Annotated in this window: 57 protein-coding genes and 1 riboswitch (1 of these 58 running past the window's edge); of the genes, 23 read left to right on the top strand and 34 right to left on the bottom strand. The window is 65.9% G+C overall.

Annotated features, from left to right (window positions below):
• The 4 genes in view from ureB to KO516_RS03895 are tightly spaced (each overlapping or abutting the next) and all read left to right on the top strand, a layout consistent with a single transcriptional unit that may run on beyond the window.
• Positions 1 to 235 carry the 3' portion of an urease subunit beta gene (gene ureB / locus KO516_RS03910; protein ID WP_216002506.1) on the top strand. The gene continues 440 nt to the left of window position 1, outside the view, so 235 of the gene's 675 nt are visible here — the last part of the coding sequence; the start codon falls outside the window, past its left edge; the stop codon is at positions 233 to 235.
• The gene (gene ureC, locus KO516_RS03905) at positions 232 to 1935 is read left to right on the top strand and encodes an urease subunit alpha (RefSeq protein WP_216002505.1); all 1704 of its coding nucleotides are present in this window, start codon (positions 232 to 234) and stop codon (positions 1933 to 1935) included. The genes ureB and ureC overlap by 4 nt, the downstream gene beginning before the upstream one ends.
• The gene (ureG, locus tag KO516_RS03900; RefSeq protein ID WP_216002504.1) at positions 1932 to 2537 is read left to right on the top strand and encodes an urease accessory protein UreG; all 606 of its coding nucleotides are present in this window, start codon (positions 1932 to 1934) and stop codon (positions 2535 to 2537) included. The genes ureC and ureG overlap by 4 nt, the downstream gene beginning before the upstream one ends.
• Positions 2534 to 3307 (top strand): urease accessory protein UreD, encoded by a 774-nt coding sequence (locus tag KO516_RS03895; protein WP_216002503.1) that lies wholly within the window; start codon positions 2534 to 2536, stop codon positions 3305 to 3307. Before ureG ends, KO516_RS03895 begins: the two co-directional genes overlap by 4 nt.
• Here KO516_RS03895 and KO516_RS03890 read toward each other — a convergent pair.
• Complete coding sequence (locus KO516_RS03890) at positions 3300 to 4739, bottom strand: amidase (protein ID WP_216002502.1); 1440 nt, start codon at positions 4737 to 4739, stop codon at positions 3300 to 3302. The two genes, KO516_RS03895 and KO516_RS03890, sit on opposite strands and share 8 nt — an antisense overlap.
• A gap of 202 nt (positions 4740 to 4941) precedes the next feature.
• Here KO516_RS03890 and KO516_RS03885 point away from each other — a divergent pair, with 202 nt between their 5' ends.
• Positions 4942 to 5982, top strand: coding sequence for a substrate-binding domain-containing protein (locus tag KO516_RS03885; protein ID WP_252737380.1), 1041 nt, complete (start codon positions 4942 to 4944; stop codon positions 5980 to 5982).
• Between the two features lie 135 nt (positions 5983 to 6117).
• Entirely contained in the window at positions 6118 to 6540 is a 423-nt protein-coding gene (locus tag KO516_RS03880; protein ID WP_216002500.1) for a MarR family winged helix-turn-helix transcriptional regulator, read from the top strand.
• A 105-nt stretch (positions 6541 to 6645) separates the two neighbouring features.
• Here KO516_RS03880 and KO516_RS03875 read toward each other — a convergent pair whose 3' ends face one another.
• The 4 genes from KO516_RS03875 to KO516_RS03860 form a co-directional block, all read right to left on the bottom strand.
• Positions 6646 to 7488 carry a helix-turn-helix domain-containing protein gene (locus KO516_RS03875; RefSeq protein WP_216002499.1) on the bottom strand — a complete coding sequence of 281 codons (843 nt, stop codon included), beginning with the start codon at positions 7486 to 7488 and terminating at the stop codon, positions 6646 to 6648.
• Entirely contained in the window at positions 7485 to 8291 is an 807-nt protein-coding gene (locus KO516_RS03870) for a DeoR/GlpR family DNA-binding transcription regulator (RefSeq protein ID WP_216002498.1), read from the bottom strand. Before KO516_RS03870 ends, KO516_RS03875 begins: the two co-directional genes overlap by 4 nt.
• 129 nt (positions 8292 to 8420) lie before the next feature.
• Positions 8421 to 9371: a choline/ethanolamine kinase family protein gene (locus KO516_RS03865; RefSeq protein WP_216002497.1), complete on the bottom strand. Its 951-nt coding sequence runs from the start codon at positions 9369 to 9371 to the stop codon at positions 8421 to 8423.
• Positions 9368 to 10306 carry a phosphotransferase gene (locus KO516_RS03860; protein WP_216002496.1) on the bottom strand — a complete coding sequence of 313 codons (939 nt, stop codon included), beginning with the start codon at positions 10304 to 10306 and terminating at the stop codon, positions 9368 to 9370. Before KO516_RS03860 ends, KO516_RS03865 begins: the two co-directional genes overlap by 4 nt.
• Before the next feature lie 172 nt (positions 10307 to 10478).
• On the opposite strand from KO516_RS03860, the gene KO516_RS03855 reads away from it, so the two are divergent.
• Positions 10479 to 11687 carry a M20 family metallo-hydrolase gene (locus KO516_RS03855; RefSeq protein ID WP_216002495.1) on the top strand — a complete coding sequence of 403 codons (1209 nt, stop codon included), beginning with the start codon at positions 10479 to 10481 and terminating at the stop codon, positions 11685 to 11687.
• Positions 11688 to 11713: 26 nt separating this feature from the next.
• On the opposite strand, the gene KO516_RS03850 is transcribed toward KO516_RS03855, so the two are convergent.
• The 3 genes from KO516_RS03850 to KO516_RS03840 all read right to left on the bottom strand — a co-directional run bounded on the left by KO516_RS03850 (position 11714) and on the right by KO516_RS03840 (position 13893).
• Positions 11714 to 12559, bottom strand: coding sequence for a transglutaminase family protein (locus KO516_RS03850; RefSeq protein ID WP_216002494.1), 846 nt, complete (start codon positions 12557 to 12559; stop codon positions 11714 to 11716).
• Positions 12560 to 12581: 22 nt separating this feature from the next.
• Positions 12582 to 12764: a hypothetical protein gene (locus tag KO516_RS03845; protein WP_216002493.1), complete on the bottom strand. Its 183-nt coding sequence runs from the start codon at positions 12762 to 12764 to the stop codon at positions 12582 to 12584.
• 241 nt (positions 12765 to 13005) lie between these two features.
• Positions 13006 to 13893, bottom strand: coding sequence for a LysR family transcriptional regulator (locus KO516_RS03840; protein WP_216002492.1), 888 nt, complete (start codon positions 13891 to 13893; stop codon positions 13006 to 13008).
• A gap of 97 nt (positions 13894 to 13990) precedes the next feature.
• On the opposite strand from KO516_RS03840, the gene KO516_RS03835 reads away from it, so the two are divergent.
• The 7 genes from KO516_RS03835 (at position 13991) to KO516_RS03805 (ending at position 23038) form a co-directional block, all read left to right on the top strand.
• Entirely contained in the window at positions 13991 to 15001 is a 1011-nt protein-coding gene (locus KO516_RS03835) for a YeiH family protein (RefSeq protein ID WP_252737379.1), read from the top strand.
• Positions 15002 to 15801: 800 nt separating this feature from the next.
• Complete coding sequence (locus KO516_RS03830; protein ID WP_216002490.1) at positions 15802 to 16272, top strand: hypothetical protein; 471 nt, start codon at positions 15802 to 15804, stop codon at positions 16270 to 16272.
• Positions 16273 to 16379: 107 nt separating this feature from the next.
• Complete coding sequence (locus tag KO516_RS03825; protein ID WP_216002489.1) at positions 16380 to 17231, top strand: hypothetical protein; 852 nt, start codon at positions 16380 to 16382, stop codon at positions 17229 to 17231.
• An 836-nt stretch (positions 17232 to 18067) separates the two neighbouring features.
• Complete coding sequence (locus KO516_RS03820; protein WP_216002488.1) at positions 18068 to 20845, top strand: molybdopterin cofactor-binding domain-containing protein; 2778 nt, start codon at positions 18068 to 18070, stop codon at positions 20843 to 20845.
• On the top strand, positions 20842 to 21363 hold the full coding sequence (locus KO516_RS03815) for a (2Fe-2S)-binding protein (RefSeq protein WP_216002487.1): 522 nt from the start codon (positions 20842 to 20844) through the stop codon (positions 21361 to 21363). The genes KO516_RS03820 and KO516_RS03815 overlap by 4 nt, the downstream gene beginning before the upstream one ends.
• Positions 21360 to 22367 (top strand): hypothetical protein, encoded by a 1008-nt coding sequence (locus KO516_RS03810; RefSeq protein WP_216002486.1) that lies wholly within the window; start codon positions 21360 to 21362, stop codon positions 22365 to 22367. Before KO516_RS03815 ends, KO516_RS03810 begins: the two co-directional genes overlap by 4 nt.
• Complete coding sequence (locus KO516_RS03805; protein WP_216002485.1) at positions 22364 to 23038, top strand: Crp/Fnr family transcriptional regulator; 675 nt, start codon at positions 22364 to 22366, stop codon at positions 23036 to 23038. The genes KO516_RS03810 and KO516_RS03805 overlap by 4 nt, the downstream gene beginning before the upstream one ends.
• A gap of 12 nt (positions 23039 to 23050) precedes the next feature.
• Here KO516_RS03805 and KO516_RS03800 read toward each other — a convergent pair whose 3' ends face one another.
• Positions 23051 to 23986: a LysR family transcriptional regulator gene (locus tag KO516_RS03800; RefSeq protein WP_216002484.1), complete on the bottom strand. Its 936-nt coding sequence runs from the start codon at positions 23984 to 23986 to the stop codon at positions 23051 to 23053.
• 133 nt (positions 23987 to 24119) lie between these two features.
• Between KO516_RS03800 and uraD the strand changes: the two genes are divergently transcribed.
• From uraD to KO516_RS03780, 4 genes are read left to right on the top strand one after another with little or no spacing between them, the layout of a single operon-like run.
• A complete protein-coding gene (uraD, locus tag KO516_RS03795; RefSeq protein ID WP_216002483.1) occupies positions 24120 to 24668 on the top strand; it encodes a 2-oxo-4-hydroxy-4-carboxy-5-ureidoimidazoline decarboxylase in 549 nt (182 codons plus the stop codon).
• A complete protein-coding gene (locus tag KO516_RS03790; RefSeq protein ID WP_216002482.1) occupies positions 24665 to 25654 on the top strand; it encodes a TRAP transporter substrate-binding protein in 990 nt (329 codons plus the stop codon). Before uraD ends, KO516_RS03790 begins: the two co-directional genes overlap by 4 nt.
• Before the next feature lies 1 nt (position 25655).
• Positions 25656 to 26141: a TRAP transporter small permease gene (locus tag KO516_RS03785; RefSeq protein ID WP_216002481.1), complete on the top strand. Its 486-nt coding sequence runs from the start codon at positions 25656 to 25658 to the stop codon at positions 26139 to 26141.
• On the top strand, positions 26138 to 27418 hold the full coding sequence (locus KO516_RS03780) for a TRAP transporter large permease (RefSeq protein ID WP_216002480.1): 1281 nt from the start codon (positions 26138 to 26140) through the stop codon (positions 27416 to 27418). Before KO516_RS03785 ends, KO516_RS03780 begins: the two co-directional genes overlap by 4 nt.
• Before the next feature lie 49 nt (positions 27419 to 27467).
• Here the strand turns inward: KO516_RS03780 and KO516_RS03775 are convergent, their stop codons facing one another.
• The 12 genes from KO516_RS03775 to KO516_RS03720 form a co-directional block, all read right to left on the bottom strand.
• Complete coding sequence (locus KO516_RS03775) at positions 27468 to 28199, bottom strand: ABC transporter permease (RefSeq protein ID WP_216002479.1); 732 nt, start codon at positions 28197 to 28199, stop codon at positions 27468 to 27470.
• Positions 28196 to 28918, bottom strand: coding sequence for an ABC transporter ATP-binding protein (locus tag KO516_RS03770; RefSeq protein ID WP_216002478.1), 723 nt, complete (start codon positions 28916 to 28918; stop codon positions 28196 to 28198). The genes KO516_RS03775 and KO516_RS03770 overlap by 4 nt, the downstream gene beginning before the upstream one ends.
• Positions 28915 to 29859 (bottom strand): ABC transporter substrate-binding protein, encoded by a 945-nt coding sequence (locus tag KO516_RS03765; protein WP_371742024.1) that lies wholly within the window; start codon positions 29857 to 29859, stop codon positions 28915 to 28917. Before KO516_RS03765 ends, KO516_RS03770 begins: the two co-directional genes overlap by 4 nt.
• Positions 29856 to 30839 (bottom strand): HesA/MoeB/ThiF family protein, encoded by a 984-nt coding sequence (locus tag KO516_RS03760; protein ID WP_216002477.1) that lies wholly within the window; start codon positions 30837 to 30839, stop codon positions 29856 to 29858. The genes KO516_RS03765 and KO516_RS03760 overlap by 4 nt, the downstream gene beginning before the upstream one ends.
• The gene (locus KO516_RS03755) at positions 30836 to 31432 is read right to left on the bottom strand and encodes a thiamine phosphate synthase (RefSeq protein ID WP_216002476.1); all 597 of its coding nucleotides are present in this window, start codon (positions 31430 to 31432) and stop codon (positions 30836 to 30838) included. The genes KO516_RS03760 and KO516_RS03755 overlap by 4 nt, the downstream gene beginning before the upstream one ends.
• Entirely contained in the window at positions 31429 to 32199 is a 771-nt protein-coding gene (locus KO516_RS03750) for a thiazole synthase (protein WP_216002475.1), read from the bottom strand. Before KO516_RS03750 ends, KO516_RS03755 begins: the two co-directional genes overlap by 4 nt.
• Positions 32200 to 32201: 2 nt before the next feature.
• Positions 32202 to 32399 carry a sulfur carrier protein ThiS gene (gene thiS / locus KO516_RS03745; protein ID WP_216002474.1) on the bottom strand — a complete coding sequence of 66 codons (198 nt, stop codon included), beginning with the start codon at positions 32397 to 32399 and terminating at the stop codon, positions 32202 to 32204.
• Positions 32383 to 33363: an FAD-dependent oxidoreductase gene (locus KO516_RS03740; RefSeq protein WP_216002473.1), complete on the bottom strand. Its 981-nt coding sequence runs from the start codon at positions 33361 to 33363 to the stop codon at positions 32383 to 32385. The genes thiS and KO516_RS03740 overlap by 17 nt, the downstream gene beginning before the upstream one ends.
• Positions 33364 to 33502: 139 nt before the next feature.
• Positions 33503 to 33603: riboswitch (TPP riboswitch) on the bottom strand.
• Between the two features lie 97 nt (positions 33604 to 33700).
• A complete protein-coding gene (locus KO516_RS03735; RefSeq protein WP_216002472.1) occupies positions 33701 to 34945 on the bottom strand; it encodes an FAD-binding oxidoreductase in 1245 nt (414 codons plus the stop codon).
• Between the two features lie 32 nt (positions 34946 to 34977).
• Positions 34978 to 35313, bottom strand: a complete 336-nt coding sequence (locus tag KO516_RS03730; protein WP_216002471.1) for a RidA family protein — start codon at positions 35311 to 35313, stop codon at positions 34978 to 34980.
• 165 nt (positions 35314 to 35478) lie between these two features.
• Complete coding sequence (locus KO516_RS03725) at positions 35479 to 35697, bottom strand: hypothetical protein (protein ID WP_216002470.1); 219 nt, start codon at positions 35695 to 35697, stop codon at positions 35479 to 35481.
• 63 nt (positions 35698 to 35760) lie between these two features.
• Positions 35761 to 36132: a hypothetical protein gene (locus KO516_RS03720; protein WP_216002469.1), complete on the bottom strand. Its 372-nt coding sequence runs from the start codon at positions 36130 to 36132 to the stop codon at positions 35761 to 35763.
• Positions 36133 to 36161: 29 nt separating this feature from the next.
• Here KO516_RS03720 and KO516_RS03715 point away from each other — a divergent pair, with 29 nt between their 5' ends.
• The gene (locus KO516_RS03715; protein WP_216002468.1) at positions 36162 to 36389 is read left to right on the top strand and encodes an AbrB/MazE/SpoVT family DNA-binding domain-containing protein; all 228 of its coding nucleotides are present in this window, start codon (positions 36162 to 36164) and stop codon (positions 36387 to 36389) included.
• The gene (locus KO516_RS03710) at positions 36379 to 36774 is read left to right on the top strand and encodes a PIN domain-containing protein (RefSeq protein ID WP_216002467.1); all 396 of its coding nucleotides are present in this window, start codon (positions 36379 to 36381) and stop codon (positions 36772 to 36774) included. The genes KO516_RS03715 and KO516_RS03710 overlap by 11 nt, the downstream gene beginning before the upstream one ends.
• Here the strand turns inward: KO516_RS03710 and KO516_RS03705 are convergent, their stop codons facing one another.
• The 3 genes from KO516_RS03705 to KO516_RS03695 all read right to left on the bottom strand — a co-directional run bounded on the left by KO516_RS03705 (position 36775) and on the right by KO516_RS03695 (position 41123).
• Complete coding sequence (locus tag KO516_RS03705; protein WP_216002466.1) at positions 36775 to 39060, bottom strand: arginine/lysine/ornithine decarboxylase; 2286 nt, start codon at positions 39058 to 39060, stop codon at positions 36775 to 36777.
• Between the two features lie 443 nt (positions 39061 to 39503).
• Complete coding sequence (locus KO516_RS03700; RefSeq protein WP_216002465.1) at positions 39504 to 40313, bottom strand: SDR family oxidoreductase; 810 nt, start codon at positions 40311 to 40313, stop codon at positions 39504 to 39506.
• A 12-nt stretch (positions 40314 to 40325) separates the two neighbouring features.
• Positions 40326 to 41123: an SDR family NAD(P)-dependent oxidoreductase gene (locus tag KO516_RS03695; RefSeq protein ID WP_216002464.1), complete on the bottom strand. Its 798-nt coding sequence runs from the start codon at positions 41121 to 41123 to the stop codon at positions 40326 to 40328.
• A 162-nt stretch (positions 41124 to 41285) separates the two neighbouring features.
• On the opposite strand from KO516_RS03695, the gene KO516_RS03690 reads away from it, so the two are divergent.
• Positions 41286 to 42140 (top strand): alpha/beta hydrolase fold domain-containing protein, encoded by an 855-nt coding sequence (locus KO516_RS03690; protein ID WP_216002463.1) that lies wholly within the window; start codon positions 41286 to 41288, stop codon positions 42138 to 42140.
• Positions 42141 to 42160: 20 nt separating this feature from the next.
• Positions 42161 to 43054, top strand: coding sequence for a YihY/virulence factor BrkB family protein (locus tag KO516_RS03685; RefSeq protein WP_216002462.1), 894 nt, complete (start codon positions 42161 to 42163; stop codon positions 43052 to 43054).
• A gap of 283 nt (positions 43055 to 43337) precedes the next feature.
• Here the strand turns inward: KO516_RS03685 and KO516_RS03680 are convergent, their stop codons facing one another.
• Complete coding sequence (locus KO516_RS03680; protein ID WP_216002461.1) at positions 43338 to 44414, bottom strand: N-acetylglucosamine-6-phosphate deacetylase; 1077 nt, start codon at positions 44412 to 44414, stop codon at positions 43338 to 43340.
• 153 nt (positions 44415 to 44567) lie between these two features.
• On the opposite strand from KO516_RS03680, the gene KO516_RS03675 reads away from it, so the two are divergent.
• Positions 44568 to 45749 (top strand): PQQ-dependent sugar dehydrogenase, encoded by a 1182-nt coding sequence (locus KO516_RS03675; protein WP_216002460.1) that lies wholly within the window; start codon positions 44568 to 44570, stop codon positions 45747 to 45749.
• A 59-nt stretch (positions 45750 to 45808) separates the two neighbouring features.
• Here KO516_RS03675 and repC read toward each other — a convergent pair whose 3' ends face one another.
• From repC to KO516_RS03630, 9 genes are all read right to left on the bottom strand, one after another.
• Positions 45809 to 46945 carry a plasmid replication protein RepC gene (gene repC / locus KO516_RS03670; protein WP_216002459.1) on the bottom strand — a complete coding sequence of 379 codons (1137 nt, stop codon included), beginning with the start codon at positions 46943 to 46945 and terminating at the stop codon, positions 45809 to 45811.
• Positions 46946 to 47158: 213 nt separating this feature from the next.
• Positions 47159 to 48061 (bottom strand): plasmid partitioning protein RepB, encoded by a 903-nt coding sequence (gene repB / locus KO516_RS03665; protein ID WP_216002458.1) that lies wholly within the window; start codon positions 48059 to 48061, stop codon positions 47159 to 47161.
• Positions 48061 to 49239, bottom strand: a complete 1179-nt coding sequence (gene repA / locus KO516_RS03660) for a plasmid partitioning protein RepA (protein ID WP_216002457.1) — start codon at positions 49237 to 49239, stop codon at positions 48061 to 48063. Before repA ends, repB begins: the two co-directional genes overlap by 1 nt.
• Before the next feature lie 230 nt (positions 49240 to 49469).
• Positions 49470 to 50834, bottom strand: coding sequence for an FGGY-family carbohydrate kinase (locus tag KO516_RS03655; RefSeq protein ID WP_216002456.1), 1365 nt, complete (start codon positions 50832 to 50834; stop codon positions 49470 to 49472).
• A complete protein-coding gene (locus KO516_RS03650; protein WP_216002455.1) occupies positions 50831 to 51145 on the bottom strand; it encodes an L-rhamnose mutarotase in 315 nt (104 codons plus the stop codon). The genes KO516_RS03655 and KO516_RS03650 overlap by 4 nt, the downstream gene beginning before the upstream one ends.
• A 4-nt stretch (positions 51146 to 51149) precedes the next feature.
• Positions 51150 to 52136 (bottom strand): ABC transporter permease, encoded by a 987-nt coding sequence (locus KO516_RS03645; protein WP_216002454.1) that lies wholly within the window; start codon positions 52134 to 52136, stop codon positions 51150 to 51152.
• Positions 52133 to 53110, bottom strand: coding sequence for an ABC transporter permease (locus tag KO516_RS03640; protein WP_216002453.1), 978 nt, complete (start codon positions 53108 to 53110; stop codon positions 52133 to 52135). The genes KO516_RS03645 and KO516_RS03640 overlap by 4 nt, the downstream gene beginning before the upstream one ends.
• Positions 53107 to 54672, bottom strand: coding sequence for a sugar ABC transporter ATP-binding protein (locus tag KO516_RS03635; RefSeq protein ID WP_252737382.1), 1566 nt, complete (start codon positions 54670 to 54672; stop codon positions 53107 to 53109). Before KO516_RS03635 ends, KO516_RS03640 begins: the two co-directional genes overlap by 4 nt.
• 60 nt (positions 54673 to 54732) lie before the next feature.
• The coding region (locus KO516_RS03630; protein WP_216002451.1) for a substrate-binding domain-containing protein at positions 54733 to 55058 on the bottom strand (326 nt) is incomplete at its 5' end.

Below are 55058 nucleotides of genomic sequence, written 5' to 3'. Positions count from 1 at the left end.
CTTCGAAGTGAACCCGGCGCTGCAATTCGACCGCGCGGCGGCTTTCGGTATGCGGCTCGACCGGCCCTCGGGCGGCGGCGAGCGCTTCGATCCGGGCATCGAAAAACACGTCGTTCTGGTGCCCTATGGCGGCAAGCGCGTGGTGCACGGTTTTGCGGGCCTCACCGAAGGGCCGGTGGACGGCGGGCTTGAGACGGCGATCCATGCCGCCACCCAAAGGGGCTACATGCGATGAAACTGACCCGCGACGCTTATGCCCGGCTGTACGGGCCCACCACGGGCGACATGGTCCGCCTTGGCGATACCTCGCTTCTGGCCGAGATCGAATTCGATCACACCCATCCCGGCGATGAGCTGACCGCTGGCGCGGGCAAGATCATGCGCGACGGCGAAGGCTTTTGCACCAGTGGCACCGCCGCCAACGGCGCGCTGGACATGGTGATCATGAACGCCATCATCATCGACGCCGAGCTGGGCATTCTCAAGGGCGATATCGGCATCCGCGACGGGCGCATCGTCGGGGTGGGCAAGGCTGGCAACCCCGACATCATGAACGGCGTGACGGATGGCATGGTGACTGGCCCCAACACCACCGTGGTGCATGGCGACAACCATTTCGTCACCGCCGGCGCGATCGAGGCACATGCGCATTTCCTCTCGCCCCAGCAATGCCACCACGCGCTGGCGGGGGGGTGCACCACGATGATCGGCATGTCTCCGGGGCCGAATTTCGATGTGTCCTGTTCGGGGCCGAACGTGCTTGGGCGGCTGATTCAGGCCGCGGATGAATACCCGCTGAACTTCGGCTTTCTCGGGCGCGGCAATTCCAACCCCGAGGCGGTGGCCGAAAGCGTGTCTGGCGGCGCGTTGGGGGTGAAGATCCATGAGGATTTCGGCGCCTCGCCTGCGGTGCTGGATGGTACGCTGACGGCGGCGGATGCTGCGGATTTCTCGGTGCACCTGCACACCGACACCATCAACGAATTCGGCTTCTACGAGACCACGATGGAGGCCATCGCGGGCCGCTCGATCCATATGTACCACACCGAGGGCGCGGGCGGTGGCCATGCCCCCGACATCCTTGTGGTCAACGGCTATCCCAACGTGCTGCCCTCCTCGACCAACCCGACCAACCCCTACACGCTGCCCGCCCTCGAAGAGGGCGTGCCGATGACTATGCTCGCCCACATGATGAGCTTCGATCTGCTCGAGGACGTCGCCTTTGCCGAGGCCCGCATCCGCCCGCAAAGCATGGCGGCCGAGGATCTGCTGCACGACATGGGGGCGATTTCGATCTTTGCCACCGACACCCAAGGCATGGGCCGGCTTGCCGAAAACCTTGCGAAATGCTGGCAGCTGGCATCGGTGATGAAGGACCGGGTGGGCCGTTTGCCCGAAGAGACGACTGCAAGCGCCGACAACCAGCGCATCCTTCGTTATGTGGCGAAATATACCATCAACCCGGCCATTGCGGCGGGGATCGACCACGAGGTCGGCTCTATCGCGCCGGGCAAGATGGCCGATATCGTGCTTTGGCCGTTTGCCTTCTTTGGCGCCAAGCCCAGCACCGTCATCAAAGGCGGCACCATCGTCTGGGCCACCATGGGCGATGGCAACGGCAGCTTCGTGGGGTCCGAACCGATGATCCACCGCCCGATGTGGGGCGCGCTTGGCAGCGCCAAACACCATCTTGGCGTCACCTTCGTCTCCGAGCTTGCGATCAAGGCAGGCACTGAAACGAAGCTGGGGGTAAAGAAACCTTTCGTTCAAATCCGCAACACCCGAAAGCTCGGCAAAGCTGATATGATCCGCAACGCCGCGCTGCCAAAGATCACCGTCGATCCGCAGACCTTCGAGGTCGAGGCCGATGGCGCGCCCCTCACCGCAGACCCCGCCCGCAATGTTCCCCTTGCAAGAAAGTACTTCCTGAGATGACAGCCGCCCGCGTCGGCATCGGAGGCCCAGTCGGCTCCGGCAAGACCGCCCTGATCGAAGCCATCCTGCCGCTTCTGGCCGAAGTGGGCATCGACACCGCCGTAATCACCAACGATCTGGTGACGGACGAAGACGCAGAACGTCTGCGCAAGGGCGGGCAGCTGGCCCCCGACCGGGTGCGCGCGGTGCAGGCCGGGGCCTGCCCGCATACCGTTATCCGCGAAGACCCCACGCTGAACATGGCCGCCGCCGACAGGCTTGAAACAGATTTTCCGGGGCTGGATCTGATCCTGATCGAATCCGGCGGCGACAATCTTGCCTCGACTTTTTCGCCGGATCTGGTCGATTACTGGATGTTCGTGATCGACGTGGCGGGGGGCGATGACATCCCCCGCAAGAAGGGGCCGGGCATCCTTCAGGCCAACCTGCTGGTGATCAACAAGGCCGATCTCGCCCCGCATGTCGGCGTCGATTTCCCCAATATGCTGGCCGAGGCAACGGCGGTGCGCGGCGGCGGCGCAGTGCTGCCGGCGATCTGCCGCAAGGGCAGCGGCATCGCCGAGGTGGTGGCGCATCTGCGCCGCGAGGTGTTGTTCAAGTGAAGGATTTCGCGACGCAGCGCGCGCAGGTGTCGCTGATCTGCGGCATCGCGCCGGATGGCGGCACGTCGCTGCTTGATCGGCATGTGGAATGGCCGTGGTCGCTGCCGCGCGGCTACCGGCGCGCCGGGCTGACCGGCCCGCTGACGGTGCTGCCACAATGCGCCGGCGCGGCGCTACTGCCCGGCGATCACTGGCGCCACGAGGTGACGGTGCAGGCGGGCGGCAGCGTCGATCTGCTCAGCGCCGGGGCCCTGATGATCCACGCCGATGCACGGCGCGGGCGCGAGTGTTGCTCCGACTGGACCCTGCGCGCCGATCGTGGCGCAACCCTGCGCCACCTTGCCGATCCGAATGTGCTGATGAGCGGGGCAAAGATGCACCAGCGCATCACGCTCACGCTGGACGAGGGCGCAAGGGCGGTGCTGTTTGACGGCTTCTGCCGCCGCGATCCCGCAGCGCCGGACGCTGGCGGGGTCTGGAAATCCGATTTGCAGGTGATGCGCGCCGATGGCCACACGCTTTTTCGCGAGCGCCAGCATGTCACCGAGGCCGACCTGATCGCGCTCAAGGCACTGCCCGGCGGCATGACCGCCTTTGGCACCGTAACATTCATCGGATCGGCCCCGTTCGAAAACGGCCCGCTGGATCTGCCCGACTGTTACGCCGCCGCAGGGGCGGCGCGGGGCGGCGCAGGACAGATCCTGCGCATCGCCGCAACGACCGGAGGCGCGCTCGACCGCGCCTTCCGGCAGATCCGCACGCTTATCTGAACGGCGTCAGATCGGGGCGTTTGGTGTGGAAATCCGTCACCCGCTGGAACGCCGCGCCCAGTTTGAACAGCGTGTCCTCGGTCAGCGCATGCCCCATCAGCTGGAACCCGATCGGCCCGCCGCGGCTGTCAAAGCCTCCCGGCAGGGTCAGCGACGGGCAGCCGGTGAAATCCGCCGGCGCGGTGAATTTCAGCATGTCGCCAAGGTTCTCGCCCTTGCCTGCCGTGGGCGCGCCATAGATGTTGTCGAGCTCGGGCATCGGCCCGCTGGTGATTGGAAACAGCACCGCGTCGAGCCCATGCATCGCCCGCGCCACCGAGCCGTTATAGACCAGCCGCCACTGCATCGCCGCGCCGACGTCCTTGGCGGTCAGGCTCAGCCCGTAATCCAGCAGCTCGCTCAGATGCGGCGCGTAGCCGTCGCGCTGTTCGGGGAAACGGCCCTGATGCGCCAGCGCCACCTCGATGGCGCAAAGCACCGTCCATTGATCGACCGCATCGGCAGGGAAGGGGAAGGACATTGGCACGATCTGGGCGCCCAGCGATTCATACACAGCGATGGCCTCGGCGATCACTGCGGCCGTTTCGGGCGCCGCACCGTCGATCACCGCCGCGCGGTCGATGCCGATGCGCATACCCCGGATCGGCCCGGCGCAGGCGGCAAGGTAATCGGGCACCGGCGCCATCAGCGCGGTGGGATCGTTGACATCCGCGCCTGCGATGGCGGTCATGATGGCGGCGCAATCCTCGGCGCTGCGCGCCATCGGGCCGACATGGTCAAGACTGTCGGCCAGCGCAAACACGCCGTGGCGGCTGACCCGGCCCCATGTGCCCTTCATGCCGGTGATGCCGTTGCACCCCGACGGAAAGCGGATCGACCCGCCGGTGTCGGACCCGATCGCGCCAAAGGCCATGCCCGCCGCAACCGACACGCCCGAGCCGGACGAGGACGAGCCCGCCCACAGCTTGGAGTTCCACGGGTTCTTTGGCACCGCCATCTTGTCGTTATGGCCCGAATAGGCGCCCTCGGTCATGCCCAGTTTGCCGATGGTGACGCAGCCCGCCTGTTCCAGCCGCGTCGTCACCGTGGCATTGCGCCCGGTCTGGTTGTCCCTGAGCAGCGCCAGCCCCGCCGAGGTCGGCGCGAAATCGGTCTCGCACAGATCCTTGAGCGCAAAGGGGATGCCGTGCAGCGGGCCGCGATCCATCCCGGCGGCGCGTTCGTCCGTAGCGGTTTGCGCCTGCGCGAGGGCACGGTCTGCGGTCAGCGCGATATAGGCCGTCAGCGCGCCATCTACCTCGGACACCCGTTTGAGAACCGCTTGCGTCACGTCCAGCGGCGTTGCCTGCCCCGAGGCGATCAGGCGACTGGTGTCCATCAGCGACAGATCCGGGATGTCGCGGGTTGTCAGGTTGGGGGTGTGGGCATTCATGGGACTCTCCTCAAGCGGCGCATTTACTTGATTTGGCAAATACCATAAGTACAAATACCGAAAGGTTCGTTATCGCTTCCAGCGCAATTCAGGCGATTGATCCGCTTGAACCGCTCAGGAAACAGGCAAACGCCCTATCAGAGCGATGGTGCAGTTCCACAGGATTTGTGCGGAGGTCCAACCTGCGCTACCGCTATACGTCATGAAAATCGGTCTCATCCTCTCGCACGAAGGCCTCGCCGGCATCTGGACCCTTGGCTGTCAGGGCGGCGCTTTTCTGGCCGCCGCCGAACTCAATGCCGCGGGCGGCGTGCTTGGGCAGGAAATCGATATCGTGCAAGTCGATTCCGGCGAAAGCCGCGACAGCGCCTGCAAGGCGGCGCAGCGCCTTGCGCTGGATGAAAACGTCGACGCGGTGATCGGTCTGCAATCCAGCGATCTGCGACCCGCGGTGCGGCGCGGGCTGGCCGGGCTGGCCCCCTATATCTACACACCGCATTACGAGGGCGGCTTTTGCGGGCCCGGCACCGCGCCGCTTGGCATCACCGATAGCGAGGTGCTGAACCCGTCGCTTGATTGGCTGGCGCAGCATCGCGGTGGTAAGCGGTTCTTCTTTGTCGGCAACGATTATATCTGGCCGCGCGTCGCCCATGGCACCACCGAAGAGGCGGTGCGGGGCGCGGGGGGGCGCTTTGTCGGGCAGGCGCTGATGCCGCTGGGCCAGCGCGATTACGCCCCGGTGCTTGACGCCATCCGCAAGGCGCACGCCGATGTGGTGGTCATCGCCATGCTGGGCGAGGATTCCGTCTGCTTCAACCGGGCCTTCGCCGAAGACGGGCTTGCCAGCAGTGTCATCCGTCTGAATCTGGCGTTTGACGAGACGCAGTTGCTGGCGCTGGCCGACGTGGGAACCGAAAACCTCTTCGCCGCGCAGGCCTATTTCGACACCAGCCGGGGTGACGGGCGCGATGCGCTGGCCGAACGCTACGACGCCTGTTTTTCCGGGCAGCGCCCGACGATGACCGCCAATGCGGTTGGCTGTTACGACGCGATCTACCTTGTTGCCGCCATCGCGCGGCAGGTCGGGCGCATCGATGGCTGCCAAATGGCGCATTTCCTGCGCCCGCGTCTGCAACGCGATCGCGCCTATCATATGATCGGGCGCAGCGATGCCGCCGCCGGGGTGCGGCTGGCCGAGGCAGAGGGCATCGATTTCGTCGTCAGATCAGCGTTTTCTTCCTGAGATCTGGCCAGCCGGACTGTGACTTTTACGTCGGCGGCTGTTGGCAAGATGGTATTGTCCGTTTCAAATGTTGTGGATTAGTTCAACCCTGAGTGCTAAACCCTTGACAGTTTTCAGGTGGTCCAAGGAGGCACGATGGCGGATCCTAAATTTACCGAGCAGCTCGGCTATCTCATCGCGCGGGCGAACCGGCTGATCGAAGAGGACCTGTCGCGCCGCCTGTCGGCCAACGGTATCGCGATCGAACAGTACAGGGTTCTGAAATCGCTCGAAGAAGAAGGCCCGCTGCCGATGGGCCATCTTGCCGAACGGGTGCTGGTCGAACCGGCGACCCTGACCAAGATCATCGACCGCATGGTGCGCGAGGCGCTGGTGTTCCGCGTTCCCGACGAGCAGGACCGCCGCAAGGTGCGCGTTGCGCTGTCGTCCAAGGGCGTGGCGCTGTGCCGCGAGCTTGAAAACGTCGGCGACGATCACGAGCGCCACATCGCCGAGGCCTTTGGCTCGGACGAGCTTGGCGACGTGCGGCGGATTCTGGCGGATCTCAACGCGGGGTGATCCCCACCCCGTTCGAGGTGTCGAGGACGACCCGCCAAGCGCCACCGCCCCCTGTCGGCCGGGCTTCGCCGTCAAATGCCGGGGTCACCGCCCGCAAGGGCGCGCTCAGCGCGAGGCTCCGGCGCGGATGTCGCGGGGCGTGGCCTGAAAGCGTCGCGAAAAACTGCGCGAGAAATGCGCCGCGCTGCGAAACCCGGTGCGGTAGGCGACCTCGGAAATCGCCAGCCCGCCTTTGGCATCGCCGACCAGAAGCTCGTAGGCCGCCTGCAAGCGGCGGCTGCGCACAAAGCCCGACACGGTCTCGCCGCCATCGGCAAACAGCGCGTATAGATAGCTGCGCGAGATCCCCATGGCGCGGGCGATGCTGTCGGGGGTCAGCTCGGGGTCGGGCAGGTGGCGTTCGATATGCTCCATGATGCGCTGCCGGGTGCGGGTGCGCCCGCTGCGCACCGGCGCGCCGCCGTCTTCCTCGGCACCCAGCATCAGCGCGGCGAGGGCGACGATCTCTGCCGCCAGCGCCTCGGGGCGCGGCGGCGGGCCACTGCGGAACACCTGCGCCGTGGCCGAGATCGTGCGCGAGACCAGCGCCGCCATCTGCGGATCGGGGCGGAAGCGCCCACCGACATGGGTGTCGGCGGCGACAAGCCGATCCTGAAGCGCGCGGGCCGGCAGCACCGCCACCCATTGCGCCAGATCGCTGGCCGAGCGCAGCTCGTAAAAGCGATCTCCGCGCAGCAGCACATAGCCGCCGGGCCTTATGTCGCCAGTCAGCCCCGATTGGCAGAACTGCAGCGGCGCCTGCATTGGAAAGATCAGATGATAGCAGGGCTCTGGAGCCGACCCGGCGATCAGCCGGGCCTGCGCCTCGCCGCGACGCAGGATCTCGACCGGGCCGAGTGAAAGATGAAGCCCGCCCGAAGCGGTCAGGGCACGATGTTGAAGGGTCATGGATCCGGTCTGTTTTCGCAAGGGTGAAGGACGTCGACGCCATGGGCGGCGAGGGTCGTCGCCAGCGCACCGTCGGGCGCGGCGTCGGTGACAAGCAGATCGACCTCTGACCAGCCAGCAATGCGGGCCAGCGCGGGACGGTCGAATTTCGAACGGTCGGCCACGATCGCCACCCGCTGGGCCTGACGGATCATGTGGCGACAGATGCCCGCCGCAAGATCATCGATGTCATGCACGCCAAGGCTATCGACCCCCGACGCCCCAAGGATCGCCCAGTTAGCGCGGTAACGGGTCAGCTCTTCGATGGCCTGCGGCCCCGAGGCGTAGCGTTCGGACGGGTTCAGGCGGCCACCAAGGGTGATGATCTGCGCCGACGGGTTGTCGCACAGCGCCTCGGCGACGGGATGGTCATTGGTGATCGCCGTGAGCTGCCGGCCACTGGCCGCAAGCGCACGCGCCGCGTGCCAGCAGGTCGCCCCGCTGCCGATCATCACCACCTGTCCGGGCGTGATCTGCGCCGCCGCATCGCTGCCGATGCGGGCGCGCGCCTGCACATGCATGCTGCGACGTTCAGCCAGCGGCGCCTCGAATCGCAGCGGGCGTTCGGCGCCGCCATAGGTGCGGCGCAACAACCCGCGCCGGTCGAGATCGATGAGATCGCGCCGGATCGTCTCGTGCGAGACATCCAGTATCTGCGCCAGTTCCGAAGCGCGCAGCGCCGGTTGCGCGCGCAGCTTGGTCAGGATTCTATCCTGACGGGCGGCCCTAGGGCGGCGGGGGGAAGAGAGGATCTGGTCGGCCATGCGGTCCCACGGGAAATAACGGTCGGCCTCGGCCGTCCGGGGATCACTCTTCGCGTTGAAAATTGAATATTCAAGTAAATGGCCGGTGAAAAGGCAGGCACCCGTGGATGACTGCCGCTTATTTGGGCATCAAGCCAGCCGCAGCCAGCGATCAAACCGCGGATCGCTGATCAGCGCCCGCCCGCGCATGTATTTCCACAACCCGTATTTCTGGAAATCGAAATCCCAGTCGGACAGCCTGCGATTCACCACCGCCCAGGAGCCCCATTTCAGATCGGCAAGGATGCGGCACAGCGCCACCCGCGCCTGCATCTGCGGCGTCACCTGCCCGAAATAGGTTTCGATCAGCGCATCGGTCTCGTCTTCCTCGAGGAACATTTCGCAGGCAAAAACGCCGATGTCATAGCTGCGCTCGTTCGCCGAAGCGAATTCGTAATCGATCAGCTTCAGCTCGCCGCTTGGCGAGAACAGGAAATTCCCCGGCATCGGATCGTTGTAGCAGGTGACAAGATCCATCCCCGAGGCGGAAAAGGCGGCGCGGATCTTTTCATAGTGATAGAGCAGCCATGGCAAATCCTCGGGCATCGAGGATCCGAGTTCGGCGGCCTGCTGCAAATGCTCGTCGATCAGATCGAAGATGGTCTTGACCTCGCTCAGCACCGGGCCGGAATGCAGCGTGCGGAACAAGCGGATCACCTGATCGCGCACCTCGGGGCGCATGAAATCGGCGGTGGTACAGGTGGTGTGGCCTTCGAGAAATTCATGAACCTCGGTGCCGCTGGCCGGGTCGTGAAAGATCACCTCTGGCGCGATGCCGACGCCATGGGCGAACACCGCCGCCTCGTAGGATGTGGCGCGGTTGATGAATATCTCGGTGCCCGCGCCGGGAATCTTGAGGAAATATGAGCGCGGATCGCCCGCCACCGAGATGTGCCAGTTGTGATTGTTCAGCCCGCCAACCATCATCCGGTAGACGATATCATCCTCGCGACCCTGCCAGCCCGGAACGCTGCGGATCGCGGCTTCGGCGCTGTGCTCGTTTTGGGTTCGGGCCTCTCCGATGCGGCGCTTGGGGGTCATGCCACGCTCCTCAGTCTCTCGCCAAAGCGGGGGTCGCGCAGGGCGGCGCGCAGACGCACCATCCGCCACAGGCCGAACTTGTAGAATTCCTCGTGCTTGCGCGGGCTCAGATGCCCCATCAGCATGCCGATCATCGCCCAACGCAGATCATCGGCGATGCCACACAGGCGGATGCGGTCGAACACCTCGTCGCTGTCCGGCAGGCCAAAGCGCGCAGCGGCGCGGGAAAACGCGGCGCGGGCGGGCGGCTCGAAGGCGCACATCTCGACCAGCGCGCTGCCCAGCTCCTCGCAGGGGCTGCCCATACCGGCGCGGTCGTAATCCACAAGGCGGATCTCACCCGAGGTGTGAAACAGCACGTTCGACAGGTTGCCATCGCCGTGGATCGGCACCGGCGCATCGCCCGAGGCGCGCTCCGCCGCCAGCATCACGGTGTCGTAAGCGTAGTGCAGATCGGGGGCGGTGGGCGCGCCGCTGTCGGCGATCAGCGCGGCAAAGCGTTGCAGATCGGCAAAGACATCGGCGCGCGCGGGCAGGGCGGGGCCTGCGGCCAGCTTGGCCCGCGCCGCCAGCACACGGTCGATGAACCCCGGATCAGCGGCATGTTCCAGCCCCGCCGTGCGCCAGCCCTCGCCCATATATTCGCTGACCAGCACCCGCGCGCCGGCATCGGCAAACAGCACGCGCGGCCCGACCCCGGCCTCGCCAGCGATGCGGGCGGCCTGAAACGCCGCGTCGGCGTCGATGTAGAACGCGGTGTCTGCGTGCAATTGCTTGATGAACAGCTGCGCGCCGGTTTGCGTATCGCGCGCCACCAGCGGCGCGCCGTCAACGCCGCGCCACGAGGGCGAGGCAAGCACCGGGATCGCGGCCTCGATCACAAGGGCCCGGTCTTCCCAGCCGGGCAGGCTGCGGATGATCTGCTCGATGTCCATTGGGTCCTCGCTGTTGCGGGGGTCATGGTGGCACGGGCGGCGCGGGCTGTCCTGCCTTGATGGGCGCGGCTTTTGTCCCTGCGTCCACCATGTCATGCCGATGTGCCTGCGCCCCTGTGCGCGGGCGCGCGGGCAGCGCAGGATGGCCGGGCAACAGCCCCGAGGAGCCATGATGCAAGACGATCTGATCGCCCTTCTTGACCGGTTTGCCGCCATCGGGGCCACGCCGGACAAGGGCGTGTGCCGCCTGACCGGCAGCCCCGAGGATGGTGCCGCCCGCCAGCTTTTCGCGCAGATCGCCGCCGCGCGCGGTGCCAGCCTCAGCACCGATGCGGTGGGCAACATGTTCGCGACCTTCGCCACCGCGCCGGGGGCGCAGAGCACGATCCTGTGCGGCTCGCATCTGGACAGCCAGCCCACCGGCGGGCGCTTCGACGGCTCGCTGGGCGTGCTGGCGGCGCTGGAAGCGGCCTCGGCGCTTTATGCCGAAGGCGGGCGCTATGCCCATAACCTGACCGTGGTGAACTGGACCAACGAGGAAGGCGCGCGGTTCCAGCCCAGCCTGACCGGCAGCTCGGTGTTCACCGGCAAGTACACGGCAGAGTTTGCGCTTGGCCTGCGCGACCGGCTCGGGGTCAGCATGGGCGAGGCGCTGGCGCAGATCGGCTATCTGGGGGACGGGGCGCTGGGGCTGACCCCGGTGCACAACGTCGAATTGCATGTCGAACAGGGCGGGCATCTGGACGAGACCGGCGTGCAGATTGGCGCGGTGACGGCCTCGTGGGGGGTGCGCAAGCTGACGCTGAGCTTTGTCGGTGCGCCCTCGCACACCGGCCCCACCGCCATGGCCAAACGCCGCGATGCGATGCGCGCGGCGGCGCTGGCGATCACCGAGTTTCATGCCCAGATGGAGGCCGAGCCGGGGCAACTGCACTGGTCCGCCGCCAAGATCGTTGCCGAGCCGGACAGCCCCAATGTCGTCGCCAGCCGCGTCACGGTGTATTTCGAAATCCGCAATCCCGATCAGCGCATCTGTACCGAGGCTGGCGATCGCTTCATGGCGGCGATCACCCCGGCCATCGCCGCGCTTGGCTGCGCCATCGAGATCGCCACCGACGAGGCCCGCCCCGGCACGCAGCTTTCGCCCGAAGGCGTCGCACTGACGCTGGAGGTGGCGGCGGAGCTTGGCCTCAGCGCCACCGACATGCTGACCATCACCGGCCATGACGCGCTGGCGCTGGCCGCCGTGATGCCCAGCACGCTGGTCTTTGTGCCCAGCGTCGGCGGGCTGAGCCATAGCCCGCAGGAATTGACCCTGCCGGAGGATCTTCGCAACGGCGGCGCCGTCATCCGCGAGATGCTGCGCCGCCTTGCAAGCTAGCGCGTCAGGCGCATGGCGGTGATCGCTCAGCTCACGAGGTCGGACCAGACCTCGAACCCGGCCAGCGTGTTGGTCCCGAAGGTCAGGATCATCGGCACATCGGCGGCATCCCGGCCCCGCGCGATCAGCACGCGGCCCTGCCGGGGCGTGTTGTTGCGCGGATCAAAGGTCCACCATTTGCCGCCGAGCCAGACCTCCATCCAGGCGGCGAAATCGCCGGGGGGATAGGGCAGAGGCTGGCCGATGTCGCCAAGATACCCGGTGCAGTAGCGCGCCGGGATGTTCATGCCGCGACACAGGGCGATGGCCAGATGAGCGTAATCGCGGCACACGCCGGTGCCCTCGGCATAGGCCTGCGCCGCGCTGCGTGTCGCCCGCGCCGCGAGGTAATCGAAGCGGATGTGATTGTGCACGAAATCGCAGATTGCCTGCACCCGTTCGCCGCCCGGCGGCGTCTTGGAAAACAGCCGCCACGCCTCTTCCGACAGCAGATCAGTGTCGCAGTAGCGGCTGCCGAGCAGAAAGATCAGCGTGTCGTGCGGCAGCCTTTCGACCGGCGATTGCACAGCATCCCCCGGCAGGATGTCGGCATGGCCCGGATCGAGGATCGTGGTATCGGTGCCGATGCTGAACCGCCCCTCTGGCGCCACCATACGCACGCACCAGTTGCCAAAGCTGTCACGGTATCCACTTTGCGGCACGCTGGGCTGGGTGGTGACGTGATCGGCATGGGTCAACTCGCTGACCCGGCTGTAATGCACGTTGAGCATCGCGATCAGCGGGGTCGGTTGCGGAAAATCAAGCTGGAAACGGCAGCCAAGCCGAATCCGGTACGCGGCAGGGTTATGCTGCGCGGGCGTGTCAGACACCATTTGTCGTTCCTTCGCGGCTAAGTCAGCGCGACCGGCGGTCGTATTGCGACCACGCTTTGCGGCGTTCCGATCCGACCGGCGAGAAGTCTTCGTCGAAGATGGATTTCTTCTCGGCCTTCGGTGCCTTGGACGCCGTCTTGGCGGCGGCTTTCGCTGCCCGAACGGGCTTGGCAGCGCTTCGCGGGGTCTCGTCTGCAGTGGTCATGGTCGATCCTTTCCCGGATCTGCGCGTGCTCTGCGCGGTGGCGGCGCGATGCTCAGGCCAAAGGCCAGACCCCGGCGCGCCAGTCCGCAGAGCGGGGAGATCGGCGGCGCAACAGGCGAAGGCCACGTCTCCTGTTGCTACAGTGGGCCATTTCCGTACAGATTGCGAGAGGGAACCGTCATCGACCAAAACACAATCGCTCTGCCCGCCCGCACAGGGCGAACAAGGCCCGCCCCATGCCTTATTGCGCGTCAAGCAGGCCGAGAAACTGCGTCAGCGCCCGGGTCTGGGCGCGCCCCGCGTGGGTCAGCGCCAGAAAGGCCCGGCGGGGGCGGGGCGCCCAGGTGATGCGCCGCATCGCAAGCCCGCGATGGCGCGCCTGCCGCACCGAGCGCCACGACAGCATCGACACGCAGCCGCTGGCGCGCACGCCGTCAAGGATCGCCTCATTGGTCGGCAGCTGCAAGGCCGCGTCCAGATCACCAGTCGCAAGCCCCATTGCCGCGAGATGATCCTCGAACACCGTCCTTGTGCCCGATCCGGGTTCGCGCAGCAGCCATTGCATCGCGCGATACTCCTCTGCACCCAGACGGGGCTTGCGCGCCAGCGGATGGCAACGCGGCAGGATCAGCAACAGCTCGTCATGTCCGACTTCGCGCACCGTGAGCGCGCCGCCGGGCGCGACGCCTTCGACAAGGCCAAGATCGGCCTCGCCGTCCACAACCGCCTGCGCCACCTCGGCGCTGTTGCCCGGATGCAGGGTCAGCTCGACCCGTGGAAAGGCGGCATGCATCCGCATCATGTGCGGCGTCAGCCAATAGCTTGCCACCGTCTGGCTGGCCCAGATCCGCAGCCGTCCTCGCGGGGTGCGGGACAGATCCTGCAACAAGGCGCGGGTCGCCTCGGCTTCGCCGGCAAGGCGGCGCGCGGCGGTTGCCAGCAGCGCCCCGGTTTCGCTCAGCCTGATGCCGCGCCCGACACGATCGAACAGCGTCACGTCATATTGCCGTTCCAGCGCGGCAATCGACGCAGAGACCGCCGACTGGGTCAGGTTCAGCCGCTCGGCGGCGCGGGTGACATGGCACAGATCTGCCACGCACAAGAAGATGCGGATCTGATCGAGGGTCATGCCGTTTCATAAATCTGGCCGATGATATGTACAATAATTATGAATTGGATTGTTTGATTGGCGCGGCGCATCCTTTGGACAAACAAGGATGCCCGCCATGATCGCCGCCACCACCTGCCTGAACACCGCCCGCCCCGCCCTGCCGGGGCTTGCCGCAACCGCCCTGCTGGCCGCTCTGGGGGTCTGCCTCTGGCAGCTGTCAAACCGCTCTGCGATGGTCAGCCCGATGGTTGTCGCCCTGATGCTGGGATTGCTGCTCGGCAACGCCGGGCTGCCAACGCACCGGCTTGCCCCCGGAACGGCGCTGGCCCTGCGCCCGGTGCTGCGCTGCGGCATCGTGCTGCTGGGCTTTCGACTGACCTTCGATGATCTCGCCGGGTTGGGGTTTGGCGGCGCTGCGCTGATCGTCGCGCTGGTCGTCGTCAGTTTTGTCGTCATCCGCCGGGCCGGTGCGTTGCTGGGTGTCTCGCCGGCTCTGAGCGAGCTGATCGCGGCGGGCACGTCGATCTGCGGCGCATCGGCGGTGCTGGGGATGAACACCGTGACCCGCGGGCGCGACGAAGAGGTGGCCTATGCCATTGCCTGCGTCACCGTCTTTGGCACGCTGTCGATGCTGATCTATCCGCTTGCACAACCATTGCTGCATCTGTCCGCCAACGCTTACGGCTTGTGGTCCGGCGCGACGATTCACGAGGTCGCGCAAGCGGTTGGTGCCGGTTGGGCCTTGGGCGAAACCTCCGGAGAGCTGGCCACCATCGCCAAGCTTGGCCGCGTGCTGCTGCTGGCGCCGATGATCCTTGGGCTGGGGCTGGTGAAAGGCAAGACCGAGGCGCAACCTGCGCGGCTTGCGGTGCCGTGGTTCGTCTTCGGCTTCCTCGGGGCGATTGCCTTGAACACGGCCATCGCACTGCCGCCAGAGCTGATCAGCGCCCTGACCATGGCATCGACCTTCATGCTTGCGATGGCGCTTGGGGCGATGGGGCTGGACGCGCGGCTTTCGGCGCTGAAATCCGAAGGATGGCGACCATTCCTGCTGGGCGCCTGCGGCTGGATCTTCATCAGCGGCGCCGGCCTCGCGGCGATCACGCTGCTTAGGCTGTGGCAATAAGTGAGTTCGGCGGACGTCAGCGCGCGGGGGTAGCATTGTGCATCGTGAGTGTTCTTACATAAATCGGATTAGACGTGAGTGTCAGGCCAGCAGGTGCGGGCGAGACTCAAATGCGACTCCCCTTTGAAAAAAGATGTTTTATCCAATGGAGAGAGTCTGCCACGCCACCGTGGGCAACAGGCAACTGAGCGTCACGGAACGTGTCCAGATCGAACGCTAGTAGCTGGTGAGAATCCCCGTCCGGGAGATGGCGGGCGTGTTGCAGCGTTCAAAAGCCACGAGCCACCGGGAGATCAAGCAGAGCTGGTTCAGTGACGAAAGCCGACCGGGCTATTACGGCGACCATGGTGCTGCCGCGCATCAAAAAGCCAACGATCGGTGCACCCGCCAGCGCAAGCTGATCCGGCATCCGCAGCATCGAAATCAAGTCGTCGAGCGGATCAAGAACGGCCCCCTCCCGGCAGCATGCTGCGTATGCGTCTGCCGGTCGACGGGACGCCCGAGCAGATCGGCAACCGGCTGATCCGGGAAGGTGCGATGCTCCGGGTCTGCCATGCACTGCCCGGCAGGCGATGTCCCGAGAGGAGGACGCTCTGCCGCGAAATCTCCTCGAAGGAAGGCATTGCGCAGGCGCTCTGGGGGTCTCTGCACGAGCACCGCAGGGCTCGCCGCAATCGCCGGGCGCCGGAATTCACCCGAGATGTCAGTATCCTGTTCCGCCCGCTCCGCCGGGTTTCTGGCCACTGATGGTGTGGATAGCTCACCCTGCAACGGCATCGCGATGTCCCAGGAGGATGGTGTTGAGCATGCAGGCGATCTCCGTGGAAGACGTGACAGTCATCGGGATCGACTTGGCACAGTCGGTTTGTCAGCTCCACGGCGCGGATGCATCAGGGCGGCCCGTGTTCCGCAAGACGCTCTGGCGGGCGCAGCTCACCTGGTTCATGGCCGGGCAGCCGCCCTGCCTTGTCGCCATGCAGGCTTGCGCGTCGTCGCACGATTGGAGGCGGGAATTCATGACGCTTGGCCCCGAGGTGCGGCTCATCCCGCCGATCTCCGTGACGCCCTTTGTGACGCGGCAGACACACGACGCGAATGACGCCGATCCCGTCGCCCAGGCCGTGCTGCCTCTGACCATGCGGTTCGTGCCGGTGAAATCCGCCCGGCAGCAGGCCAGATCCATGGTCTTGAAAACGCGCGATCTGTTGGTTCGACACCGCAACGCCCGCATCAACGCGCTGCGCGGGCAGTTCATGGAACATCGCTGTTGATGTCCACCCAGAAGTGACCCGGGTGGCGGCATGATTTCCATTGAGAATTGACCCATGTGACCTTTCCCCCAGCGGCATGCGCAGCGGGGGACATTGGAGTGATACACATGGGACTTTTGAACATCATCCGACGTATGGCACTGCGGGATAAGTTGCCCCTGCGCGAGATTGCGCGGCGGACGGGAATGTCGCGCAATACTATCAAGAAGTATTTGAACGCAGGCACGATCGAGCCGAAATTCGCGACGCCGGAGCGGCAAAGCAAGCTCGATCCATTCGCCGAGAAGCTGGTCGGCAAGACCCCCGCCGAACTCGACGCCGCATTGCGTGCCGCCACCGCGGACGCGCGGCGGCAACGGCTGCCCATGTCAACCGACCTGATGCGCCGACACCTCGGGATCGATCGGCCCAACCCGGAACTGCTCCGCCGTATCGCCGTCCATGAATCCGGCCACACCCTTGCTGCCGAACTGCTGGTGCCGGGATCTGTCGTGAAGCTCAACCTCTCCGATAGCAATGGCTTGACCGAGCGCCGTTCGACGTTCGCCGAACTTACGGTCGAGGAGATCGAGAACGAGCTAAAGATCCTCATGAGCCGTCGCGCCGCCGAAAGGCTTGTGCTTGGCACGATCTCTGGCGGCGCAGGAGGAGATAAGGAAAGCGACCTCGCCCAGGCAACCGCCCTGATCTTGCAGCTGGACCGTGAGCTTGGCCTCAGCCGCAACGGCGACGGCTGGTTCGGGCCAGCCGACATGCACAGGCTGACAGAGGAAGAGAAGCAGAGGGTCCGTGCAAAACTGGGTCAGGCCATGAACCACGCTGCGAAACTCCTCACGCCACACATCGACCAGCTACGTAAGGTGGCAGCCGCGCTCATCGACGTCCGTGAGCTCCACGGCTCAGCAATGAGGCGGCTGATCGCCGGACCAGATCGAGAACCCACACTTATTCCTAGCTAACCTCCAGCAACCGCTTAGCCCACCCGACCAAACTCGGTACCCTGCCCCTGTGTGCTACAACTGTAGCACAGCGACGTAACACAGACAGCGACCCGTGCAGCGCAAATACCTGCGTTTTCAAATACTTAAAACATGGCTGAATTATGCTCCGCGCCCTACCCTCGCAGGCAATGGGAGACGCGTTGAGGTAGGGCAAACAGCGGCAGATGCCAGTCAATGATGCCAGCGGCCTGTGTTGCACAAGGCCGCTCCCTGTCCAGACGCATGGCGGGCTTGATGCAAATCTCATGCAAACACCGGCATATGTCAAACACGCGACTTCTTCCCAAGATTCGACGTTTGGGAATCGCATGTTGCATGGCACTTTCCCTACGTAAGTTGTTTCAGTCGGAAGGTTCGATATTTCCTTCACTTGTTTTCAGAAAGCCCTTTGAAGGTGGCGTCGTGGTTATGGGCGCTTTGCCCGCCGCGGTGTCACCTTATTATTAAGCTCGCTCTTCGGTGCCGCAGATTCCCGTCGGCAGCCGGGTGGTTTTTCGCCACTTTACCGGAGGGTCTCGATGTACCGGTCTGACAATTTGGTACAGGTGTTTGGTTGTGTTCAGGGCCGTCGTGGCCCTTGGGTCCGGACGCAGGCTCCCCGTCGGTGTCCGGACTCAGTAACCCCCCGTGCAACCTGCTGCGCCACAGGGCAATCCAGCTTTTTCGACTCAGCCTGTTCCCACAACGCTATTGACGGTCAGTCGGCCCGCAGCGAGGCTATGGTGAAGCGAACGAAGCAGGATGTTTCCGCCGGTTTCCGAATGTCGCGGCGCGCCAGTAGATAGGGGAAATACGTGCCAAACCGGCCTGACATCGACAAGACGCGGATGTCGCGCCGCAGCTTCCTGTATACCGCCACCGGCACCGTTGGCCTTAGCATCCTCGGCCTGCCGGGCGCTTCTGGCCACCTCGCAAGCCCTGCGCCGCAGCCCAGCCCCCTGCCGGGGGTCGCGACGCAGCGCATAGAAGGGCTCGCCAAGGTCACCGGGCAAAAGATCTTTGCCCGCGACTTTCGTGCCAGAGACATGGACGGCTGGCCCGACCGGGAATGGCACGCCATGTATCTGCGTGCCCGCACCACACGGCAGGCGTTTCTGGGCGTCGATCTGGCGCCCCTGCCGCCCGAGGCGCAGCCGACGCGACTGGTGCTGGGCAGCGATCTCGACCCGGCGTTTTTCGACGCCCCGCTGCTGTTCCGGCGCGATCTGCACGTCGATGCGCGGCTGACAGCGCATCAGGCCAAGGCCGGCGGCAGTTTCAACCAGCCTGACGGTCTGAATTTCGATCTGCTGGTGATGCCCGGCACGACGCCGAATTTCCTTGGGCAGGCGGTGGCCTTGCTGCTGTTCGACAGCCTTGCGGCCTATCGCGCCGCGCGCCGGTTTCTGGCAGGCGATGATGGCACCGTGCAGCGCTACGGGCCCGGCGATGGCCCGCAAGGCACGCCCGCACCCGGCGCGCCATTCCAGAGCCCGACGCTCTACGTCAAGGATGCGCAGTTCGACTACGCCAGCACCGACCCCGACAGCTACGAGCGCGAAGCGCCGCAGGTGCAGCGCCGCATTCGCGCCGCGCTGGATGCCGCCACCGGCCTGCTCCGCCAGCCGATCCGCACCCGGATGCGCGCCATGGACCCGATGTTCATGGAACCCGAATCCGGGCTGGCCTGGATCGACCCGGCCAGCAACGCCTTGCAACTGGTGCTGGGCACCCAGTCGCCCGACGGCGATCTGCACAATATCGCCGCGATGTTCGCCAGCAAAGGCTCTCCGGTGCCAAGGCTCGACGAGGTGACGCTGCACAGCTGCTATCCCGGTGGCGGTTTTGGCGGGCGCGACAGCTCGCCGTTTTCGCTGATGCTGGCGCTGGCGGTGGCCTTTGCCGATGGCAACCCGGTTCGGCTTGCCTATGACCGGTTCGAACAGTTCCGCGTCGGGCTCAAGCGTCACGCCGCCAGCGTCGAGGGCACGCTTTACGCCCACCCCGACATGACACTGGAAGCGATCCGGCTGGACATGGTGTTCGACGGCGGCGGGCGGCGCAACCTGTCGCCCTATGTCGCCTCGCTGGGCGCGCTTTGTGCCGGGGGCAGCTACCGCCTGCCCGTCGCCGACATCAACGCGCAGGCGCTGCACAGCGAAAACGTCTCGGGCGGCTCGCAGCGCGGCTTTGGCGGCCCGCAGGCCTATTTCGCCATCGAAACCGCGCTGGACGATCTGGCCGCCGCGCAGGGCTGGGACCCGGTGGCGCTGCGCCGCGCCAACCTCATCGAATTGGGCGACACCACGGTCACCGGCGGGCCGATCGAACAATCGCTGAGCCTGCCCGAGATGCTGGACATCGCCGAGGCCCATCCGCTCTGGCGCGAGCGCGCCGCGATCAAGGCCGCGCATACGGCGCAGGGGCGCAGCTATGGCACCGGGCTGGCGATGTCGATGCAGGCCTATGGCACCTCGGGCGATGGCATGGTGGCGGCGGTGCATCTGGCGCGCGACGGCAGCTTGCGGGTGGTGTCTGATGCCATCGACATGGGCAATGGCTCGGCCACCACGCTGGGGGTAGTGATCGGGCCGATCCTTGGCGCCAACGCCTCCGAGGTAGCCATGGGCGGCTACAGCCTGTTCGGGCAGACCGGGCTGAGCGATGATGGCGCCAATCCCGCGGGCTGGGACGATCCGATGTGGACGCAAAAGGGCACCGGGTCATCCTCGGCCTGTCTCACGGCGCTGCATCAGGTGGGCACGCTGCAGCAGACGGCGCAGGCGCTGCTGCGCGGTTCGGTTCTGGTGGCCGCCGCCGATCTTTGGGGCGCGCCTGCGGGCGATGCGCAGTGGCAGGGTGGCCGCCTGAGCGCGCCGGGGCGCAGGCCGCTGCCGCTGGCCGAGCTGGCGGCGCGGGTGCACGAGCTGGGCCTGCCGACCGGCGCGCTCGGGCATGGCTATTTCCAGAACACATGGGTCGAGGCCGATTACGACACGCCCGGCGGCACAGTGCGGCTGCAGCTCGACGGGCTGGCCTATTATCACGGTGACAGCGCCACGCCGATCCCGCGCCGGAACGGGCGCTATCCCGCGCCCGAAACCGCCCGCTATGCGCGCTATGTCTGGGCGCCCTGCATCAACGTGGTAGGGCTGAGCGTCGATCACGGCACCGGCGCGGTGCAGATCGAAAACGTGCTGAGCGTGCTCAACGCCGGGCATATCCACGTGCCGCAGCTGGTGTCCGGGCAAAGCCAGGGCGGCGTGGCCATGGCCATCGGCTATACCCTCCTTGAAGATATGCCCCCCGGCATGGTCGGCCCGGCGGATGGCACGTGGAACCTTCACCGCTACCACGTGGCGCGCGCCAGCGACGTGCCGCTGGGCGGGCGCTATGCACCCGGCGGCCGGGCGCAAGAGCTGATCACGCTTGATCCGCCGCCGGGCAGCGCGCGCACCGGGCGGGGCATCGCCGAAGCGGTGATGTGCTCGGTGCCGTCGGCGATCTCCAACGCGCTGAGGGATGCGACAGGGGTGCGCTTTGCGTCGCTGCCGATCACGCCCGACAAGATCCTTGCGGGGTTGACGCCATGACCATCCGCTTGCACGTCAACGGCACGCTGCACGAGCTGCCCGATGCCCGCGGCACCGAGACGCTGCTGGATTTCCTGCATGAGGATCTGAACCTGACCGGCACCAAACTGTGCTGCGGCATCGGCGTGTGCCGGGCTTGCACGGTGCAGGTGGTCAAGCCGCCAAGCCCCGCGCTGACGCCAGTCATCAGCTGCTCGACCGCGCTGGCAACGCTGAACGGTGCGCAGGTCTCGACCATCGAATCCGTGGCGCGGGATGGCGTGCCAGACCCGGTGCAGCAGGCGTTCCTTGACCATTTCGCCTTTCAATGCGGCTATTGCGCCCCCGGCTTCGTGATGGCGGCGCGAATCTTTCTGCACGGGCTGGAAGCGCAGCCCATCCCGCCGGAGCAGATCGAAGACGCCATGCGCGCCGCCATCGGCACGCATATCTGCCGCTGCACCGGCTATGTGCGCTATTTCGAAGCCTTGCGCGCGCTTGCCATCGCGGCCAACGGCCAAGGGGCACCGCAGCGATGAAACATATCCTGAGCGCGATCATCGCCTTTGCGCTGGGGCTGGCCACGGTGCTGACCCTCGGCAATGAACAGACACCATCGGCAGTGTACGGGCAGGCCTGCAGCGCCGCCATCGGACCGATCCCCAGCTTTCATTGCGCCGAAGGCGTCGCCGTGCCGATTACCGTGAACGGGGTCGAGATCACCGACCACGCGCCGCCAAGCTGCGACCGCCCTTCCTTGCTTGACAATGGTTACGGACCGGATGGGCAATGCGTGCCCTTCTCGCGCATCCTCAACCTGTCGACCAAGACGGCGCAGGTGTCAGTGATGTGCCGCCAGAAGGTATTTCGCGGCGCGGCCTCCACCGATTACGACGAGATCGATGTCATCGCCCACAACCCCTCCACCGGGGACACCTGCTGGTTTCAGGCCAAGGGCGAGGGTGCTCCGGTCAGCGGCACCGCGGTGCCCTCGCCGACCGAAGCAAGCAGCGCCGCGTTCTGGGCCGCGCCGGAAACCGTGCTCGCCGATGGCTGCGGCACCTGCCACGACAATGATCCGTTCATGTATTCGCCCTTTGTCGGGCAAGTCTGGGACCACGTGCCGACCAATCCGCTGGGGCCTTATACCCATGTCGACGCGGGGCTTGGCTTTGCGCGTTGGCCGACACATCAGATGTCGCCGCGCGACAACACCTGCCTTGGATGTCACCGCATCGGCACCGGCGCGCTGACAGCGATGGATGGCGCCGCGCCGATGGACGATTTCGGCGGCAAGCCCGGAAGCTGCGGGCACCTCGCGGCATGGATGACCGGCGCGCCCTTTCCCGGTGCCAACGCGGCGGCGCGCTCATGGCCGCTCAGCCATGCCATGCCGCCCGACATCGGCCTGAGCGAAGCAGCGTGGCGCGAGATCTACGGCGAGGCAATTGCGCAGGTTCAGACTTGCTGTGCCGAGCCGTCGCAGGCACAGTGCGTGGTAAGCAAGATACTGTCATACCAGAAGGTTCCCGCCAGTCCATGAAGAATTCCGTGGCCTTTCCGCATTTGCAGAAAGCCAAGATGCTCACCGATCTGTCGCAGGACGACAAGGCAGATTTTCTCAACCGGTGTACCGCCCGCACCTACGAGTCCCCCGAGATCCTGTTGCATCAGGGCGCGCAATCTCCGGGGATCTTCCTTGTGGCGCATGGCCGGATCGATGTTCTGATGACCGGCCCACAAGGCGAGCAGACCTTGCTCGCCCATCTTGGCACCGGCGATACCGCCGGCGAGATCGAATGCATCTCGGGCGAGACCTGCATCGCGACGTGCCGGGCGCAGGCGCTGGCCACGGTGCTGTTCTGCCCGACTGAGGTGGTGTTCGAATTCCTGCGCGCGCCGCTGTTCATCCGCAACGTCGCCTCGGTGTTTCGCAGCCGCATGGCCGCCGACAACGCGGTCAAGGCGCTTGATCAGCACGGCTCGCTCGACCAGCGGCTGTTCCTGCGGCTGCGCACCCTGTGCGACGGCCGCGACCGGGTGCGGGCCAATCAGGCCCATCTGGCGGCCATTCTCGGCTGTTCGCGCCAGAGCGTGAACAAGGCGTTGGGCCGCCTGCGCGCCGACGGCATCATCGATGTGGCCAAGGGCGAGGTGCGTATCCTCAAGCCTGATTCGCTGCACGACACCCTCGCCGATCTGTCCGGCGACTGAGCCGGGCACGGATCACCCGGCGGGGCGGCTGCGCAGGCTGTGCAGCAGCGCCTCGGCCTCCTGAATCAAAACCTCCGACAGGACAGAGGCGATGCGCGGCAGGCTGTGGCGCGCGTTGATCGCAAGCGAGATGGTCTGCGCGGCGGTGTTGCTGCCCGCCACCGGGATCGCGCGCATCTGCCCCGACAGCAGCTCTGGCGCCGCATCCATTTCCGAGGTCAGCGCCACATGCGCGCCCCCGATCACCAGTTGCTTGAGCAGTTGCAGCGAATTGGTCACCACCGGCGGCGGGCCGTCCTCGAACATCCACGAATGGCGCGCCTCGAGCATCCGGCGGATCGCCAGCGCCCGGCTTTGCACCGCGATGGGATAGGCGCGCACCTGCGCCAAGGTCACGCTGGGCTGCTGCGCCAGCGGATGCCCCGGCGCGAGCACGCAATACAACGGCAGCGCCGCGCTCCACAGCACATGGATGTCGCGGCTCGGGCGCAGGTTGAAACACAGCGCCAGATCGCACTGGCCGCTGTCCAGCAGTTCGGCCGCGCCGTCCGGGGTCGCGATCTCGACATCGACGCGCACCCTCGGGTACTCCCGCGCCACCGCCTTGAGAAAGCGCGGCACCAGCCCGTTGACCAGACTGTCCATCGCCACCAGCCGGACATGGCCGAAATCCACCCCCTGCATCTGCCGGATGTCCGACAGCAAGCGGGTTTCGTCTTCTTGCCAGCGCCGGGCGAGCAGAACGAACATTTCCCCGGCAGAGGTCAGCGTCATCCCGGTGGTCTGTCGGTCGAACAATTGCGTGCCAAGCCGGTCTTCGATCAGCTTGATCTGCCGGTCGATGGCCGAGGCGGAAATCCGGATCGCCCGCGCGGCGGACTGAATCGCGCCATGTTCGGCCACCGCTTCGATATACAGCAACGATTTAGGAACCAGATACAGCGACATGGCACTCCCCGTGGCCGCCGTGGCGGCCCATTCTAATTTGTAGAACGAATGATTGCCTCTTATATCATGGATTGCAACGACAACCGCCCGCTATGGTCAAGCCAGACATCACGACCAAGCCTATGGAATGTTTATGACACACCCTCTCGACACCCTGAACCACGCGCATCGCGACGACGCACTTGCGTTGCTTGCGCCGCTGGTCGAACGCTCTGCATGGGTCGCGCAGGACAGTCTGGGCGCGCGGCCTTTCGCCGACGACGCGGCAGTGGCGCAGGCGCTGGTCGAAACCATCCTGCTGTCGGGAGCCGAGCGCCGCCTTGCCATGTTCCGCGTTCACCCCGAGCTGGCCGGGCACGAAGCGCTGGCCGGCGACATGACCCCCGCATCAACCGGCGAGCAGGCCCGCCTCGGCCTGATGTCGCTGGACCGGCGCGATGCGCAGCGCCTGACCCGGCTGAATGCCGCCTATGGCGCCCGCTTTGGTCACCCGTTCATCATCGCGCTGCACCGGGTGCCCGATCTGCCCACGCTGTTCGACCTGTTCGAGCGCCGCGTGACTGCCTCGCCTATCGAAGAACACGTCTCAACCCTCGCCGAGATTGCCTCGGTGATCCGCGCCCGCGCCGCAGCGGCGTTTGCGCCCCTCCCCCACCACCGCCCCCAGGAGCACGCCCAATGAGCTTTGCACGCCCCCTTCTTACCGCCTCGGTCATCGCCCTGACCGCCAGTGTCGCCCATGCTGAAAAGATCCGCGTCGCGGGCAATTTCGCCACCGAACATTCCTCGTCGCTTGCCATGGTCAAGTTCGAGGAAGAACTCGAGCGCCTCTCCGGCGGTGAGATCGAGGTCGATATCTTCCCCGCCCAGCAGCTTGGCGGCGCGGCCGAGAACGTTCAGGCCGTCAAGGTCGGCGCGATCGAACTGATGTGGGTCGGCACCGCCTACCTGACCCGCACCGTGCCCGAGCTTGAGATCATCGGCCTGCCCTTCCAGTTCCCCGACCGCGAGACGGCGTTCGAGATCGTCGACGGCCCGGTCGGCGCGGCGCTTGACGAAAAGATGGCCGAGGCCGGCATGACCTCGCTGGGCTACATGGAGCTGGGCTTTCGCCAGCTGACCAACAACGCCCGCGCCATCGAGACGGTCGGGGATATCGAAGGCCTCAAGATCCGCCTTCAGCCCAATGAAACCCATCTTGCCACATTCCGCGCCCTTGGGGCCAACCCGGTGGCGATGGATGTCAAAGAGCTGTATTCCGCGCTGGAACAGGGCGTGATCGACGGGCAGGAAAACCCGTTTGCGATCATCAACGTGGCCGGGTACGCCGAGGTGCAGAAATACGTCTCGAACACCGGGCATTTCTTTGATTTCATCTCGGTGGTCGGCAACAAAAAATGGGCCGACGGGCTGGATGACGACACCCGCGCGATGGTCTCCGAGGCCATGAATACCGCCATCGCCTATCAGCGCGAGCTTGCCGCCGAGCAGGACGCCGCCGGCCTGGCGATCCTTGAGGAAAAGGGCATGACCTATACGCCGGTCTCGCCCGCGCTGGCCGCCGAGCTGCGCGCAAAGACCGCTGGCGTTGCCGCCGACACCAAGGCCCGTCTCGACCCGGAGCTGGTGCAGCTTCTGGACACCGAGACCGCCAAAAGCGGCATGTAGCATGAGCGCAGATCGCATTCTGACCGCGATCCTCACGCGCGCCGACACCGGCGCGCGTGTTGCCGTCATGGCCGGGGCAGCAACGATGGTCGCCGTAGTGTCGGCGCAGGTGGTGATGCGCTACGTCTTCAACGGCTCCTTCGACTGGGCCGACGAGGTCAGCCGCATCGCCTTTGTCTGGACCATGTTTCTGGCCATTCCGCTGGGCATCCGCGACGGCACCCATGTCGGCATCGACCTTGTGGTCAAACTCTTGCCCGCGCCGCAGCGCCGCATGCTGGCCCGCATCATGAGCGCCCTTGCGGCGGCGATGATGCTGGTGGTGCTCGTCACGTCGGTCTGGGTTGCGCTGTCCACATGGTCCGAACGGCTGGGATCGATCGACATGACCTCATCGGTGTTCTTCTTTCCGGTGATCCTTGGCGCGCTTCACGGGGCGCTGCACCTTGCCCATCTCACCCTCGTTCCGGCGGAGATCAAACCATGAGCCTGTTCGTCATTGTCAGCTTTCTGGTGCTGGCCTTTCTGGGCATGCCGCTGGCCTTTGCGCTGGGGGTGGCGGCGGTCGCGGGGCTGTGGATGGCCGGGATCGACCTGCTGATGCTACCACCCCGGCTGATGAACGCGGTGAATTCCTTTCCGCTGATGTCGATTCCCCTGTTCATGATCGCCGGAGAGTTGATGCTCAAGGGCGGCATCATGGAGCGTCTGGTCGATTTCGCCAACGCCTTCATCGGGCGGATGCGCGGCGGGCTGGCGCAGGTGGCCATCGTGTCGGGGGCCGGGTTGGCATCGGTGTCGGGGGCGGCGGTCGCTGATGCCTCGGCGCTGTCCTCGACACTGGTGCCATCGCTGCGCAAGCAATACGGGCTGGGGTTTTCAACCGGCGTGGTGGCGGCGGCGGCCAACCTCGGGCCGATCATCCCGCCATCGGGGGCGATGATCGTCTATGCTTTCATGGCGGGATCGTCGGTCAGCGTTGGCGGCATGTTCATGTCGGGCGTGGTGCCGGGGCTGATCTTGTTCGCGACCTTCATGGTGCTGTGCTGGCTGATCGCGTGGAAACGCAACTACCCGCTGGCGGGCGCGCCGTTTTCGCTGGCCCATGTGGCGCGGGAAGTGCGCCGCAGCATCATCGTGTTCCTGATGCCGGTGGTGGTGATCGGCGGCATCGTGGCCGGTGCGTTCACCCCCACCGAAGGCGCCGCCATCGGGGTGTGTTACGCGCTGTTCCTCGGCTTTTTCGTGACGCGCAAGCTGCGCATCGCCGATCTGCCCGAGGTGCTGCTGACCGCCGCCAAGACCTCGGCGCTGGTGGCGGCGATGATCGCCTTTGCCTCGACGGTGACCTTCCTGTTCACCATCGACATGCTGCCATTCAAGCTGGCGGCGCTGCTTCAGGGTGTGACGGACAGCCCGTTCGTGTTCCTCTGCCTCGTGGCCCTGATGCTGCTGGTGGTCGGCATGTTTCTGGAATCCAACGCCGCCTACATCATGCTGGTGCCGCTGTTCCATCCCATCGCGATCACCTACGGCATCGATCCGCTGCACTTTGGCTTTCTGTTCGTGCTGAACCTCGTCATCGGAATGCTGACGCCCCCGGTCGGCGTGGTGCTGTTCGTGGTGACCGGCATCACCGGGGTAAAGATGGGAGAGCTGGTGCGGGAAAGCTGGCCCTTCATCGCCGCCATGTACGCGGTGCTGCTGCTGTGCATGCTGGTCCCCGGCGTGGTGACATGGCTGCCGGACCGGATGGGGTATTGATGCGGCCTGCGCTGCCGCCAAGGGATGCCGGGCACTGACCTGCCCGGCATCAGATCCGCCAGACCCTCCGGCACAGCGCGTCGATGCCAGCGTGAAGCGCCAGCGTCAGCACCGCCAGAACGATGAGCGCGGCGAACATCAGGTCTATCTTGGCGCGCCCGTTGGCGAGCAGCATCAGGTAGCCCAGCCCCTGCGACGCCCCGACCCATTCGCCGATGATCGCTCCGATCGGCGCATAGACCGCCGCCAGCCGCAGCCCCGAGCCAAAGCCCGGCAGCGCCGCCGGAACCCGGATGCGCCAAAGCGTGCGCAGCGGCGAGGCGCCCATCACCCGCGCCAGTTCCAGCCAGCCCGGCGGTGTGCGGATCAGCGCGTCGAAGAAGGCCGAGGTCACGGGGAAATAGATGATCAGCAGCGCCATGGCGATCTTTGACACCATGCCATAGCCCAGCCACAGCGTCAGGATCGGCGCTAGCGCGAACACCGGGATTGCCTGACTGAACACCAGCATCGGGCGCAGCACCGCCCGCGCCGCCGCCGATCCGGCCAGAACGATTGCGGTGACAAATCCCGCCGCGGCGCCAAGGCCAAGGCCGATCAGCACTTCGGCCAGCGTGACCAGCGCATGATGGGCAATCAGCGCCCGGCTGTGCCACAGCGTCGAGAACACCAGCAGCGGGCCGGGCAGGATGAACCGTGGCAGATCGCCCAGCTGAACCAGCGCCTGCCAGATAAGGCACCCCAGCACGATCAGCGCCGCAATGCGCAAGACCCGGCTCATGCAGGCATCATCAGCAGGCGCTGCAAATGGCCCTGAAACGCCAGCGTTTCGCGGGCATCATGTGGCCGTGGCACCGGGGCGGCGGGGGGCGCGATGCTGCGCATGCCCTGCTCCGTCATCAGCAATACCTGCTCGCCAAGCCGCGCCGCCTCGAGCGTGTCATGGGTGACATGCAGCACGGTGCGCCCGGCCAAAAGCGCCGCCGCAAGATCCTGCATCTGCGCCCGCGCGCGGGCGTCTAGCGCCGAAAACGGCTCGTCCAAAAGCACCACCGGGCGGTCTTCCATCAGCGTGCGGGCCAGCGCCACGCGCTGGCGCTGACCGCCCGACAGCGCATCGGGGCGCTTGGTCGCGTGCGCGGCCAGCCCGACGCGGCGCAACAGCTCTGCCGCGCGCATCTTGTCGGCAGGCACGCCGCGCAGCCGCGCACCAAGCGTGACATTGCCAACAAGATCGAGCCATGGCAGCAGCAGATCGCCCTGCGCCATCAGCGCGACCCGCCCCGTCAGTGGTTGCCCGTCATCGGCGCCAAGCCTGCCGTCAAACACCACGCCCTCGCCCAGCCCCGCCAGCAAGCGCAGGATGCTCGATTTGCCCACCCCCGAGGGGCCAAGCAGACAGGTCCATGCCCCCGCCGGCGCATCAAGCGTTACCGGCCCAAACAGCCTTGCTGCGCCGATATGCGCGTTGCCCGACAGGTGCAGGCCGGTGATGCTCATGGCGCGCCCGGATCAATCGCAAGGCGCGACACCGGGCGGGTGCCCTCGACCAGCCCCGCCTCTGCCAGAAACGCCTCGAACCGCGTATAGCGTCCGGCGTCCAGCGCCTCGGGGCGCAGCGCAAAGCGCGGCACGGTGTCGGCCCAGGCAAGTTCGTTCAGCTGGTCCTGAAGTTCTGCCGAAGTGCCGGCAAAGATCTCCCAGCCCTGCTGCGGGTGGTTGACGATATACTGCGTTGCCTTTTCGGTCGCGGCCAGAAATCGGCGGATCATGTCCTTGTCCATGTGCTCCGGGTTGGCGACGTAGATCAATTCGTCATAGGTCGGCACGCCCTCTTCCTCGGGGTAGAAACAGCGCCCGGCGATCCCTTCGATCTGCATCTGGTTCAGCTCGAAATTGCGGAAGGCCCCGATGACCGCATCGACCTGCCCCGACATCAGCGCCGGCGACAGCGACCAGTTCACGTTGACCAGCTCAACATCGTCCAGCGTCAGCCCCCCCTTCCCCAGCATCGCCGAAAGCAGCGCCTCTTCGACGCCGGCCACCGAAAAGCCGATCTTGCGGTCCCTGAGGTCGGACAGGGCGTCGACCGGGCCATCCTCGAGCACCAGCAGGCAGTTCAGCGGCGTGGCCACCAACGTGCCGACGCGGATCAGCGGCATGCCCTCGGCAACTTGCAGGTGCAGCTGCGGCTGGTAGGAAATCGCAAGATCGGCCTGCCCGGCGGCCACCATCTTGGGCGGGTCGGACGGATCGGCGGGGGCGATCACCTCGACCTCCAGCCCCTGTTCGGCGAAATAGCCGTTTTCCTGCGCGATGATGATCGGGCCATGGTCGGGGTTCACGAACCAGTCGAGCATGACGGTCATGTGGTCCTGCGCGGCGGCGGGCGTGGCAAGCAGCGCCAGCGCCGCAAGCGCCGGTTTCAGTTGGTTGATCATGCGGGGTCTCCATCGGATGTGCCAAGGGCAACAAGGGTGATGTCTCCGTCCCAGATGCGGGACAGGCGGTCGGCGGCCTGCCAAGCGCGCAGGCCAGAGCGGCAGCACAGCACGGCGCGCTGGCCGGGGGCCGGCACCGGGCCATTCGGGCCCAATGCCTCTACCGTCAGGCGCCGGGCAAAAGGGCGCAGCAGCGGCGCCTCGTCTTTGGCGCGCAGGTCGATCAGGAAATCCGCCGGGGTGATCTGCGCGGGCGCGATGAAGCGCGGGCCATGCGCTGGCTCGGGCGCACCGGCAAAGCCAAAGCCGCCAAAGCGCAGGCCAAGCGCTTCGAACGTCACCAGTTGCCCCAGCGGCGAGGGCACCAGCCCGGCGATCACCGCCAGCGCCATCTGCGCCTGTAGCGTGCCGATGACGCCGACAGCCGGGCCAAGCACCCCGTCTTCGGCGCAAGATCCGCCGCGCTGTGGCAAATCGGGAAACACCGCCCGCAAGCTGGGCGCGCCGCCGCAAAAGCCGCCGACATGTCCGGCGGTGCCCACCACCGAGGCGCTGATCAGCGGCAGGCCAAGATCGCGGCAGGTGTCCGACAGGATGTAGCTGACCGCAAAGCTGTCGGCGCAATCCAGCACCACCGTCATGCCCGCGCAAAGCGCCACCGCGTTCTGCGGCCCCAGCGCGCCGACAATCGGCTCGGCGGCGCAATCGGGGTTGAGCGCACTCACCGCCTCTGCGGCGACCTCGGCCTTGGGCTGGCCTATGTCCGCCTCGCGGAACAGGGTCTGGCGGTGCAGGTTGCTTTGCTCGACGCGATCGGGATCGATCAGCCGCAGTTGCCCGGCCCCTGCCCCGGCAAGATATTGCAATACCGGCGCGGCAAGCCCGCCTGCGCCGACCACCAGCACCCGTGCGGCGCACAGCCGCGCCTGCCCCTGTGGCCCCAGTTCGGGCACCGCGATCTGGCGCGCATAGCGGCTCATCGCGTCACCTCGAGCCATTGTCCGATGCGTGCCTCGGGATCGTCGCACAGCGTGATGTCGGTTACCGCCGAGACGATATCGGCCCCCGCGGCAAACGCCCCCGGCGCGCGCGCCACGCTCATGCCGCCGATGGCGACAAGCGGCACCGCGCCGACAAGGCGCTTCCATTCGGTCAGACGGTCCAGCCCCTGCTGCTGCCATTTCATCTGCTTGAGGATCGTCGGATAGACCGGGCCGAGCGCCACGTAATCCGGGGCCAAGGCAAGCGCCCGGTCAAGTTCGCTGTGGTCATGGGTGCTGATCCCCAGCCGCAGCCCCGCCCGGCGGATCGCCGAAAGATCGGCGGTGTCGAGATCTTCCTGCCCAAGATGTAGCCAGTCGCAACCCGCCTCGATCGCCGCGCGCCAGTGATCGTTGACCACCAGCACCGCGCCATGCTGTCGGCACAGCGCCTGCGCCTTGCTCACCAGCGGCAAAAGCGCGGCCTCGCTTTGATCCTTGACGCGCAGCTGCACCAGCTTGACCCCAAGCGGCAGTGCCCGTTCCAGCCACTCGAGGCTGTCGAAGATCGGATAGAACCTGTCCAGCGTCATGACAGGAACGCCTTGCCGATCAGCGGAGTCGACGGTGCGGCCATGTCGCGCGGCTCCATCGGGTCGGCCTCATGGGCCAGCCGTCCGGCCTGCACCGCGCGGGCAAAGGCATCGGCCATGCCCGCCGGGTCGCCCGCACGCGCCACGGCGGTGTTGAGCAAGACAGCGTCAAAGCCCATCTCCATCGCCATCGCCGCCTGACTGGGCAGGCCCAGCCCCGCATCGACCACCATCGGCACATCGGGAAACTGTGCGCGCAGGCAGCGCAACCCGTAGATATTGGTCAGCCCAAGCCCAGAGCCGATGGGCGCGCCCCATGGCATCAGCACCTCGCATCCCGCGTTCAGCAGCCGGTCGGCAAGCACCAGATCCTCGGTGGTGTAGGGGAACACCTTGAAGCCGTCGTCGCACAGGATGCGCGCCGCTTCGAGCAGCGCAAAGGGATCGGGCTGCAAGGTGTCGGCATGGCCGATGACCTCCAGCTTGATCCACGGCGTGTCGAACAGCTCGCGCGCCATATGCGCCGTGGTCACCGCCTCGCGCGCCGAATGGCAGCCCGCCGTATTGGGCAGCAAGGCCACGCCCAGATCGCCCACCAGATCCCAGAACGCCGCGCCAGCCCGCTCGCCCCCCGCCTCGCGGCGCACCGAGACCGTGGCGATGCCCGCGCCAGAGCGCCGGAACGCCTCGGCCAGCACGCTGGGCGAGGGGTATTGCGCCGTGCCCAGCATCAGGCGCGAGGCGATGTCGGTTCCGTAAAGCTGCATGCTCAGCCTCCCTGCCGGGGGGTGACGATCTCGATCCGGTCGCCCTCGGACAGCGTGGTGCTGGCGCGGGACGCCGCCGGAACGAAGGTCTCGTTCAGCGCGGTGGCGAGCTTTGCCTCGCCATAGCCAAGCTCGTCGAGCGCAGCGGCAAGCGTGGTCGATGCCAGCGTGGTGGCGGTGCCGTTAATCATGACTTTCATCCATGAACTCCGTTTTCTGACCGTCCAGCGCGGCCGCCACCGCCATCCGCGCCAAGGCGGGGGCAAGCAGAAAGCCGTGACGAAACAGCCCGTTGAGATAAAAGCTTTGCCCCCGCCGGCGCAGGCGGGGAAGGTTTCCGGGAAAGGCGGGGCGCGCATCGGCGCCGATTTCGACCAGCTCGGCCTCGCCAAAGGCCGGGTGCAGCGCATAGGCCGCCGACAACAGTTCGAGCACCGAGCGCACGCTGCGCCGGTGACGCTCGTCGCTTTCGATCTGCGTGGCGCCCAGCATAAAGATCCCGTCGGCGCGCGGCACCACATACAGCGGATAGCGCGGGTGCAGCAGGCGCACCGGGCGGGAAAGCGCGATGTCGGCGCTGCGCAGGATCACCATCTCGCCTTTGACGCCGCGCAGGTCCGGCAGCGCATCGCGCGCGCTCAGCCCGCGGCAATCAAAGGTCAACCCCTCGGGCGTGGCCTCTCGCGGCTCAAAGCGCACGCCAGCGCGCTCCAGCCGGGCGCGCAGGGTCTGCAGCGCCGCGCGCGGGTCCAAATGCGCCTCGCTGGACATGTGCAGGGCGCGGCCAAAGCGCCCTGCAAGATCAGGCTCGAGCGCCGCAATCCCGGCGTCATCCAGCGCCACATGCCCGCTGGTGCGGCGGGCAAAACGGTCAAGCTCGCGCCGGTCGCGCCCGAGGGTCAGCACCAGCGTGCCCTTGCGGGTGACCGCGGCGCCCTGCCCTTCCCACCAGTCGGCGGATAGCTGACCGAGCCGCACCACCGGTTCTTCGGCGGTTTCGCCTTCGCAGAACGGCGCCAGCATGCCGCCCGCCCACCACGAACAGCCATGCGGGCCGGGATCGGGCTGCGGATCGCAGAGCGTCACCTCGCAGCCCCGCGCCAGCAGTTCGCTCGCTGTGCAAAGCCCGGCCACGCCGCCGCCGATCACCATGGCGCGGGTCATCGCCGCGCTCCGGCGCAGGGCGCGCTGCCCGATCCGGCAGCGGCAATGCAAGCTGGTTGTGGCCTCATCTGTGGTCCTCCATCGGCGCGGGCGGTCGGCGCGGAAAGGAGGAGGGGGGCGCAGGGGCAATATCGCCGGGGTCTGCGCTCTCTCCGTTCCCTACGCCGGTATTGCCCGGATCAGGTTCGATGGGTTGGCACATGCCTCTCAGCCCCTGACGGGGCACCCCAACGGATTTCGCAAAGGCTAGCCGCTTCGCGCGCGGCCTACAAGGGCCGTCGCGGGGGATCGCATCTGGATTGATGAACAAGCCTCTGGCGAACAGCGCCAAGACGGGTCAGCGGATGACAGCCGCCCGCCCCGCCGGAGACAGCGCCTCGATCAGATCAGAGCGCATCCCCGCCATCGCATCGGCCAGCAGGCTCCCCGTCGTCGGCCCCAGCGTGAAGCCCTGATGCCCATGGCCGAAGTTGAGCCACAGCCCAGCATGGCGCGGCGCCTTTCCGACAAGCGGCAGCATGTCCGGCAGGCAGGGGCGATGCCCGTACCACGGCTGATCCTCGACCACGCGGCCAAGGTCGATCTCACGGCGCATCACCCGCTCGCCAAAGATCAGCTGCGCGCGATCGACCGGATCGGTCTGCCCCACCAGCGCCGCGCCGGTGGCCATGCGCAGACCTTGGGTCATCGGCGACAGCACGAGCCCGTGTTCGGAATCGACACAGGGGCGCTGAAGCGGCGCCGAGCCGGTGAAATGCTGGTGATAGCCGCGCTTCCACACCATGTTGACGCGATAGCCGAACGGTTTCAGAACTTCGGGCGACCACGGGCCAAGGCAGATCACAGCATGTTCGCCGCTCAGCGGCCCAGCCTCGCTCTGCACTGTCCAGCCGCTGCCCTGCTGCGTCAGGCTTGCTGCGTCACCGCGCGCCAGCCTGCCGCCCCGAGCCACGAAGAGATCGGCATAGGCCCCGGTCAGCCGGCCGGGGCTGGCGCAGGTCCAGCTGCCGGTCCAGTGCAGCGCCCCGGCATAGCGGGTTTGAAACGATGGCTCTTCGCGAGCAAAAGCCGCGCCGTCGAGCGCGCGGAACGGCACGCCGAATTCCGCCTCCATGCGGTGGGCGTATTGCGCCTGCGCGTCAAAGGCGGCGGCGCTGCGGTAGAATTCGAAAAAACCGGCCTGCCGGATCAGGTTGCCCTGCCCGGCCGCGTCGATCAGCGGGCCATGATCATCGACAGAGCGGCGCGTCAGCTGCGCATAGATCCGCGACGCGCTGGCATGGCGCTGCGGCGTCGAATTGGCCCAGTAAGACAGCAAGCCCGCCGCCATCCGCAGCACCGGCAGTGGCGACAGGCGCAGCTGATTGCTGCGCCCCGACAGGAATTTCAGCAATGTCGCGGCATCGCGGGGAAAAGCATAGGGCTCCGCCGCTTCGGACTGGATGATCCCGGCGTTGCCATAGCTGGTTTCCTCGCCCGGCGCGCGCCGGTCGATCAGGGTGACCGCATGACCGCGCGCCTGCAACGCAAGCGCGCTGCCAACGCCGACCATGCCCGCCCCCAGCACCATGACCTCTGACATTTGCGTCCCTTTGCCGTCGCGCCGTGTTTGGCTCAGATGACCGCGATGACCGTGATCTCGAGCTTTGCCTCGATCACCAGCTCTGCGATGACCGTGGTGCGCACCGGGCGCGGCTCGGGGAAATAGCTGGCGTAAACCGTGTTGAAGGCGGCGAAATCCGCCTTGTCGGTCAGATGGCAGGTGGCCGAGACCACATCCGTCAGCGCCAGTCCTTCGCCCTTGAGCGTCTCGCGGATGCGCGACAGGCAGTTGTGGGTCTGCGCCTCGATGCCCTCGGGCATGCCGCCGGTCTCGTCAAAGCCAAGCTCGCCGGACAGATAAACGGTATTGCCGACGCGGCGGACCTTGGAAAGCGGGATATCGGACATGTGTCACCTCTGGTGTGTTCTATTCTTCATGGCGTCGCTGCCATGGCTGCAAGCCATTGAGCAGTGAACAACAAACGTCAACCGCCGGGGACGCTCGCCCGCCATTGCGCCATGACGATGGGTCGCCGTGCCTCGAGCGCAGGCAGCAGCCCGTCGATCAGCGCGTCAAAGCCGCTGTGAAAGGGAACCTCGGTGCCATTGGACCAGCGCGCGCCAAAAGGTACGGTTCTTCATCTGCGGCATCGCCCGCACGCATTCGGGAAACTGCTCGGGCGGCAGTGCATCCAGCGCGCTGTCGAACGCCGGCCCCCAATTGGTCGAGCCGGGGCGGCCATGCGGCGCAAGTTCCATGGTGATAAAGCCGAAGACGCCGCCGATCAGCATATTCATCGCCTCGATCAGCAGCGGGCCGTCATAGCCCGCGCGGCGCAGCGCCCCAAGGATGATCTAGACCATCCCCATATGCGAGGGGCCATTGGCCAGCAGGTTCGCGCCGATCTGCGCGAGGTCAGAAGCCGCTGCAGGCTTTCTCCGGCGCGGGGGATCGAACCCTGCGTGCCGCACGCCGCGGAAGCAGGCAGGCTGTGACGGCGATATCTTGCGGTTAAACCCGCAAAACATCACCGACAGGTCGAGCTTTGCGCAGATGAACGCCGCCTCCGAGAGGGGACGTACCCTGCTGGTGGGGGCGCGCGCGGTGAATTTGTATGGGGTGCTCGATGCGACGGTGCGGCGAAACGTGCCAGAGGCCGGGGTGCTGCGTTCGAAGGGCGCGCGCGGAGCGGGCAGGATTGCGGGAGCGGACAGAATGATATACAATTGCTAAAGTATATCCAAACGAGGCCGCCATGCAGATCGCAAAATGGGGAAATTCTCTGGCGGTGCGCCTGCCCGCCGAGCTTGTGCGCAAGCTGAACCTGCGCGAGGGCGACCAGATCGATCTGGTGCCCGGCGAGGCGGGGCTTGCGGTGAGCCGCCAACCCCGCCCTCAGGAGGTGCTGGACGATCTGCGCGGCTTTCGTGGCCGGCTGGCCCCCGAAGACAGGCTGAACCGCGACGCCGCGCATGAGCGCTGAGTTTCTCGACACCAACGTGGTGCTTTACCTTCTGGCAGGCGGCGCCAAGGCCGACCGCGCCGAGGCATTGCTGCTGGCGCGCCCGGTGATCAGCGTGCAGGTGCTTAACGAGGCGCTGGTGAATTGCCGCCGCAAGGCCGGGATGAGCTGGGCCGAAGCCGGGGCGTTTCTTGGCGGCATCGAGCGGCTGTGCCGCGTCGAGCCGCTGAGCGCGCAGACCCACGCCGTGGGCCGCGCGCTGGCCGAACGCTATCAGTTGAGCGTATATGATGCGATGATCGCCGCCGCCGCCCTGATCGCGGGCTGCGAGACGTTATATACCGAAGACATGCACGCCGGTCTTCTCATCGAAGACCGGCTGCATCTGGTCAACCCGTTCGCCTGACTATTGCGCCACGCAATCGGCGTAATAGCGCATCACGCCGGTGTCGTCCTTTTCCACCACGAGGCCGTGGATATCGGTCTCGAATCCGGGGCATTCGCGGGCGAATTCACGGTTGAAGCGCAGGTAATCGACGATCTTGGCGTTGAACACCTCGCCGGGGATCAGCAGCGGGATGCCCGGCGGATAGGGCGTGACCAGCGACGTTGTCACCCGGCCTTCGAGATGGTCGATCTCGACCCGCTCGGTCTTGCGGCGGGCGATATTGGCAAAGGCCGCCGAGGGGGTCATCGCCGGGTGGTGATCGCTGAGGTAGATCTCGGTCGACAGCCGCGCCACGTCGTATTTGGCATAAAGCGCATGCACATGCTGGCACAGCTCATTCAGCCCCATCTTTTCATAGCGCGGCTGCTTGGCGATGAATTCCGGCATCACCTTCCACAGCGGGTTGTTCCTGTCGTAATCATCCTTGAACTGCTGAAGCGAGGCCAGAAGCGTGTTCCAGCGGCCCTTGGTGATGCCGATGGTGAACATGATGAAAAAGCTGTAGAGCCCGGTCTTTTCCACCACCACACCATGCTCGGCGAGGTATTTCGACACGATCGACGCCGGAATGCCGGTTTCAGCAAAGAAGCCGTCGATGTTCAGGCCCGGCGTGATGATCGTCGCCTTGATCGGGTCAAGCATGTTGAAGCCGGGCGCCATGTCGCCAAAGCCGTGCCAGCTGTCTTCGCCGCCGGTCTCGACGCCTTCGCTGTCGGTCTTCTTGAGTTCCCAGTCGCGGGTGCGCCCGATGCCTTCTTCGGCAAGCTCTTCCGGGCCCCAGACCTGAAACCACCAGTCATTGCCGTATTGCTCGTCGACCTGCCGCATGGCGCGGCGGAAATCCAGCGCCTCGTCGAGCGATTCCTCGACCAGCGCGGTGCCGCCCGGCGGCTCCATCATCGCCGCCGCCACATCGCAGGACGCAATGATGCTGTACTGCGGAGAGGTCGAGGTGTGCATCAGGTAGGATTCATTGAACAGGTGCCGGTCCAGCGGCACCTCTTCGGCGTCCTGCACCAGAACATGGCTGGCCTGGCTGATCCCCGCCAGCAGCTTGTGCACCGATTGCGTGGCGTAGGTGACGGATTTCTTGGTGCGGCCCCGCTTGCGGCCCATCGAATGGTACTGGCCATAGAACGAATGAAAGGCGGCGTGCGGCAGCCATGCCTCGTCGAAATGCAGGTTCTCGACATAGCCATCGAGCAGGCCCTTGATCACCTCGGTGTTGTAGAGCACGCCGTCATAGGTCGATTGCGTCAGGGTCATGATGCGCGGCTTGATCGCATCAAGATCATAGCCTTCGAGCAGCGGGTTGGCGGCGATCTTGGCCTTGATCGTCTCGGGTTCGAATTCGCTGCGCTGGATCGGGCCGATGATACCGAAATGATTGCGCGTCGGTTTCAGGAACACCGGAATCGCGCCGGTCATGATGATCGCGTGCAGGATCGACTTGTGACAGTTGCGGTCGACCACCACCACATCGCCGGGGGCGACGGTGTGATGCCAGACCATCTTGTTGGAGGTCGAGGTGCCGTTGGTGACAAAGAAACAGTGATCGGCGTTGAAGATCCGCGCGGCATTGCGTTCCGACGCCCCGATGGCGCCGTTGTGATCGAGCAGCTGGCCAAGTTCCTCGACCGCGTTGCAGACATCGGCGCGCAGCATGTTTTCGCCGTAGAACTGATGATACATCTGCCCAATGGGCGATTTCAGGAAGGCCACGCCGCCCGAATGGCCGGGGCAATGCCACGAATAGGACCCATCCTCGGCGTAATCCAGCAGCTCCTTGAAGAACGGCGGCTGGATGCCTTCGAGATAGCTTTTCGCCTCGCGGATGATGTGGCGGGCGACGAATTCGGGCGTATCCTCGAACATGTGGATGAAGCCGTGCAGCTCGCGCAGGATATCGTTGGGCAGATGGCGCGAGGTCTTGGTTTCGCCGTAAACGTAGATCGGCACGTCGGCGTTCTTCCAGCGCACTTCCTCGATGAACTGGCGCAGGTGCAGCACGGCGGGGTCGAGATCGGGGCCGGGGCTGAATTCTTCATCGTCGATCGACAAAACGAAGGCAGAGGCGCGGCTTTGCTGCTGGGCGAATTGCGACAGATCGCCGTAAGAGGTCACACCGAGCACTTCGAACCCTTCGGTTTCGATAGCGTCGGCAAGGGCGCGGATGCCAAGGCCCGAGGTATTCTCGGACCGGAAATCCTCGTCGATGATGACGATGGGAAAGCGGAATTTCATGGGCGTCTCCTGTTGGCGCGCCGGGAATTGGCCCCGTTGTTTCGACACGGCCGGGATACGTCAAGGGGGGCAGAAGCGCACGAACCTTCGGGGGTTCGGCGGCGGCAGTGGCCAGATCGCGCCCACGAGGCCCGGACGGTTTGAGAAAAAACTCGACCTTGGTCGCATCAAGGGCCAAGGGCATTTCGGCACCAACCTGCCCTGCGACCTGCAGCATATTGAAAACATGACAAATTAAGACATTTTTAACGCTGCCATGCAAACGATGCATTGCGGAATTGCACCTGCGGCAATTGTGCTGCGGCGCAGCAGCCCCTAAGTAGGATCCCAAGACGCCAAGGCGTACACAAGTTTCCTGGGGCCTTCTCCTCCTCCCTTGGCCCCGGAAATTGGCGGCAACTCTCTCTCCTCCTCCCTGAGAGTTGCCGCCGTCCCTTACTTTTTCAGCCGTTGCAGATCATTCCGCCGTTGACGTGAATCGTCTGTCCGGTGACGAAAGACCCGTCGCGGCTGGCCAGAAACACATAGGCAGGCGCAACCTCGCGCGGATGGCCCATGCGCCCCATCGGCGCCGCCATGTTGCGCAGCTTGTCCTCATCGAAATCGGCAAAGGCGTCCTGTATGTCGGTGATGATCGGCCCCGGCGCGACCTCGTTCACCCGGATCTTGCCAAGCTGCTGCTTCGCCAGACCGCGGGTAAAGCTGACGATGGCCCCCTTGGTGGCGGTGTAAGGCAGCAGCATGTCATTGCCGATAAAGGCGTTGATCGAGCTGGTGTTGATGATGCTGGCGCCCTCGGGCATATGCGGCAGCGCGGCGCGCGACAGGTAGAATATCCCGTCCATGTTCACCGCAAAATGGCTGTGCCAATCGTCGTCGCTGACCTCGGTCAGATCGTGATGGGCCTTTTGCATCCCGGCGTTGTTGACCAGCACGTCGATGCCGCCCCACGCCTGCACCACCGCGCTGACCGCTGCCTCGCAATCGCCGCGCTCGGCGGCATTGGCTTGCATCACCAGCACCTCGGCCCCCTCGGCCTCCAGCGCGCGGCCGGTTTCTTCGGCCTTGTCCTCGGCGCTGTGGTAGAGGATCGCCACCTTCGCCCCCTCGCGGGCGAAATGCAGCGCCACGGCGCGGCCAATGCCGCTGTCACCGCCCGAGATCAGCGTGCGCTTGCCGGTCAGCTTGCCAGCGCCCTTGTAGGCGTCGTCGATGTATTCGGGTTCGGGGAAAAACTGGCTCAGATCGCTCATGTCGGTCTCCGTTCAAGTGTTGATCGCGGCAACCGCGCCGCCGTCGACCCGCCAGGCCGACCCGTTGGTAAAGCTCGCCACGCCCGAGCACAGCATCGCCGCCGCCGCCGCGACCTCTTCGGGCTTGCCGCGCCGTTTCAGCGACAGGTAGGGGCGCTCTTCGTCGAGAAAGCTTGCGATGGCCTCGTCCATCGACACGCCAAGCGCGTCGGCGCGTTTTTCCATCATGCCGTCGGTCATCGGGCTTTCGATGAAGGCGGGCATGACGGCATTCACCAGCACCCCCTTGGGGCCGTAGGGCAGGCTCAGCGCCTTGACGAAGCTAAGCAGTGCCGCCTTCGAGGCATTGTAGACCGCCTCGTCGGGATAGGGCTGCACGGCGTTTTCCGACACGGTGAACACCACCCTGCCCCAACCCTGCTGCGCCATATGCGGCACGAATGCCTTGGCCATGCGCACGCCGGACATGAAGTTGGTGTTCCAGCATTCGAACCAGTCATCCGCGCTCATGTCGAGCGGGTCGCCCTTGGCGCCGGTGATCCCGGCCATGTGCACGAGGATATCCGCCCCGCCCTTGGCTTCGACATCCGCTTTCAGCGCGTCGATGTCGCTGTCGCTGGTCAGATCGGCAGCACGAGTGCCGATCACCGCATCGCCCAGATCGGCGGCGGCGGCGTCAAGCGCCCCGGCGCTGACATCGGTGAGAAACAGCTTTGCGCCATCTGCGGCAAGCGCCTGTGCGGTGGCCTTGGCAATGCCGCCGGCGGCGCCAGTGATCACGGCAATCCGCCCTGAAATCTGCAAATCCATGCGCTGGTGTCCTTTCCTGAGATCAAGGCCCCGCCAAGCGGGGGTCAAAGCCGCAACGGGCGCCAGCGCCCTGCGGTTCCGATGGCGCGGCGCGCTCGCGCAGCCGTGATCGGGCGAATTGCGCGCGACCGCGTTGGGAAGCATGACGCAAAGGACAGCCCCATGACCCACCGCCCCCGCAACGAAGCCGAACTGCGCGCCCATATCGCCAGCGTGCCGATGGATGGTGACATTGCCGCCCGCCGCGAAGGCTTTGTCCGGTTGGCCGGGCCTCAGCCTGTGGGCGAACTCCTTGAGCTTGGCGGTGTGCCCTGCCGCGCCATCGGCACCGGGCCTGACCTGCTGTGGTTGCACGGCGGCGGCTATGTGTTCGGCAGCGCGCAAACCCATCTGATGCTGGCCGCCGCGCTGGCCAAAGCCGGGCTGCGAGTGATCCTGCCCGACTACCGGCTGGCGCCAGAGCACCCGTGGCCCGCGATGCTGGAGGATGCGCTGGCGGTGCTGGGCGCGCTGGGGCCGGTATGTGTGGGTGGAGACAGCGCGGGCGGGCATCTGGCGCTTGCCCTCGCGCGGCGCAAGCCTTGCCTTGGGCTGGCGCTGATTTCGCCCAACACCGACCGCACCGGGCGCAGCACCACGCGGCAACGCGGCAGCGACGCGATGAACGATGACGCCACCGATGCATGGCTGGGGCGCATCGCCCTGCCCGGGCTGCCGCCGGACGATCCCGATATCTCGCCGCTGGGCAGCGATCTGTCGGGCCTGCCGCCGCTGCATCTGGAACTGGCCGGGGCCGAGATCCTGCTGGATGACGGCTTGCTACTGGCGCGCGCGGCGGCGCTTCAGGGCGTGGATGTCTCGCTGCATGTGACGCCGGGGCTGTTTCACCTGTTCCCACTATGGCCCGACGCGGTTGCGCAAGGCGCCGCCGCGCTGGGGCGTATCGCGGCCTTTGCCCGCGCCGCCAGTGAGCGCAATGTTGGTTCGGCGGGAACCCGCTCGCCCCTGCCGGGTTAACCCCGAGACAGGAGCCGACCATGACCTCAGATCCCGACACCACTTGGGCCGCCCGCCCCGCCGAGTTGCAGCGCCGCCACTGGATCAGCGCCGCCAAGGATGTCTGGACCGGCATCACCCGCGACCGGCTGAGCCTCATCGCCGCCGGGATTGCCTTTTTCGGCCTGCTGGCGCTGTTTCCCGCGATCACCGCCCTGATGGCCATCGCTGGGCTGTTCCTGACCCCCGGTGACGTGACCGCGCAAATCCAGCAGATCTCGGCGATGATGCCGCCAAGCGCCGCAGACATCGTCATCGAACAGGCGAAAAGCGTTGCCGGCAGCGATCAGGGCGGGCTGGGCCTTGCCGCCGCGCTGGGTGTGATCATTGCGCTTTATTCGGCGTCGGCGGGGGTGTCGAACCTGATCGCTGGGCTGAACGTCTGCTACGGCGTGCGCGAGTCGCGCAATTTCATCAAGCTCAAGGCCGTCACCATGGTGATGACACTGTTGCTGATCGTGGCCTTCCTGATGTCGCTGTCGGTGGTGCTGGTTCTGCCCGGGGTGCTGTCGTTGCTGCAACTTGGCGCCACGGTCGAGATCACCGTGTCGATCCTGCGCTGGATCCTGCTGCTTGGCTTTACCGTGACCGGGATCGCGCTGATCTATCATTTCGGCCCGGACCGCCGCCCGGCGCGCTGGCGCTGGGTGACACCCGGCGCGTTGATCGCTTGCCTGCTGTGGATCGTCGCCTCGTTCGGCTTTTCGCTCTATGCCGAGAATTTCGGCAGCTATCAGGAAACCTTTGGCTCGCTCGCTGGGGTGGTGCTGCTGCTGTTCTGGCTGTGGATCTCGGCGTTCATCGTGCTGCTGGGCGCACGAATCAATGCGGCACTCGAAGATCAGACCCGCGCGCCGACGCAGCAGGCGGACTGACGTTCAGGTTTCGAAACGCCGGCCGATCATCATCACTGTCGAACCGGTCCTGCTACAAGGCCCGGCACCGAAAGTCAGGGGCAGCGCTGTTGCCCCCCTGCCCCGGCAAAGCTTGGCGACACGGATGTAAAGGTCCGCAGGATACCGGACAGTATCTGATCAGGCTTGCACCGGACCGTGGGGTCGCGCTTTGCAACGAAAGCCACCCGCAGGTCTAACATATCAATTTATGAATGTATTAGGACGCCAAGCTGTCTTGAGCCGAAAGGTAGCGCCCCTGTTTCTACACCCCGCGCTCGAGGATCAGCAGATCGCGCACCGGCATGCCCACCGCGATGTTGCGCGGGGCCAGCCCCATCAGCCGGCGCGGAATGTCGGTGACCATGGGGATGGCCTCGGCGGGTGGCAACCCGACATGCTGCATCAGGTTCACGAGGCAGTCGCGCAGGCTGACATGAGCGCCCGCCAATGCGCCTTCGGCATTGATCAGCCGCCCGTCCTGCACCTGTATCTGCGCCCCGTACAGCATGAAATGATCCGGCCCGCCCACGGTTGCCATGGCATCGCTGACGGCAAAGCACAGGCCCGCGCGCGGCCGTGCCCGCAGCGCGATGCGCAGCATCGGCCACGAGACATGGATGCCGTCGCAAATCAGCCCGCAGGCGATCTCTGACTCGATCGCCGCCCCCAGCAGTCCCGGCGCGCGCGAGGTCATCGGATCCATCGCGTTGAACAGATGCGTGACGCAGGTAACGCCGCGGGCAAACGCCGCCTGTGCCTCGTCATGGCTGGCGGCGCTGTGACCCGCCGACACCACCGCGCCGCACTCGACCAGCGCCGCCAGCAGCGCCGGGTCGGCAAGTTCCGGCGCGAGGGTGATCATCACCGCGACCCCCTGCCCCCGCAACCGCTCGACCAGCGCCACACTGCGGCGATCAAGCGGGCGCAGAAACCGCGCCGCATGGGTGCCGCGCCGCGCCGGGGCAAGATGCGGCCCTTCGATGTGCAACCCCAGAATGCCAGTGTCGCCATGACAGGCCAGAACCGCATCGGCGGCGGCCTCGGCGACCTCGGGCGCGTCGGTGATCACGGTGGGAAGGATATCGCCGGTGCCCAGCTTGCGATGTGCCGCCGCGATGGCGCGCAGCCCCTCTGGCGTCGGTGTGTCATTCACCATCACACCGCCGCCGCCGTTCACCTGAAGATCGCTCAGCAGCGGGGTGATCAGCGCCACCTCGCGGGCGGGCGCATCGCTGCGGGGTCGGATGGCGACGAGCCGGTCGCCCTCGATCACCAGCTCTTGCCCGCCGTGCAACCGACCGTCGCGCCACAGCCCTGTCGGGGCGATCACCTGCCGCATATCCTGTCTCCTTCGTACTGAGCCGAGCGATGACCGCCGATGTCGCGCAGGTCAAGGGCATGATATCCGCGAGCATGGGGTTTTACCGGCGCGCCCGCATCCCCAGATCAAGGGGACGACTCGCCATTTGACCCCGAACACCGGAGCGTTGCCATGACGACCAGATTGCTTGCCGCCCTTTTTGCCCTTGCCTTGCCGCTGCCCGCGCTGGCGCAGAATTTCAACGCCGCGCCGCCCAACGCGCCGGATCAGCGCCCGGCCTTTGCCGGACAGACCCGCGCGCCGGTGATCGACGATGACACAGCGCTGCGCAGCACCGTCATCGCCAGCGGGCTGCGCAATCCCTGGGGGATGGACCAGCTGCCCGACGGGCGTTGGCTGGTCACCGAGCGCATTGGCCGTTTGCGACTGATCACGCCGGAGGGCAAGGTCAGCACGGTACGCGGCTTGCCCGAGGTCGACGATCGCCGTCAGGGCGGTTTGCTCGACGTCGCCGTTGCGCCGGATTTTGCCCAGACCCGCCGCGTCTGGTGGAGCTATGCCGAACCGCGCGGCAGTGGGCTCAACGGCACATCTGTCGCCACCGGGGTGCTGTCTGACGACGAGGCGCAGATGCAGGATGTGCAGGTGATCTTTCGCCAGCAACCGGCGTGGAACTCGACGGCGCATTTCGGCTCGCGGCTTGTCTTCGACCGGCAAGGCGCGCTGTTCGTCACCACCGGGGACCGCAGCCTGCCAGAGCCGCGCGCCTTGGCACAGGACGTGACCACGCATCTTGGCAAAGTGCTGCGGATCTCGCCCGCGGGCGGCGCGGCCTCTGGCAACCCCTCGATACCGGGGGCACAGCCCGAGATCTGGTCGCTGGGCCATCGCAACCTTCAGGCCGCAACGCTGGACCCCGATGGTGCGCTTTGGACGGTTGAACACGGGCCGCGCGGCGGCGATGAGTTGAACCGCCCGGAGGCTGGCAAGAATTATGGCTGGCCGGTGATTACCTATGGCGAGGATTACAGCGGCGGCCCGATTGGCGCGGGCCTGACCTCGAAGCCGGGGCTGGAGCAACCGCTGTATTACTGGGACCCGGTGATCGCGCCCTCGGGGATGGTGTTCTATGACGGTGCGCTGTTCCCAGACTGGCAGGGCAGCCTGTTGATCGGCGCGCTGGCCGGGCAGGCGTTGGTGCGTCTTGAGCTAGATGGCCGCACCGTGACCGGAGAGGCGCGCTATCTTCAGGGGCAGGGCCGGGTGCGCGATGTTGACGTTGCCAGCGATGGCGCGGTGATGCTGCTGACCGATGCGCGCAACGGATCTCTGATCCGTCTCGTACCGCAATAGGTGCGAATATTAACAGCTGTTAAGCTGCGTACGGTCGGCTCATCGGGCCTTAACAGCTGTTAAGACAGCAGGCAGGCCCGGCGTTTCGCAAGGGCAGCGATCATGCCCGCGCCATCGAACCTGCCTTCCATTGCACGTTTCGCAAGCGCTCTCAGATATGCGCCCGGCGAGCGAATTTCAGAGAAGCGCTCCAGCATCGACACCACCGCAACAGAGGCATGGGTGGCGCCCATGCGTTGGCGCGCCTCTTCCCAGGCTGGCCTGTCAATGCCCATGGACGCGCATAGCCGATCCGCTGCGGCGTGCAGATCAGGCCAGCTTTGGATCGGTTCAGGGTTGAAGGTTGCAAGGCTTGGGCAGTTCTCTGTCAGGCAAAGCAAGGTGCGATCCTGCGCAGGATTTTCTACGATCTGCTGAACAGGAACAGAATGATCTATATCTGTCCTCTGTTGGTGCTGCTCATTCTGGGCGTCTGAGCTGCCGGAATCCGCTGCAATCACAGGGGCGAGCCTGCGCTGAATCCCGTCGATCGCGGCGGTCAACTCCGCCTGAATCTCATCCAGCATCTCGACTGTCAGCTTGCGTCGAAGCGCCTTTGCAGTCAGCAGGCACAGATCTGCCAGCGGCGCGTCGGGCACGCCATGCGCGTCTGCCAGCGCCAGCAGCGCGGCCAGATCGCGGCGCATCAGGCTGACGGTTTCGCGCTGCGCGCGCAGCGCACGCTCGGCCTCGCGGGCGGCATCGGCGGCGCTGAGAATCCGCGCCGACATCCGGGGCAGGGGAGAGAGATCGAAGCCAAAGGCGGTCGGCACAGCCGCGCCCCGGCGCACGTAGCGTTTGCCATTCGGGCTGTCGCGGCGGATCAGCAGCCCGGCATCGACCAGCCGGGAAAGGTGGCGGCGCATGGTCGAACAGGCCATGCCGTTCAGCCGCTCGCAGATCGCACGGTTCGACGGGAACACCACCATCGGGCCGCGTCCCAGCGTCGCCGAGGGATGAAAGCTGAGCAGCGCCTGCAACACCGTCAACTCGCGGCTGCTCACGCCAAAGGCGTCGCGGGCCACGGTCAATTCGCGAAACAACGCCCATTTGTCGAGTTCGGGCATCGGTTCGGGCAACGGTTCAGGCCCGGCGGCATCGGTCAGATGCGCGCAGGTGAGCGGCCGTTGAAACGGCGAAATCGGGGTGTAGTCCATGTTGATGTCACGAAGGCAAAGATAGTGCGGCCCGCGAATCGCTTTGCGCTTGCGGGATGAAGGCGGGGCCGCTATCTTCAGAGGTGCGAAAACTGAGTTTCAGCGGGCCATGTCTCGTACGAAACCCATCAAGGTCTCGTGAAGCTTGCTTCTCGGGGCCTTTTTTATTGTCTTGCCTCTGCTCGTGCCTCCTTTTTCAGTGTTGCTCGATGGTCAGTCTTCCGGCGCCTGTTTCCAGCGCGCGTGAAGCTCTTGCAGCAGCGTGGGGGCCTGTGCCTCCAGCCAGCGTGCGAAATCCTTGTCCTCGGCCCGCAGCTCCAGCCGCAGCGAGCGGCCGAGCGCGATGCGCAGCGTGCCGATGCCGTCCAACGCAAGGCCTGCGTCCGCGGTCGGCGCGGCCTTCACCGCGGTCAGCACCGCCAGAAACGCTGCGTCCGAGCCATGATCGCGCGCTTGCAGCGCCACCGTTACCAGCGCGGGCGGCGAGGGGGCGTCGAGCCGTTTCTTCAGCTCCTCCCAGCGCGGGCGGCCGATGCCGGGGGCCGCGCCGATGGCGGCAATCAATTCGGGGCCAACCGCGCGCACCACGCCGAGCAGCTGAGACACTGCCGCCTCGGTCAGGCCTAGCACCTCGGCGACGCCGCGACCGCTGCGCAGATCGGGGCCAAGTTGATCGCTGTCGAGCAGCTGCGCCGCCACCAACGCGCGTTCGATGAAGCTGAGATCGCGGCGAGCCTGATTCTCCAGCAGCTGGTCCTTGAGCGCCTGATCGTCATCGAGATCGGCGATAATGGCCCGCACCGGCAGCCCCAGCGCCTCGCAGGCGGCAAGGCGGCGGCGGCCATAGATCAGCTGGTAGCGCCCGCCATCGCCGGGCCGCACCAGGATCGGCACACGCTGACCGCTCGCCGCGATCGAGGCTTGCAGCTCGGCGAGGTCCAGCGACAGCCGATCCTCGAGCCGCCCGTCGGTGTCGATCTGGCTGACCGGAATCTCGGTGATGCCCTCGCTCAGGCGGGCGCTTTGCTCGGCCTCGCGCGCAAGACGGCCTTCCTGCGCGTCGGGCGCATTGCGCAAGGTCTGAAGCGGCAGGCCGAGTTTGGGTTTGCGAGCCATCAGCGCCCCCATGTCTTTTGCAACAGCGCCGCGATCTCGTCGTTCACGGCATTCATCGAATCGATCGCGCGGTCAAAGGTGGCGCGGGTGAAATCCTTGCGTTCGGCCTCGTAAAGCGTCTGCTTGGTGAGGCCCGCATCGGAAATGGCAGTGGATTCGACCATCTGGTTGACCAGCACCGCGCGCCCGAACAGCCCGCGGATAAAGGCGATCACCTCGGTCTGCGGCGCATCGCCCACCTTGTAGCGGGTCGGCAGGAAGCGCAGCCAGTCAAACCGCAGATCGGCCCCGGCGTCGCGGATCACCGACAAAAGGTCCGAGGTCATGCGCAGGAATTGTGACATCGACATCAGGTCGAGCATCTGCGGATGCACCGTTACCAGCACCCCGGTCGAGGCGCTGAGCGCGCTCATGGTCAGAAAGCCCAGCTGCGGCGGGCAGTCGATGACCACCACGTCGTAATCGGCCTCGACCTCGTCGAGCGCATCGCGCACCCGGGCAAAGAACGCCCGTGCCCCGCCGCGCGCAATTGCCGCCGGGGTCTCGTGTTCGAATTCCATCAGCTCAAGATTGCCCGGAATCAGGTCAAGCCCGCGCATATAGGTCTTGCGGATGACATCGCGGATCGGCATCGGCGCATCGTAGCGCACCGCGTCATACAGCGTGCCACCATCGGCGAGGTCGACTTCCGGCTGGATGCCATGCAGCGCCGACAGCGAGGCCTGCGGGTCAAGATCCACCGCCAACACCCGGTAGCCGGTCAGCGCGAGGCGCTGCGCCAGATGCGCGGAGGTGGTGGTCTTGCCGGACCCGCCCTTGAAATTGACCACCGAGATCACCTGAAGCGGATCATCACCGCGCCGACCGGGCAGATAGGTTCCGGGCTTTTTGGCCTTTGATTCAAGCGCTTCGCGGATCTGCCACAGATCGTCGAGCGTGTAGCGGCGGTGGTTCCCGGCGGTCATCTCGACCTCGGGGATCTTGCCTTCGCGGTGCAGCTTGCGCAGGTAGGTGTGATCGACATGCAGCAATTCGGCGGCTTCGCCGCTGGTCAGGCTGCGCATCTGTTTGCGCGCGTCAGGCGGGAAATGCGCCTCGCGCTGCGCTTGCAGATTGGCAGCGAGCAGCTCGGCATATTGGCCGATTGCCGTATCGAGATCCAGATCACTGTCGTTCATCGCCTGCCCGCCTCGCCCGGCCATATGCCCCTGTTCAAGGTCACTGGCATTTTCGTGGGCGCGTTTTTTGTCGAATACATCGGTATTTTTCGAGACTATTGCGCGCTACACTGGATTCGTGCAAGCGGTTTTTGTGGCGCGCGGGGCGGGGCGAGCGGTTTGTCCCGATTTTATCCACAGAGTTGTACGGCGATCCGGGCGGGTGGGCCAGCCCGGATCGGCGCTTCAGGTCAGGTCTCTGCCAGCTCCAGCGCGTTTTGCCAGTCGCGGGCATGGGCGCGCAGCGCCTCGGCGTTGGCGGGCAGCGGATGGGTCTGGGTGCTGGCCCGCATGTCTGGCGCAAACAGCAGCGCCGCCCCGATCGAGGTGCCGGTGGCAGAGCTGGCGATCTCGACCCCGCCGGGGCGCAGCGCGGCCAGCATGTCGAGCAGCGCATCATTGCGCGCCGCCGGCCCTTCGACAATCACCGGTCCCTCTGCGCCGATCAGCGAAAGGCAGGCGTCGCTCATCAGGGCCATGTACCATGCCAGCGCGCAGAGCAGCGCGCCGTCGTTTGTGGGCGGAACGGTCCAGCGGTGCTGGCGGTCGGGGAATGGCCCGCATCCCGGCACCACGGCGGGCAACAGGTGTATGCGGTTGGCGAGCACCTCGGCGGGGCAGGGGGGGCCGCTGCGTCCCTCGCTGATCAGCGCGTGTTCGCGCCCGCCCATGAACCGCGCCGAGGGCACCGGCGCGCCAAAGGCGTTGACGTTGATCAGCGTGTCGCGCGCGGGGTCGAGCGTGGTCTGCGCGCCGCCCACCGCCATGGCGATGACCCATGTGCCGGTCGAGACCACCGAAAACGGCCCCGACCGCCCGATCAGATGCGGCAGCAGCGATGCGTTGCTGTCATGGATGCCGCAGGCCACGGGGGTGTGCTGCGGCAGCCCGGTCTGCGCGGCGATCTGCGGCGTGATGGTTCCCAGCACATCCGAGGCCTTGCGCGGCGGGGCCAGCCTGCCGCCAAGACCGAGCCTGCCGAGCAGCGCCGAGGCGCGCGCCTCGCGCGGCAGCCACAGATCGGTATGGCAGCCAAGCGAGGACATGTCGCTGGCAAGCGCCCCGGTCAGCCGGAACCCCCAATATTGCGGATAGGTCACGATCTGCGCGACGCGCTGCGCCAGCGTGGGGTCTTGCGCCAGTTGCCAGTGTAGCTGCGCGCCTAGGTTCAGCCCCAGTGGCAGGCGCGGGCTGCCGGTTTCGGCAAAGGACGGGCGCAGCGCGTCATAACCGGCGGCACTCTGCTCTGGCCCGTCATGTTCGTAATCCAGCATCGGCGCGGCCAGAGCGCCCTGCGCATCCAGCAGCACCGCCGCCGCGCCATGGGTGGTGACGGAAATCGCATCCACGCCATGTTCGGCGTGAAAGGCGGCAAGGTGATGCAGGAAGAACGCCCAATGCCCGTCAAGATCAAAGCTGGGCCAGGGCGGGCCGGGGATCACCGTATTGGGGCGGGTCACCACGGCGATTTCCTCGAGCCGGTCCAGATCGACCAGCGCCAGCTTGGCGTTGGTCTTGCCGACATCGATCACAGCGATATGGCGCGGCGCAGTCATGGCAGGTGGAACACGGTTTGCAGCGGCACCTCGACGGGGCTGTCATCGGCATTGGTGGCCATGATGTCGGCCATCATCGCCCACCAGCGCCGCACCTCGGGATGTTGCGGCAGCGCGCCCATGCCATGATCTTCGCGCCGCCAGAGCACGGCGAAAAGCGCATTGGTGTCAGGGTCGTGGTGGATGGAATAATCCTCGATCCCCGCCGCGCGCAGCGCGTCGACCAGCTCGGGCCAGATGGTATCGTGGCGGCGCTTGTATTCCTCCAGCTGGCCGGGGTGCAGCGTCATGCGAAAGGCGATCTTTTCCATGGACTTACGCCCCCCATCGCAGCATCGACCAGAGCCGGGGCAGGGCAATCACCCCGATCAGCAGCGCGCCGATGACGATCGACATCACGATCCCCGGCACGTTCAAAAGCCCCAGCCCGAAGGTCACCAGCCCCATCACAAAGGCGGCGATCACCACGCCGGGGATCGACCCCGCTCCGCCAAGGATGCTGACCCCGCCGAGCACCACCATGGTGACGATCTCCAGCTCCCAGCCCATCGCGATGCTGGGCCGGGTGGACCCCAGACGCGAGGTCAGGCAGATCGCCGCGATGCCCGACATCAGCCCGGTGAGCAGGAACAGGATAAAGCGCACCCGCTGCACCCGGATGCCGGAAAACAGCGCACCGGTGGCGTTGTTGCCAATGGCAAACACCGAGCGGCCAAAATTGGTCTTGTGCAGCAGCACGCCAAAGACCACCGCCAGCAGCGCAAACATCACGAATTCGAAAGAGACCACCCAGAACACATAGCCTTGGCCGAAAAAGGCAAAGCTGTCGGGATAGCCCCGGTAGGCCTGATCGCCCAGCACGATATAGGCGATGCCGCGATACAGGCTCATGGTGCCGATGGTCACCACGATCGACGGCAAGGCCAGCCGCGTCACCAGCGCCCCGTTGAAGGCCCCCGCCGCCAGCCCGGTGCCCAGCCCGATGGCCACCAGCCCCGGCGTGCCGACCCCGGCCTGCACCGCCGCCCCCATCGCCGTGGAACACAGCGCAATGATCGAGGCCACCGACAGGTCGATATCCCCCGCGATCACAAGCAGCGCCATGGCAAAGGCGATCATCGCCTTTTCGGTGAAGTTGAACGTCGCATCGCTGAGGTTCCACGCGTCGAGGAAATACGGCGAGGCAAAGCAATTGGCGACAAAGATCGCCACGGCGACCAGCAGCAGCAGGCTTTCCCAGCTTTTCAGACGGCGCGCCAGCGGCGATTGCAGCCGGTCGGGAATGGGGTGAGAGAGGCTCATGCTGCTGTCTCCGCCTTGCGCAGGATGATCCTGCCTTTTGTCTTGCCTGCCTTGGCGTTGAACGCGACGGCAAGAATGATCGCCGCGCCCGAGATCGCCAGCTGCCAGAAGGGCGAGATGCCCACCACCGGCAGCGCGTTCTTGATGACGCCAAGAAACAGCGCGCCAAGCACCGCGCCCGCGACCGAGCCGATGCCGCCGGCGATGCTGACGCCTCCGATGACGGCGGCGGCCACGGTATCAAGCTCGAAGCCGCCCGCGATGTCGACATAGGCGACCGCATAGCGCGACACCCACAGATAGCCGGTCAGCCCGGCCAGCGCGCCCGAGATGGTATAGGCCGCAAAGCGCGTGCGCCCGACGTCGATGCCGGTGTAGACGGCGGCATTGGGATTGCCGCCCACCGCATAGACCGCCCGGCCAAGCGCGGTGCGCGTCATCAGCACGAAGAACGCCGCGACGGTGACGATGGCGATCCAGCTCAGCATCGGCAGGCCCAGCAGCTCGGCGCGGGGAAAGGCCTTGAACGCGTCTGACATCTCGTGGCTGTTCACCCATTTTCCTTCTGAAATCAGGAAGATGATGCCGCGAAAGATGGTCATGGTGCCCAGCGTCACCACGATCGACGGGATGTCCAGTTTCCACACCAGCAGCCCGTTGATCATGCCCATCACCGTGCCAAGCGCCACCGCGATCAGCAGCAGGGCCGCCACCGGCAGCCCCGGAAAGGCGATGTTCAGCATCGCCGTGCACATGCCGGTCAGCGCCAGATTTGCCGCAACCGACAAATCGATGCATTTGGTCAGGATCACCACCATCTGCCCCAGCGCCAGCAGGATCAGCGGCGAGGTGTCGTTGAACACCGCCGCAAGATTGCCGGGGCTGACAAAGGCCGGAAAGCGCGTGGCGATCAGCAGCAGCAGCGCCAGAATGGCACCCGCGAGAATGGTCTCGCGTGCCTTGAGAATGCTCATGTGCGGGTCTCCGTGAGGGCTTGGGTGATGCCGGCGGCGTGGCGGACAAGGGTTTCGGGGGTCATCTCGTCGCCGCTCAGCTCGGCGGCCATCCGCCCTTCGCGCATGACGATGATGCGGTCGGACATGCCCAGCACCTCGGGGATTTCCGAGCTGACCATGATCACCGCCAGCCCCTGCGCCGCCAGTTCCGCCATGAAGTCATGCACCGCCGCCTTGGAACCGATGTCGATGCCCTTTGTCGGCTCGTCGAGGATGATGACGCGGGGCTGCGTCGCCAGCCATTTCGCGATGACCACCTTTTGCTGGTTGCCCCCCGACAGCGTGCCCAGTTCGGTATCAAGCGAGGCCGCCCGCAGTTCCAGCCGTTCGCAATATTGCCGGGCCAGCGCGAATTCCTCGGCCAGCCGCAGGAAACCGCGCCGTGACGTGCGCCCCAGCGAGGGCAGCGTGACGTTCTGAAAGATCGGCAGCGCGGTGATTGCGCCCTGATGGCCGCGATCTTCGGGAACATAGACAATACCCGCGGCGATGGCCTCGGCAGGAGAGCGGATCTGCTGCGCGGCGCCGTCGATGCGGATCGCCCCGCCAGAGGGCCGGGTGATGCCGAACAGCGATTGCATCACCTCAGAGCGGCCAGCGCCGACAAGGCCGTAAAAGCCGAGGATCTCGCCTTGCTTCAGGCTGAACGAGATGTCCTCGAATTCGGTCGGGTGGCTGTAATCGGTCACCGACAGCACGTCGTCGCCGTGGCTCGGGCTGCGCTTTGGAAAGACATGCGCCACCTCGCGGCCCACCATCATCTGCACCAGCGCATCATTGTCGGTGTCTTCGATGCGCCCATCCCCGATGAACTGACCATCGCGAAAGACAGTGTAATTGTCGGCGATGCGGAAGATCTCGTCAAACTTGTGGCTGATGAACAGGATTGCCTTGCCCTGCGCCTTCAGCGTGTCGACCAGTTCGTACAACTCGTGGATTTCCTTGTGCGACAGCGCCGCGGTAGGTTCATCCATGATCACCACGCGGGCGTCGATCGACAGGGCGCGGGCAATCGCCACCATGTGTTTCGATGCAATGCCCAGATCGCGCAGCCGCGCCGTGGGGGCAAGGTCGGAGCCGATGCCCTGCAGGATTTCGCGGGCGCGGGCATGGGTCTGCGCCCAGTCGATCAGGCCGAACCGGCCACGGGGGGCGTGGCCCAGAAAGATGTTCTCGGCGACGGAGAGCTCATCGAACAGCACGGTTTCCTGATGGATCGCGGTGATCCCGGCATCGGCCGCCGCCTGCGCGCTGGCAAAGCGGATTTCCTTGCCGTCGAGCAGAATGCGCCCCGCGCTTGGCTGATAGATGCCGGTCAGCGTCTTGACCACGGTCGATTTGCCCGCGCCGTTTTCGCCCACCAGCGCCGTCACCTCGCCCGCATACAGCTTCAGCGTGACGTTCGACAGGGCGCGCACGCCGGGAAAGGTCTTGGTGATGCCGTCCAGCGCCAGCACCGGGGTCGGGCGGGCCATGACGGCAGGATCGGGGCGCGTATCGGCCCGCGTGTCGGTCTGCATCAGCATCTTGAAGTCACCTGTGAAGGGCCCCGGCGCAGCCGCCGGGGCGATGGACAAGGATCAGAAGATCGACTTGAACTCTTCGACGTTGCTGGCGTCGTAGACGAAGGGATCGGCCATCGCACCGACGGTGTCGTCATCCAGCGTCACGGCGCCCATGCGGCCCATGGGGATTTCGCCGCCCGGCTCGGCGGTGACCTCGCCGCTGGCCAGCGCATGGGCAATCATCGTGGCGGAATAGCCAAGATCGATCGGATTCCAGATCGCAAAGCTTTTCGACGCGCCGGACTCCACCGCGCCCGCCATTTCCGACGGCAACCCAAGGCCGGTGACATTCACCTGCCCGATCTTGCCCGCATCCGCCACCGCCTGCGCGGCTGCCACGA

Origin of the sequence: Citreicella sp. C3M06, from assembly GCF_018860705.1 — a bacterium.
Lineage (GTDB): Bacteria > Pseudomonadota > Alphaproteobacteria > Rhodobacterales > Rhodobacteraceae > Salipiger.
The sequence above is the reverse complement of the archived record's forward strand: the minus strand, read 5'-3'. Positions and strand labels throughout refer to the sequence as shown.

What these genes read in the sequence shown, in the direction of transcription:
- KO516_RS03685 (WP_216002462.1), top strand. Translation starts at nt 42,161, where the DNA reads ATGACCTCAGATCCCGACACCACTTGGGCCGCCCGCCCCGCCGAGTTG.
- KO516_RS03855 (WP_216002495.1), top strand. Translation starts at nt 10,479, where the DNA reads ATGCAAGACGATCTGATCGCCCTTCTTGACCGGTTTGCCGCCATCGGG.
- KO516_RS03775 (WP_216002479.1), bottom strand. Translation starts at nt 28,199, where the DNA reads ATGAGCCGGGTCTTGCGCATTGCGGCGCTGATCGTGCTGGGGTGCCTT.
- KO516_RS03640 (WP_216002453.1), bottom strand. Translation starts at nt 53,110, where the DNA reads ATGAGCATTCTCAAGGCACGCGAGACCATTCTCGCGGGTGCCATTCTG.
- KO516_RS03875 (WP_216002499.1), bottom strand. Translation starts at nt 7,488, where the DNA reads ATGACCCTTCAACATCGTGCCCTGACCGCTTCGGGCGGGCTTCATCTT.
- KO516_RS03860 (WP_216002496.1), bottom strand. Translation starts at nt 10,306, where the DNA reads ATGGACATCGAGCAGATCATCCGCAGCCTGCCCGGCTGGGAAGACCGG.
- KO516_RS03710 (WP_216002467.1), top strand. Translation starts at nt 36,379, where the DNA reads ATGAGCGCTGAGTTTCTCGACACCAACGTGGTGCTTTACCTTCTGGCA.
- KO516_RS03705 (WP_216002466.1), bottom strand. Translation starts at nt 39,060, where the DNA reads ATGAAATTCCGCTTTCCCATCGTCATCATCGACGAGGATTTCCGGTCC.
- KO516_RS03765 (WP_371742024.1), bottom strand. Translation starts at nt 29,859, where the DNA reads ATGATCAACCAACTGAAACCGGCGCTTGCGGCGCTGGCGCTGCTTGCC.
- KO516_RS03695 (WP_216002464.1), bottom strand. Translation starts at nt 41,123, where the DNA reads ATGGATTTGCAGATTTCAGGGCGGATTGCCGTGATCACTGGCGCCGCC.
- KO516_RS03865 (WP_216002497.1), bottom strand. Translation starts at nt 9,371, where the DNA reads ATGACCCCCAAGCGCCGCATCGGAGAGGCCCGAACCCAAAACGAGCAC.
- KO516_RS03835 (WP_252737379.1), top strand. Translation starts at nt 13,991, where the DNA reads ATGATCGCCGCCACCACCTGCCTGAACACCGCCCGCCCCGCCCTGCCG.
- repC (WP_216002459.1), bottom strand. Translation starts at nt 46,945, where the DNA reads ATGGACTACACCCCGATTTCGCCGTTTCAACGGCCGCTCACCTGCGCG.
- KO516_RS03825 (WP_216002489.1), top strand. Translation starts at nt 16,380, where the DNA reads ATGGGACTTTTGAACATCATCCGACGTATGGCACTGCGGGATAAGTTG.
- KO516_RS03715 (WP_216002468.1), top strand. Translation starts at nt 36,162, where the DNA reads ATGCAGATCGCAAAATGGGGAAATTCTCTGGCGGTGCGCCTGCCCGCC.
- KO516_RS03655 (WP_216002456.1), bottom strand. Translation starts at nt 50,834, where the DNA reads ATGACTGCGCCGCGCCATATCGCTGTGATCGATGTCGGCAAGACCAAC.
- KO516_RS03750 (WP_216002475.1), bottom strand. Translation starts at nt 32,199, where the DNA reads ATGCAGCTTTACGGAACCGACATCGCCTCGCGCCTGATGCTGGGCACG.
- KO516_RS03870 (WP_216002498.1), bottom strand. Translation starts at nt 8,291, where the DNA reads ATGGCCGACCAGATCCTCTCTTCCCCCCGCCGCCCTAGGGCCGCCCGT.
- KO516_RS03770 (WP_216002478.1), bottom strand. Translation starts at nt 28,918, where the DNA reads ATGAGCATCACCGGCCTGCACCTGTCGGGCAACGCGCATATCGGCGCA.
- KO516_RS03740 (WP_216002473.1), bottom strand. Translation starts at nt 33,363, where the DNA reads ATGACCCGCGCCATGGTGATCGGCGGCGGCGTGGCCGGGCTTTGCACA.
- KO516_RS03730 (WP_216002471.1), bottom strand. Translation starts at nt 35,313, where the DNA reads ATGTCCGATATCCCGCTTTCCAAGGTCCGCCGCGTCGGCAATACCGTT.
- KO516_RS03810 (WP_216002486.1), top strand. Translation starts at nt 21,360, where the DNA reads ATGAAACATATCCTGAGCGCGATCATCGCCTTTGCGCTGGGGCTGGCC.
- KO516_RS03885 (WP_252737380.1), top strand. Translation starts at nt 4,942, where the DNA reads ATGAAAATCGGTCTCATCCTCTCGCACGAAGGCCTCGCCGGCATCTGG.
- KO516_RS03805 (WP_216002485.1), top strand. Translation starts at nt 22,364, where the DNA reads ATGAAGAATTCCGTGGCCTTTCCGCATTTGCAGAAAGCCAAGATGCTC.
- KO516_RS03700 (WP_216002465.1), bottom strand. Translation starts at nt 40,313, where the DNA reads ATGAGCGATCTGAGCCAGTTTTTCCCCGAACCCGAATACATCGACGAC.
- KO516_RS03850 (WP_216002494.1), bottom strand. Translation starts at nt 12,559, where the DNA reads ATGGTGTCTGACACGCCCGCGCAGCATAACCCTGCCGCGTACCGGATT.
- KO516_RS03645 (WP_216002454.1), bottom strand. Translation starts at nt 52,136, where the DNA reads ATGAGCCTCTCTCACCCCATTCCCGACCGGCTGCAATCGCCGCTGGCG.
- thiS (WP_216002474.1), bottom strand. Translation starts at nt 32,399, where the DNA reads ATGAAAGTCATGATTAACGGCACCGCCACCACGCTGGCATCGACCACG.
- repB (WP_216002458.1), bottom strand. Translation starts at nt 48,061, where the DNA reads ATGGCTCGCAAACCCAAACTCGGCCTGCCGCTTCAGACCTTGCGCAAT.
- KO516_RS03690 (WP_216002463.1), top strand. Translation starts at nt 41,286, where the DNA reads ATGACCCACCGCCCCCGCAACGAAGCCGAACTGCGCGCCCATATCGCC.
- KO516_RS03760 (WP_216002477.1), bottom strand. Translation starts at nt 30,839, where the DNA reads ATGAGCCGCTATGCGCGCCAGATCGCGGTGCCCGAACTGGGGCCACAG.
- KO516_RS03815 (WP_216002487.1), top strand. Translation starts at nt 20,842, where the DNA reads ATGACCATCCGCTTGCACGTCAACGGCACGCTGCACGAGCTGCCCGAT.
- KO516_RS03840 (WP_216002492.1), bottom strand. Translation starts at nt 13,893, where the DNA reads ATGACCCTCGATCAGATCCGCATCTTCTTGTGCGTGGCAGATCTGTGC.
- KO516_RS03790 (WP_216002482.1), top strand. Translation starts at nt 24,665, where the DNA reads ATGAGCTTTGCACGCCCCCTTCTTACCGCCTCGGTCATCGCCCTGACC.
- KO516_RS03845 (WP_216002493.1), bottom strand. Translation starts at nt 12,764, where the DNA reads ATGACCACTGCAGACGAGACCCCGCGAAGCGCTGCCAAGCCCGTTCGG.
- ureC (WP_216002505.1), top strand. Translation starts at nt 232, where the DNA reads ATGAAACTGACCCGCGACGCTTATGCCCGGCTGTACGGGCCCACCACG.
- KO516_RS03880 (WP_216002500.1), top strand. Translation starts at nt 6,118, where the DNA reads ATGGCGGATCCTAAATTTACCGAGCAGCTCGGCTATCTCATCGCGCGG.
- KO516_RS03675 (WP_216002460.1), top strand. Translation starts at nt 44,568, where the DNA reads ATGACGACCAGATTGCTTGCCGCCCTTTTTGCCCTTGCCTTGCCGCTG.
- KO516_RS03635 (WP_252737382.1), bottom strand. Translation starts at nt 54,672, where the DNA reads ATGCAGACCGACACGCGGGCCGATACGCGCCCCGATCCTGCCGTCATG.
- KO516_RS03725 (WP_216002470.1), bottom strand. Translation starts at nt 35,697, where the DNA reads ATGCTGATCGGCGGCGTCTTCGGCTTTATCACCATGGAACTTGCGCCG.
- KO516_RS03755 (WP_216002476.1), bottom strand. Translation starts at nt 31,432, where the DNA reads ATGACGCTGGACAGGTTCTATCCGATCTTCGACAGCCTCGAGTGGCTG.
- repA (WP_216002457.1), bottom strand. Translation starts at nt 49,239, where the DNA reads ATGAACGACAGTGATCTGGATCTCGATACGGCAATCGGCCAATATGCC.
- KO516_RS03780 (WP_216002480.1), top strand. Translation starts at nt 26,138, where the DNA reads ATGAGCCTGTTCGTCATTGTCAGCTTTCTGGTGCTGGCCTTTCTGGGC.
- KO516_RS03680 (WP_216002461.1), bottom strand. Translation starts at nt 44,414, where the DNA reads ATGCGGCAGGTGATCGCCCCGACAGGGCTGTGGCGCGACGGTCGGTTG.
- uraD (WP_216002483.1), top strand. Translation starts at nt 24,120, where the DNA reads ATGACACACCCTCTCGACACCCTGAACCACGCGCATCGCGACGACGCA.
- KO516_RS03650 (WP_216002455.1), bottom strand. Translation starts at nt 51,145, where the DNA reads ATGGAAAAGATCGCCTTTCGCATGACGCTGCACCCCGGCCAGCTGGAG.
- KO516_RS03890 (WP_216002502.1), bottom strand. Translation starts at nt 4,739, where the DNA reads ATGAATGCCCACACCCCCAACCTGACAACCCGCGACATCCCGGATCTG.
- KO516_RS03735 (WP_216002472.1), bottom strand. Translation starts at nt 34,945, where the DNA reads ATGTCAGAGGTCATGGTGCTGGGGGCGGGCATGGTCGGCGTTGGCAGC.
- ureG (WP_216002504.1), top strand. Translation starts at nt 1,932, where the DNA reads ATGACAGCCGCCCGCGTCGGCATCGGAGGCCCAGTCGGCTCCGGCAAG.
- KO516_RS03785 (WP_216002481.1), top strand. Translation starts at nt 25,656, where the DNA reads ATGAGCGCAGATCGCATTCTGACCGCGATCCTCACGCGCGCCGACACC.
- KO516_RS03800 (WP_216002484.1), bottom strand. Translation starts at nt 23,986, where the DNA reads ATGTCGCTGTATCTGGTTCCTAAATCGTTGCTGTATATCGAAGCGGTG.